General features: G+C 52.5%; 38 protein-coding genes (2 of these 38 running past the window's edge). 16 read left to right on the plus strand and 22 right to left on the minus strand.

Going from position 1 to position 57,671, the window contains the following annotated elements; genetic code table 11:
• The 4 genes from sov to F0P93_RS22035 form a co-directional block, all read right to left on the minus strand.
• A protein-coding gene (sov, locus tag F0P93_RS22020; protein ID WP_374756782.1) for a T9SS outer membrane translocon Sov/SprA crosses the window boundary here: on the minus strand, window positions 1-211 show its 5' portion. It extends 7,211 nt beyond the left edge of the window; the window shows 211 of its 7,422 coding nt (coding positions 1-211); its start codon is at window positions 209-211; its stop codon lies beyond the left edge, outside the window.
• 260 nt (window positions 212-471) lie between these two features.
• A complete protein-coding gene (gene ruvA, locus F0P93_RS22025) occupies window positions 472-1,065 on the minus strand; it encodes a Holliday junction branch migration protein RuvA (RefSeq protein ID WP_150879904.1) in 594 nt (197 codons plus the stop codon).
• Between the two features lie 87 nt (window positions 1,066-1,152).
• Window positions 1,153-2,730: a lytic transglycosylase domain-containing protein gene (locus tag F0P93_RS22030; RefSeq protein ID WP_150879905.1), complete on the minus strand. Its 1,578-nt coding sequence runs from the start codon at window positions 2,728-2,730 to the stop codon at window positions 1,153-1,155.
• Between the two features lie 364 nt (window positions 2,731-3,094).
• The gene (locus F0P93_RS22035) at window positions 3,095-3,991 is read right to left on the minus strand and encodes a hypothetical protein (protein ID WP_150879906.1); all 897 of its coding nucleotides are present in this window, start codon (window positions 3,989-3,991) and stop codon (window positions 3,095-3,097) included.
• Between the two features lie 378 nt (window positions 3,992-4,369).
• Between F0P93_RS22035 and F0P93_RS22040 the strand changes: the two genes are divergently transcribed.
• Complete coding sequence (locus tag F0P93_RS22040) at window positions 4,370-5,647, plus strand: glycoside hydrolase family 2 TIM barrel-domain containing protein (RefSeq protein WP_225309599.1); 1,278 nt, start codon at window positions 4,370-4,372, stop codon at window positions 5,645-5,647.
• Window positions 5,644-9,486 carry a glycosyltransferase gene (locus F0P93_RS22045; RefSeq protein WP_150879907.1) on the plus strand — a complete coding sequence of 1,281 codons (3,843 nt, stop codon included), beginning with the start codon at window positions 5,644-5,646 and terminating at the stop codon, window positions 9,484-9,486. Before F0P93_RS22040 ends, F0P93_RS22045 begins: the two co-directional genes overlap by 4 nt.
• On the opposite strand, the gene F0P93_RS22050 is transcribed toward F0P93_RS22045, so the two are convergent.
• Window positions 9,453-11,156 carry a glycoside hydrolase family 26 protein gene (locus F0P93_RS22050; protein WP_150879908.1) on the minus strand — a complete coding sequence of 568 codons (1,704 nt, stop codon included), beginning with the start codon at window positions 11,154-11,156 and terminating at the stop codon, window positions 9,453-9,455. The two genes, F0P93_RS22045 and F0P93_RS22050, sit on opposite strands and share 34 nt — an antisense overlap.
• Window positions 11,157-11,281: 125 nt before the next feature.
• Entirely contained in the window at window positions 11,282-12,145 is an 864-nt protein-coding gene (locus F0P93_RS22055) for a helix-turn-helix domain-containing protein (RefSeq protein WP_150879909.1), read from the minus strand.
• Between the two features lie 89 nt (window positions 12,146-12,234).
• Between F0P93_RS22055 and F0P93_RS22060 the strand changes: the two genes are divergently transcribed.
• Both F0P93_RS22060 and F0P93_RS22065 read left to right on the plus strand, forming a co-directional pair.
• The gene (locus F0P93_RS22060) at window positions 12,235-13,176 is read left to right on the plus strand and encodes an NADP-dependent oxidoreductase (RefSeq protein ID WP_150879910.1); all 942 of its coding nucleotides are present in this window, start codon (window positions 12,235-12,237) and stop codon (window positions 13,174-13,176) included.
• Between the two features lie 168 nt (window positions 13,177-13,344).
• Window positions 13,345-16,134 (plus strand): glycoside hydrolase family 78 protein, encoded by a 2,790-nt coding sequence (locus tag F0P93_RS22065; RefSeq protein ID WP_150879911.1) that lies wholly within the window; start codon window positions 13,345-13,347, stop codon window positions 16,132-16,134.
• 85 nt (window positions 16,135-16,219) lie between these two features.
• On the opposite strand, the gene F0P93_RS22070 is transcribed toward F0P93_RS22065, so the two are convergent.
• The 4 genes from F0P93_RS22070 to F0P93_RS22085 form a co-directional block, all read right to left on the minus strand.
• Window positions 16,220-17,719 (minus strand): RagB/SusD family nutrient uptake outer membrane protein, encoded by a 1,500-nt coding sequence (locus F0P93_RS22070; RefSeq protein ID WP_150879912.1) that lies wholly within the window; start codon window positions 17,717-17,719, stop codon window positions 16,220-16,222.
• A 99-nt stretch (window positions 17,720-17,818) separates the two neighbouring features.
• Window positions 17,819-20,680 (minus strand): SusC/RagA family TonB-linked outer membrane protein, encoded by a 2,862-nt coding sequence (locus F0P93_RS22075; protein ID WP_150879913.1) that lies wholly within the window; start codon window positions 20,678-20,680, stop codon window positions 17,819-17,821.
• A 220-nt stretch (window positions 20,681-20,900) separates the two neighbouring features.
• On the minus strand, window positions 20,901-21,881 hold the full coding sequence (locus tag F0P93_RS22080) for a UDP-glucuronic acid decarboxylase family protein (protein WP_150879914.1): 981 nt from the start codon (window positions 21,879-21,881) through the stop codon (window positions 20,901-20,903).
• 33 nt (window positions 21,882-21,914) lie between these two features.
• Window positions 21,915-23,246, minus strand: coding sequence for a UDP-glucose dehydrogenase family protein (locus tag F0P93_RS22085; RefSeq protein ID WP_150879915.1), 1,332 nt, complete (start codon window positions 23,244-23,246; stop codon window positions 21,915-21,917).
• A gap of 316 nt (window positions 23,247-23,562) precedes the next feature.
• On the opposite strand from F0P93_RS22085, the gene F0P93_RS22090 reads away from it, so the two are divergent.
• On the plus strand, window positions 23,563-24,717 hold the full coding sequence (locus F0P93_RS22090; protein ID WP_150879916.1) for an acyl-CoA dehydrogenase family protein: 1,155 nt from the start codon (window positions 23,563-23,565) through the stop codon (window positions 24,715-24,717).
• A 54-nt stretch (window positions 24,718-24,771) separates the two neighbouring features.
• Here the strand turns inward: F0P93_RS22090 and F0P93_RS22095 are convergent, their stop codons facing one another.
• The 4 genes from F0P93_RS22095 to F0P93_RS22110 all read right to left on the minus strand — a co-directional run bounded on the left by F0P93_RS22095 (window position 24,772) and on the right by F0P93_RS22110 (window position 27,937).
• Entirely contained in the window at window positions 24,772-24,972 is a 201-nt protein-coding gene (locus F0P93_RS22095) for a hypothetical protein (RefSeq protein ID WP_150879917.1), read from the minus strand.
• A gap of 134 nt (window positions 24,973-25,106) precedes the next feature.
• On the minus strand, window positions 25,107-26,249 hold the full coding sequence (locus F0P93_RS22100) for a serine hydrolase domain-containing protein (RefSeq protein ID WP_150879918.1): 1,143 nt from the start codon (window positions 26,247-26,249) through the stop codon (window positions 25,107-25,109).
• Between the two features lie 96 nt (window positions 26,250-26,345).
• Window positions 26,346-26,924, minus strand: a complete 579-nt coding sequence (locus F0P93_RS22105; protein WP_150879919.1) for a hypothetical protein — start codon at window positions 26,922-26,924, stop codon at window positions 26,346-26,348.
• Between the two features lie 146 nt (window positions 26,925-27,070).
• Complete coding sequence (locus F0P93_RS22110; protein WP_150879920.1) at window positions 27,071-27,937, minus strand: LytR/AlgR family response regulator transcription factor; 867 nt, start codon at window positions 27,935-27,937, stop codon at window positions 27,071-27,073.
• 286 nt (window positions 27,938-28,223) lie between these two features.
• Here F0P93_RS22110 and F0P93_RS22115 point away from each other — a divergent pair, with 286 nt between their 5' ends.
• Window positions 28,224-29,141, plus strand: a complete 918-nt coding sequence (locus F0P93_RS22115; protein ID WP_114404982.1) for an SPFH domain-containing protein — start codon at window positions 28,224-28,226, stop codon at window positions 29,139-29,141.
• Between the two features lie 4 nt (window positions 29,142-29,145).
• Entirely contained in the window at window positions 29,146-29,604 is a 459-nt protein-coding gene (locus F0P93_RS22120; protein WP_150879921.1) for an NfeD family protein, read from the plus strand.
• Window positions 29,605-29,680: 76 nt separating this feature from the next.
• On the opposite strand, the gene pafA is transcribed toward F0P93_RS22120, so the two are convergent.
• A complete protein-coding gene (gene pafA, locus F0P93_RS22125; protein WP_150879922.1) occupies window positions 29,681-31,333 on the minus strand; it encodes an alkaline phosphatase PafA in 1,653 nt (550 codons plus the stop codon).
• A 99-nt stretch (window positions 31,334-31,432) separates the two neighbouring features.
• Here pafA and F0P93_RS22130 point away from each other — a divergent pair, with 99 nt between their 5' ends.
• Entirely contained in the window at window positions 31,433-32,170 is a 738-nt protein-coding gene (locus F0P93_RS22130; RefSeq protein ID WP_150879923.1) for a fatty acid desaturase, read from the plus strand.
• Window positions 32,171-32,235: 65 nt separating this feature from the next.
• On the opposite strand, the gene F0P93_RS22135 is transcribed toward F0P93_RS22130, so the two are convergent.
• A complete protein-coding gene (locus F0P93_RS22135; RefSeq protein WP_150880296.1) occupies window positions 32,236-33,210 on the minus strand; it encodes a polyprenyl synthetase family protein in 975 nt (324 codons plus the stop codon).
• A 237-nt stretch (window positions 33,211-33,447) separates the two neighbouring features.
• Here F0P93_RS22135 and F0P93_RS22140 point away from each other — a divergent pair, with 237 nt between their 5' ends.
• Window positions 33,448-34,365: a patatin-like phospholipase family protein gene (locus F0P93_RS22140; RefSeq protein ID WP_150879924.1), complete on the plus strand. Its 918-nt coding sequence runs from the start codon at window positions 33,448-33,450 to the stop codon at window positions 34,363-34,365.
• 114 nt (window positions 34,366-34,479) lie between these two features.
• Here the strand turns inward: F0P93_RS22140 and F0P93_RS22145 are convergent, their stop codons facing one another.
• Window positions 34,480-37,899 (minus strand): TonB-dependent receptor, encoded by a 3,420-nt coding sequence (locus F0P93_RS22145; RefSeq protein WP_150879925.1) that lies wholly within the window; start codon window positions 37,897-37,899, stop codon window positions 34,480-34,482.
• A 385-nt stretch (window positions 37,900-38,284) separates the two neighbouring features.
• On the opposite strand from F0P93_RS22145, the gene selD reads away from it, so the two are divergent.
• The 5 genes from selD to F0P93_RS22170 all read left to right on the plus strand — a co-directional run bounded on the left by selD (window position 38,285) and on the right by F0P93_RS22170 (window position 42,413).
• Window positions 38,285-39,331: a selenide, water dikinase SelD gene (gene selD / locus F0P93_RS22150; protein ID WP_150879926.1), complete on the plus strand. Its 1,047-nt coding sequence runs from the start codon at window positions 38,285-38,287 to the stop codon at window positions 39,329-39,331.
• Window positions 39,332-39,434: 103 nt separating this feature from the next.
• Window positions 39,435-40,205, plus strand: coding sequence for an alpha/beta fold hydrolase (locus tag F0P93_RS22155; protein ID WP_150879927.1), 771 nt, complete (start codon window positions 39,435-39,437; stop codon window positions 40,203-40,205).
• A gap of 65 nt (window positions 40,206-40,270) precedes the next feature.
• Complete coding sequence (locus tag F0P93_RS22160; protein WP_150880297.1) at window positions 40,271-40,972, plus strand: SAM-dependent methyltransferase; 702 nt, start codon at window positions 40,271-40,273, stop codon at window positions 40,970-40,972.
• Window positions 40,973-40,980: 8 nt separating this feature from the next.
• The gene (locus F0P93_RS22165) at window positions 40,981-41,622 is read left to right on the plus strand and encodes an MBL fold metallo-hydrolase (RefSeq protein ID WP_150879928.1); all 642 of its coding nucleotides are present in this window, start codon (window positions 40,981-40,983) and stop codon (window positions 41,620-41,622) included.
• Window positions 41,623-41,807: 185 nt separating this feature from the next.
• Complete coding sequence (locus tag F0P93_RS22170; RefSeq protein WP_150879929.1) at window positions 41,808-42,413, plus strand: RNA polymerase sigma factor; 606 nt, start codon at window positions 41,808-41,810, stop codon at window positions 42,411-42,413.
• A gap of 122 nt (window positions 42,414-42,535) precedes the next feature.
• Here the strand turns inward: F0P93_RS22170 and F0P93_RS22175 are convergent, their stop codons facing one another.
• Window positions 42,536-45,976, minus strand: a complete 3,441-nt coding sequence (locus tag F0P93_RS22175) for an RICIN domain-containing protein (protein WP_191908888.1) — start codon at window positions 45,974-45,976, stop codon at window positions 42,536-42,538.
• A 229-nt stretch (window positions 45,977-46,205) separates the two neighbouring features.
• Here F0P93_RS22175 and F0P93_RS22180 point away from each other — a divergent pair, with 229 nt between their 5' ends.
• Window positions 46,206-46,592 (plus strand): hypothetical protein, encoded by a 387-nt coding sequence (locus F0P93_RS22180; protein ID WP_150879931.1) that lies wholly within the window; start codon window positions 46,206-46,208, stop codon window positions 46,590-46,592.
• Here the strand turns inward: F0P93_RS22180 and F0P93_RS22185 are convergent.
• From F0P93_RS22185 to F0P93_RS22200, 4 genes are all read right to left on the minus strand, one after another.
• Window positions 46,576-47,004: a hypothetical protein gene (locus tag F0P93_RS22185; RefSeq protein ID WP_150879932.1), complete on the minus strand. Its 429-nt coding sequence runs from the start codon at window positions 47,002-47,004 to the stop codon at window positions 46,576-46,578. The genes F0P93_RS22180 and F0P93_RS22185 overlap by 17 nt on opposite strands.
• On the minus strand, window positions 47,001-48,302 hold the full coding sequence (locus tag F0P93_RS22190) for a caspase family protein (RefSeq protein WP_150879933.1): 1,302 nt from the start codon (window positions 48,300-48,302) through the stop codon (window positions 47,001-47,003). Before F0P93_RS22190 ends, F0P93_RS22185 begins: the two co-directional genes overlap by 4 nt.
• Before the next feature lie 160 nt (window positions 48,303-48,462).
• Window positions 48,463-52,161 carry an NACHT and WD repeat domain-containing protein gene (locus F0P93_RS22195; protein WP_150879934.1) on the minus strand — a complete coding sequence of 1,233 codons (3,699 nt, stop codon included), beginning with the start codon at window positions 52,159-52,161 and terminating at the stop codon, window positions 48,463-48,465.
• 3 nt (window positions 52,162-52,164) lie between these two features.
• Complete coding sequence (locus F0P93_RS22200) at window positions 52,165-54,027, minus strand: CHAT domain-containing protein (RefSeq protein ID WP_150879935.1); 1,863 nt, start codon at window positions 54,025-54,027, stop codon at window positions 52,165-52,167.
• A gap of 509 nt (window positions 54,028-54,536) precedes the next feature.
• Here F0P93_RS22200 and F0P93_RS22205 point away from each other — a divergent pair.
• Window positions 54,537-57,671, plus strand: the 5' portion of a protein-coding gene (locus tag F0P93_RS22205) for a family 78 glycoside hydrolase catalytic domain (RefSeq protein WP_150879936.1). 2,595 nt of this gene lie beyond the right edge of the window; the window shows 3,135 of its 5,730 coding nt (coding positions 1-3,135); the start codon lies at window positions 54,537-54,539; the stop codon falls past the right edge of the window.

Below are 57,671 nucleotides of genomic sequence, written 5' to 3' on the forward strand. Positions count from 1 at the left end.
GCGACTTGGGAATGGTAACGGAAAAAGGACTTACATAGCGGTCGCGCCAGCGAATGATGGGTCGGCGGTCGGCCGAGCGGGTAGCCCGAATGCTGTCCTGACGTACGCGGGCAATGGAATCGGCCAGCGAAACCGCCCGGCGACGCGCGGGGGTCTGGGCCGTTACCGGCATCCAGGCCGACCCTACCAGTAACCCACACAGCACAACCATCCAGGGCTCCATCCGGCCATTCAACAACCGCAACCGGGTTAGTCGGTGGGACTCAACACATTCCAAGAGAGGCACGTATAATTTGATTCGGTGGAATAGGTATTTAGTTAATTCATAGACATCTCTATCACCAAACGGCGAAAACCTTGCCAATATTTTAGTGAAGAGTGAAGAGTTATGAGTGAAGAGTTGACTTATGCGCCTTTTTAACCGCCGGGCGGCCCTGTCTTCACTCACAACTCTTCACTCATAACTCATAACTATTTCAGGGCCAGACGAATAAGTTGTTCAACATTGAGTTCATCGCCTTCCCGTTTCAGGATTGTATCGAGGCTTTTTTCGGCCGCTGCCTTCGGAATGCCCAGGGTGACGAGGGCTGCCAGGGCTTCATCCCGAACGGGGTTGACGGTCATCCGGTAATTTGGTGTACCGGCCTGAGCCATAATTCCCGATTTTTTCATCTTGTCACGCAATTCCAGAATAACCCGTTGAGCGGTTTTACTGCCAATGCCTTTGATTTTCTGAACCGCCCCGACGTTTTCCATCAAGATGGCCTGCCGAAGTTCGACCGGCGTCAGGGTCGATAGCATGGTGAGTGCGGTATTAGGGCCGATGCCCGACACACCAATCAAATCCAGAAAAAGATTTTTTTCGTCAAGGTCGCCAAAACCGTACAGCGTCTGGGCGTCTTCACGAATGTGCTGATAGGTATACAGTTTCGAGGGTTCGCCCAACTTCGGCAGTACCGTTGAGGTATACAGGGAAATATGAATTTCATAGCCGACGCCGTTGGCTTCCAGAATGACAAGCGTTGGGTCTTTATGGGTAACTTTTCCGCTAATATAAGCAATCATAGAGCGCTTTTTTCAACCAGTTATACGAATCGACCCGCAATCCGGTGATGGAGTGCGGGTCGACGGGTGAAGAGAATCTTTTTCGTTTTACCCCACAATCAGACGCTGACCGGGCTTGAGTGAATTCCCCTTGATTTTATTCAGTTTTTTCAGTTCATCAACGCTCAGGTCGCTATAGCGCTGCGAAATATTCCAGAGTGTATCGCCATCCTGAACCCGGTGGTACTTCGGTTTGTAGGTTTTGGTCCGCTTTGCCACTTCCGACTTACCCTGACTTTTGGTCACTTTGGCCACCCGCGACGACGTTTCCGGCAGCGCCTGTTCCCGGAAAATGACCAGCTTCTGGCCTTTTTGAATGCGGGTTGAACGCAGGTGGTTCCACTTTTTGAGGTCATACACGTCCACATCGTACTTCTCCGCAATGCGCGACAGCACCTCGCCCCGCTTCACGACGTACACGGTTTTTTTCGGCTTTCGGCGGACCACCTCCTCAACGTCATCCTCATCGGAGGCAATGGCGTTGGCAGCTACCACGGGTTGCGACTCCCGGGCCTGCTCCTCATTAGCATCGGTAAAAGGGAAAAGATCCCGTTTTCCCGCGGAGTCGGAGCGGTAATTGACACTTTCCGTCGACGCCAGCAACATGTTGGTCGAGATGGTTGGGTTCCGACCGGCTGAATCCAGAATCGACCGCCGATTGGCCGCAAAATAATCGAAATGCGCTTTGGGCACCCGAAGCACGAAACTGCGGGTTTGATCCGACAGGACACCCGTCATGATCGACGGATTCATTTTCTGAATTTCGGCCAGTGGTACCCCGCTGTATTTGCAAAACCGCTCGATCGACAGGTAGCCGTTAACGTGAATCGTATCGCAGGGAATGGGATATTCGGGCTGTTCGGCATAAATTCCGTGGTCGTTGGCGAAGTTCATCATGTAGGTCAACGCAATGAATTGCGGGACATACGCGCGGGTCTCTTTCGGCAGGAAATTATAAATGGTCCAGAACGAATCGCCCCCGGACCGGCGCATGGCGCGTTTCACCGTCCCCGGACCGCTGTTGTAGGCTGCCAGTGCGAGGTGCCAGTCGCCAAATACCCGGTATAGATCTTTCAGATAGCGACAGGCCGCATCGGTCGACTTGACGGGGTCCATGCGCTCATCGATGTATTCGTCCTGATAGAGTTTAAAATCTGCGCCCGTATACGGCATAAACTGCCACAAACCGCCTGCGCCCACGCGCGAAACCGCTTTGGGGTCCAGCGATGATTCAACGATCGAGAGGTATTTTAACTCGTCGGGAATGTCGTGCTGGGCCAGCAACCGTTCATACAGGGGGAAGAACATCGGCATCCGCTCCATCACCTTTTTGGTGTAACTCGGTCGGCGGAAGGTGAAGTAATCGATAAAACCGTGAACGGTTTTGTTGTAATTCAGGGGAATGGTCTGTTCCAGTTTGGCAAGTCGGTCACGCAGAACGGGTTCCGGGATGGACAAGACCTCCGGCACATCGACCACTTCAATGATTTCCTGTGCCGAGTCGGCTCTGACACCGTTGGTGTCGGCCTGAAAAAAAGCGCCCCAACTGCGGGGGGCAACGCTTACTAAAAGCAATACAGTACAAGCCAATCGGAGGCCGTGAAGGGTCTTCTTCAGGTTCGACATGAGCAGGTTTTGGGTTACATGTTGGTTAAGTAATTATCAAGGCAAGAACGGTCTGGTCGATAAAAATAGGACAAAAAATAGTTTTCGTCAAACTTTTCGGCAAATTAGGTTGATAAATCTCCTGAGTTGTCCGGCAGAGTTGGTTCAAGGTTTTGTAACTAAGCCGTTTAATCCAGTGGTGCGACTTAGGCAATGTATCTTTAAAAACGGTGACCAAGCAGGGTTCTATATACTTTGTCACCGTTTTTGTTTTGAGACGATTTCATTCCGGATGCGTCACGATTTTGTTTCGAAAGAGGTCGATACGAGGGTACTTCCAAACCAAGCCGTTCGGACAAGAGGATCCCAGTCACCGGCTGGAAGCTCAATAACTTTCATACCCATAGGTTAAGGTTTCCTGGGGTTTAAAGGGCTCGGTTTTAATGCGGGTCGCTGGTAAATCACCGACGTAGGTATACGCATATGTGATGGATCCGGACGAAAGCACGTTGTTCCGGCTCAGATGGAGAACATTGTCAACCCCACCGTAATAGGTATAAAAATCCAGTATTCCGTTGAAGGGTGTTGACACTCCCGCCGTGGCATAAGGGGCCGGAATGACGGCTGTCCCATAGAAAGGGTTGATTTTTGTATCGTGCGTAAAATGAGTTGTGTAGCTGTTATTCAATGAAGAAGGGATTCTAAAAATGCTTGTAGCTGTAGCAACCAATGTCAAGTTGTTGCCAGTGAACGTATAATCACTATCTTCCGTATAGGAAACCCCGCCGGTTGCGAAGGTTTTATGACTACTTTTTACTTTGTTATTGGGGTTGTATTGAAACGTTAGCTCCCAGACGTTATCGCCCCGTCCATCTTTATTATTGGTGTAATAAAGCCGGGTCATCTGACTGTTGACATACGTATACGAATACGTCTCCGTTATCTTCGATTCACCCGCCGGGGTGATTTCGCGTTGAAATTGGATGACCTGGTTTTGGGCATTGTAAGTAAAAGCGCCGGTTTCAACCGGTGCATTCGGATCACTGGGATTTTGAGTAGTTGTAATCGTGTTCAGACGGCCTTGCAAATCATAGCCGAAGGTGCTGATGTATTGCGCTAAACTGGTCCGGCCAGCGACGTCAGCGAGTTCCTGCGTTACGGTTTTAATCCGCAAACGGTCAGGAACGGAACCCGGTGAAACATTCGGAAACAGATGATCGCCACAGCCTGTCAACTGAAAGGCGAGCCATACATAAAGAACTCCCCGAAGTATATGGATCATTTTCATACAGTGGATGTTTGTTTTGTTGAAACTTTACAAGTAAATGTATCACTATAACTGGAATAATTATAACATTAACGTATATACGTATGCGGTATTTATTAACCGGTAATGCCGTCAGATTAAAACATCATTTTGCGCATTTTTGAGCGGAAATGATACCTGACTTGCGGACGTTTCACCGTTTTTTTTAAAGTCTTTTTCTGGAAATCTAAATGGGAATTGGAATGATGTTTGCAGCGTTTTCTGCATAGACTTAGAAAGAGATGCTCGGGCTTACCGGCCTGATCCATTTCGTCCGTTACTAATTCTGAAGATTAAACGGTGAGGGTACCAACGAAAGCTCCGGTTCTGATAATTCTGTTCCTTTGCAGTATCGTGCTATTGGCCGGACTATCGCAGTGCCACAACCCAGCTGACCAACCCTTCCGGCGAACCGTATCGATTGGAAAAAAAGACGGCAAATTCATCCTCCACCGAAACGGGCGTCCTTTCGAAATCAAGGGAGCCGCTGGCTATTCCCATTTCCATACGTTAAAAGAATCGGGCGGAAATACGCTCAGAACCTGGGATACCACCCGGCTTGCCAGCCTCCTGGACAGCGCGCAGACGAACCACCTGGCCGTGGTTGTGGGCCTGCCGCTTCCCATGAACGACAATATGGCTTTTTACAACGATCCGGTAAAAGTGGCCTCCCACCTCAAAGCGTTGCAAGCCGTCGTCAACCGCTTCAAGCACAATCCGGCGGTTTTGATGTGGAGCCTGGGTAACGAACTCGACTTCCCGTTCGGTTTGTCGTATTACCGGTTTTATACCACGTTTAATGCAATTACGGATATGATTCACCGGGAGGATCCGGACCATCCCGTTACCACCGTAATCCTGAATTTTAATACAAAATACATTTTCAACATCACCACCCGCTGCGATGTCGATCTGCTCTCCTTTAATATCTACAGCAACATCAAGACCCTGCGGAAAGACCTGGCGGATTTTTCCTGGTTTTGGAACGGGCCTTATCTGCTGACCGAATGGGGAATCGACGGCCCCTGGGAAGGGACGGAACAAACCGCCTGGGGTGCCTACATTGAAAACACCAGCAAGAAAAAAGCCGACTTTTATTTAAAGCGCTATCAGCAGGATGTCCCTCGGGAAGACCCCCGGTTTTTAGGCTCTTTTGTTTTTTTCTGGGGAAATAAACAGGAAACCACACCCACCTGGTTTAGCCTGTTTGACGAAGCCGGGGCACCCGCTGAACCGGTGGCCATCATGAAGTATATCTGGACCGGCAAACCGTCGCCCGAACCGTTTCCGGAACTCCAATACATGCTGGTGAATCAAAAAGGCGCCCGCGATAACATTTTGCTAAGCCCGGGAAGTTTGTCAACGGCGGAGGTATTTCTGTATAAAACCAATGACCCGATCAAAACTGTTAAATGGCAAATTCTGCCGGAAGACTGGTACCGGGAAAACAACCAAAACAGCACCAAAAAGCGTAAACCAATCGAGGGCTTATTCCAAAAAAATCAGAATCTAAAGGCGACTTTTGCTGCGCCCGAACAGGAAGGGCCTTATCGTGTGTTTGCAACCATTTACCTCCAAAATGGAAATTTCGCCACTTGTAACACCCCTTTTTACGTGGTTAGTGACCCATGAAATCCATTCCGCCCGTAAAACCGCCATCGAAACGCGAACGCTTTACGCTTCGTCTGATGATCTTTTTAGGGTTGGCATCCCTGGTCTTTTTCATGGAAAACATGCTGAAAGGATCGGTCAGAGGCTATTTGCCTCTGTACTGGATGCTGATGGTTGCGTTTGGATTTACGTGTCTTAAAATTCTGCATGAATGGTACCATTATTTTTACATAACCGTTCCTGAAACACCGCCCACCACCAAACCGTATACCGTCGATATTTTCACCACATTTTGTGCCGGAGAGCCGTACGAAATGATCATCGAAACGCTAACGGCCATTCAGGCGATCACCCATCCGCATACCACCTACCTCTGCGACGAAGCCGACGATCCCTACCTGCGGGAGGTTTGCCAGAAACTGGGCGTCCATCACGTCACCCGCACCGACAAAAAAGACGCCAAAGCGGGGAATATCAACAACGCCCTGGCTCATTCGTCCGGCGAATTGTGCGTCATTCTGGATCCGGATCACGTTCCGTTTCCGCATTTTCTGGACCCCATCGTTACGCATTTCAACAACCCGGCGGTTGGGTATGTGCAGATTGTCCAGGCCTATAAAAACTACGATGAGGGACTGATTGCCAAAGGGGCGGCCCAGCAAACGTACCAGTTTTACGGCCCGATGATGATGACCATGAACCGGTACGGGACCGTCTTGGCGATTGGGGCGAACTGCACCTTCCGGCGCACCGCCCTCGAATCCATCGGCGGTCATGCGGCCGGTCTAGCCGAAGACATGCACACCTCCATGCAGTTGCACGCCAAAGGCTGGAAGTCGGTGTATGTTCCGGCGGTTTTGGCGCGCGGTCTCGTTCCGTCCACGCTGTCAGCCTATTACAAACAGCAACTAAAATGGTCACGCGGGGTTTTTGAGCTGTTTTTCACGACCTATCCCCGGCTTTTCACCCGATTTACGTGGCGGCAAAAACTCCATTATGGCGTCATTCCGTTCCATTATTTGTCCGGCTTTCTGTTTCTGATCAACTTTTTAATTCCGATCATGGCCCTGTTCTTTGGCGTGAGCCCCATGCACATCGATCTGGCCGAATTCGTTTCCATCGGCCTGCCGTTTACCGCATCCATTGTGCTGATCCGGCACTTCGTACAATGGTGGGTGATGGAGGACGAAGAACGCGGCTTTCACATCGTGGGAGGACTGCTTCTGATCGGAACCTGGTGGATCTTTATCCTGGGCTTCGTCTACACCCTGTTCAGGAAAAAAGTACCCTATGTTCCTACGCCAAAAGATGGAAACGAAGCCAATAACTGGCCCCTGAACATCCCGAATCTGTCGATTCTGGCCCTGTCTGTTCTGGCGATCACCTACGGTTTATATACAGACTGGAACCCGTATAATCTGATCATGGCTGGTTTCGCCGGCCTGAACAGCCTGTTTATGGTTTTTACCATTGCGGCCAGTCGACAGCAGCAGTTCAGAGCGGTTAAAGAGCGCTATCCTCTCCTGAACGACCTGATCAAAGTCATCCAAGAGGGAAAAGGGTATTTCTGGATTTTGCGACGGTGGCTGTATACCGGCTTGCGCCATACCGCTTTATGGATCACTGGTATTCTGGTGTTTTCCATTCTGTTTTATGCAAAATTTCAGTCTAAAACCGAGAAGGCCCAGTCCCTGCTCACCCACAAAGACCATCTTTTTCTGTATGGAATGTATTCACCGGACAAACCGGGTGGAATTCCGTCCGTACGTGCCATCGAGTCCTATCAGGAGGCCAGTCAGGTTCATTTTGACCTCATCTCGTTTTACATTCCCTGGGGAAATAATCCGGAGAGCTATTTACCACTCAAATCGATCGATTCGGTTTATCGAAATGGCTCTATTCCCCTGATTAGCTGGGAACCCAGACCGGTTGTTTTTGCAAACTACCAGACAAAAAATAGTGCTGACACAAACGGCTTCTTTTTTCACCAGGTTATCGAAGGCCACTACGATTCCTATCTTCGTAGGTTTTCAGAACAACTAAAAGCACTGCATCGTCCCGTCTTTCTTCGCTTCGCTCCGGAAGCCGACAATCCGGTTTATCAGGGGCCTAAGCCAACTAAAAACGCGTCGGATGACTTCAAAGAAGCCTGGAAATACGTCCACAACTATTTTTCAAAGCAGGGTGTTTACTCGGTAATCTGGGTTTGGAGCCCCGGAAAAGCAGACGCCATTGACGCTTATTTCCCCGGCAAAGACTACGTCGACTGGATCGGCGTTACGGTATTGAATGACGGTTTTGTCAAGGCGGGCCCAAAAAACCGTTCTCTGGAAGACCGCTATAACCCCTTCCACCAAAATCCCATCTTTCGTTCCGGCCTACCGGTTCTGCTCACTGAATTGGGTGCTTTACGCTCGGCAAACCAGCAAACCGACTGGTTAAAAAAGGCCATTCGGTCGGCACAGCGAACCTTTCCTGAAATAAAGGGACTCGTTTTGGTCAATGCAGGGTTAAGCAACGATGCGCGGGATTGGCGGATTCAGTCACCGGATTCACTGCGGTTTTCAGGAAATCAGAATCCGGAACTTAAAGCAGGTGTTTCGTCCGCAGAAAAAACAATACCGGCATTGGCAGAAGCGGCCGAACCGCTCGCCCGCTCCCGCCCGGCAAACCGAAACTTTTTTATCGGTACCAAAGGCATCAATTACACCAAGGGGCAGAACTGGATGAAAAGTCGGTCAGTTTTTACCAAAAAAGATTTCCAGGCCGATTTTAAGGAAATGAAAGAACTGGGCATCACGACCTTTAAATACAGTGGACCCAGTATTTATGAGCACAACCTCCTGAATACGGCCCGAAAAACCGGTCTTAAAATTCACTACAGTTTTTGGATACCAGACAAGATTAATTTTATAACTGATCAGGATAAGCTGGCGGACTTACGCGCCACCATTCTGGATGCCGTCCACAGCCTGAAACACCATCCCGAAATTGTTTCCTGGAATATGGGTAATACCTCGTTTCAGAAACTTTCCCGTTATTATTACAAACCGGATCTGCTTTATCAGGAATCCGCGTATCTGTCGTGGCTCCAATCGGTCGTCACCGAACTCAAACAGATTGACCCGGATAAGCCCGTCACCATTGATCTGGACGCATCGGAAAATCTGGTACCGCTTACGAACCGGTTTCACCGTTTCATTCCGGCTATCGACGCCTTCGGGCTTGTTCTGAAGAACTCCTCGCGAGTCGATTCTCAACTGGCTAAACTGCAGGTTCCGTATTTTTTCAGTGAAATTAGCGTCAGCGAATACGCCAAACGTCCAAAAACAACAACCGGTTTATTTATTGAAAACTGGCAGGATGAACAAACCACCGACTGGGTTAGCTTCAACGGGTTAAAAGACCATGGAGGCCGTGCGAAACGGTCCCTCTGGCAATTGCGTCATACCTGGAAAGGAACGCCCCTGCCAGCATTGCCTCCTCCCATTAAAATTCTGAAACCCGCCCTGGGCACCTTTCCCGGGGCGCAACTTCCCTACCATGCACTCATCCGCAACACCGATCAATGGACGCTGGTCCAATCGGTTCCGGTCACTTTTCACCTGGAATGGAAACTGGTGAAAATGGATCGCTTCGAAAATCCCATTTCGGTAAAAAATGTGGGTGAAGGCCCCCGTTTACTGCTAACCATCCCGGAAAATCCATCGAGCTACCAGCTTTATCTGTATGTTCTGAAAGGAAATACGGTTCTGGACATCGCCCGTTCCACGCTCCATACCCCGCTTCAAATCCCGGCCCCTACCCAGCCCAGGGACAGCATCCTTCAACGGCGATCGGCCAGCGTTCGGACAAAATGATCGAATGTCGGCTTGCTGATACGCCAGTCCGGGGCGGGGATCTTGCCCCAGACATTCGGGTTATCGGCCAGATTGAAGTAACACACGCCAACCACCTCCGGGTGTGCGTTCAGCACGGTGGCGGCCTCTTCCAGCCATTTTTTCTGGAAATCTTCCGGGCCTTTCACCCCAAATTCCGTTACAAAAATCGGTTTGTTCACCAATCGCATCCGGTACTGTTTGCGGTCGTAAATGGTCTGGAATGACTCCTGGAGAGCGGGATCGGTTATATTTTTGTCGGGAAGTCCATAAATCGCCACGCTGATGTAGTCGACGACATCGTCGCCGGGCCACCATTCCAGGGAGCCCCGATCCCCGGCGGGTCCCCACACCCGCCGGATATTTTTTGCGGTCTTTCCATCAAAATTCATGAAATACCGAAACGCTTTGCTGTATAAAACCGGATCCTGACTTTGCCACGCATACCGCCGGATGGGAATCTCCATTTCGTGCGCAAATCGCAAATAAACGGTCTGCGTAGTCGCCGAAATTAGTTGATAAACCGTCCGGAATTCATCGTCATAAACGCCGGAAACCGTATTTAACAACACATTGGTGTCTTTTCGAATTTTCCGGTCTTTCCACGGCTCCATGCTAATAATTGCATCATGATTTCGCGCCACAACGGCTTTAAATTCTTTGGCAAAACTTCCGTCCTGAATCGTTCCCAAATCAATAAACAGATGCTCTGCCTGCACGGATTTTGATTTAATCAGGAACTGTTTCGGATCATAAACACCAATTTCCGGTTTCGACATTCCCTGCGCAGCCACACTCAGTGCAGACGGTTTTTTGGCCAGATTGGTATTCATCCCATGCTCTTCTTTTTTGATTTCCGCGATCGCTTCCCGGATCGAGTCCGAGAGCGACGGATCATCCTTTTCCTTCCGGGAAGCCAGAATAAGAAGAGGTTTATCCATAAACCGCATCCGGTGTATTTTCCGCTTTATGGCCGTAATGGGATTCGCGATTCGGGGATAGGATGTGGCCAGTTGTTCGGATTTTCCATCGAGGGTAATGCTGATCAAATCCACCGCTTCTTCTCCCGGCCAGTACTCGTCGGCTCCGGGATAACCGGCTGGCCCCCAGACCAGCTTAATCTCCGGCGCTACGGTTTTGCAGCGTTTTGCGAAATACCGGAACGCATCGATGTATAGAACCGGTGACTGGTACTGCCACGAATAAAGCCGTACCGGCACTTCCATTTCCGGATTCCACCGGAGGTAAATCTCTGATTTACGTTGGGTTAATGCCTCACAAAACGTTTGGATGGATTCGTCAAACCGGCCCCGCAGAACGTCATCCAGGCCATTCTCCTGACCCGGCGAAACGGCCATCTGAACGGTGATTAAAGTTGGCAGATCAGCCGGTAGTTCTGAAACCAGTTTTTGCAGAGATGCTTCCTGAACGGTTCGGTCGAGGGTCACCGAAAGGGTATGAAATGGCTTTGCCAGTTCCGTTTTTAGCGGGCTTTTTCGATCAAATGCCCCAACCGCACGCTCTTCAAAGTCGTGATTGATCAGGGCCACCGGCGGGCTTTGGTTTTGAAACGGAAAATACGGTTTGAAGAAAACTACCAGGGAAGCGATTACCAGGCCTCCACCCAGTGCGTAAAGAACAATTCTTCTCATTTGATGGTCATCAATGCCTAACGCTGAATGTACAGGACACGCTTTTGCGGGTATCCGTTTGCAGACAGCGGGCAAAATCTGTACCGGGCTTTGTCCTGCGGATTAAAAATCCTGGACAGCGGAGGTCAGGCGGGGTAACCCGGCGATTGCAACTCCTGACCAGCCTTTCGGAAAGCCGTGGGGCTGCATCCTTTTTGCTTTCTGAAAAACTTGTTCAAATGGCTTTCATCGGTAAAGCCCAGTTCCCGGGCTATTTCCGTCATCCGCATACTGCTGTGTTTCAGGCGCGCTTCAATGAGTTTCAGCCGATACCGGGTAATGTATTGTTGCATCGTTTCGGCCGTGTGCTTCTTAAAATACCGCCCCAAGTAGGTCTCCGAAATGCCAAAATGCTGGCTGACGGCTTCCGCTCTGATTTTGTCCGGCTCATAAATGGTATTCTGGATGTATGCCAGAATGTCCAGCGCTTTTTCATCGGTATTCTCGCTCACCTGTTCGGGCATATACCGGGCAATGTTCCGGGCCACCACCACAATGAGCGTATTGACCAGTTGCTGAATCAGTTCTTTATTGTACAGATCCCGATTCTCATATTCCCGGACAATGGCTTCGATGAGCGGCTGGACCAGGCCTTTATCCGGCTGGTTTTTCAGAATGCAGCCCGGCTGGTGATTCGCATTTTGCAGAATGTACTCCAGCCGCTGAATACTGCCCGTTGGCAGAGCGCCCGATTGAATGTAAATGTCGTTGAATCGCAGGAAGAAAAACTGCGTGGTGGTTTCAATTTCAAACGAATGACAATCTTCCGGCGTAATCAGAAACAGGTGCCCCGCGCGGTATGCAAACTGGTTTTGGTTGATGCATTGCCGTCCAGTGCCCGACAGAATATAGATTAGTTCGAAAAATGAATGCTGGTGTTCGGACTTCGGGCATTCGTCGAGCGTTTTACATACAATCTCGAACGGTTCGTGCAAACTTTCCTTTTTCATGCCACGAAATTACCAATTTACCGAAAATATATACCGCATACTTTCACACTATCCGGTATAATTTTGCGCTATATGTAAACAATCCGAAAATGAAAGCAATACGTTTGAATGGTTTTGGTGGGGTAGAGCAGTTAGTTCAGCAGGAACTCCCTACGCCGACGATAAAAGATGACGAGGTGCTGATTCAGGCCAAAGCCCTTAGCATCAATCCGGTGGATGTGAAAACCCGGGCCGGAAAAGGAATGGCCGGTCCACTTAAAGATGAAAAACCGCTTATCCTGGGTTGGGATATTTCCGGTACGATCACTGAAATCGGGAAAAACGTCATGGACTTTCGGATGGGTGATGCGGTTTTTGGCATGGTGAACTTTCCAGGTCACGGCAAAACCTACGCCGAATTCGTGGCCGCCCCGTCTTCACACCTGGCACTGAAACCCGCCAGCATCCCGCACGAAGTAGCCGCGGCCACCACGCTGGCTGCCCTGACCGCCTGGCAGGCACTGGTCAATCACGCCCGGATTCAGCCCGGACAAAAGGTGTTGATTCATGCCGCAGCCGGTGGTGTGGGACATTTTGCCGTGCAGTTTGCCAAACAATTGGGGGCTTACGTCGTCGGCACCTCCTCGGCGGCCAACCGGGATTTTGTGCTGAATCTGGGCGCCGATGAACACATCGATTACCAGACACAGCGGTTTGAAGAGGCCGTGTCCGGTGTTGATTTTGTGCTCGATACCCTGGGCGGAGAAACCATCGACCGCTCGCTGGACGTGATCAAACCCGGAGGCTCCATCATCAGTATTCCGAGTGGGTTGAACGAACAGGTAGTCGAAAAAGCAAAAGCACGGGGGATCCACGGGGCTACGTTCCGCGTACAATCCAACGGCGAAGACATGAAAACGCTCGCCGGTTTACTGGAAAAAGGGACGCTCAAGGCCCACGTATTCAAAACCTATTCCTTCGATCAGATGGCCGAAGCTCATCGGCAGATCGAGACCGGGAAAACCGTAGGCAAAGTCATCGTGACCATCTAACCGCATTTGGACGACTGTGCAACCCGATTTCTGGCGCGTCTCTTTTGAAATGGCCCGGTTAAACTTTTAAACCAGCGGGTAGACTTGCGGAACCAGAAAGCTTTTGAGGAGGAGAGACGGGCAACGACTGCCCGTCTTAACCAGCCTGCGAAAGCCCCCGAACGCGTCATGAGACTGCCCTTTTATCCGCTGCTCTTTTTTTGCCTGATTATTTTCCGGGCCTGGACCGCCGAACCGGTTCAGCTCACCCGGCTTCGGTGCGATTCCCGGGAGCATCCGCTCGGTGTCGAAAGCCGTCAGCCCCGGTTGAGCTGGCAGTTGGTGTCGGCGGTTCGGGGGCAAAAGCAAACCGCTTACCGGATTCTGGTGTCCGACCATCCACAGACGCTGGCGGCTGGTCAGGGCAACCTCTGGGATTCGGGCAAACGCGTCTCCGACCAGTCGATTCAGGTGCCGTACGAAGGAAAACCGCTGTTGGCGAGCCAGTCGTATTACTGGAAAGTGCAAACCTGGGACAAAGACGGCCAACCGTCGGGTTGGAGTGCCCCCGCCACCTGGCAAATGGGTTTGCTGACCAAAGCCGACTGGGGCAAGGCGCAGTGGATTGCGCTGGAAGAACTGCCGGCATCGGAGCGGATTGTTCCGTTTGTCCACGACCCCAATGCAGCCAAACCGTTGGGAGACCGGAAATCGGCCCAGAATGCGCTGCCCCAGTTCCGGAAAGAATTTCGGCTGGAAAAACCGCTGAAGCGAGCCACGGCTTTCATCTCCGGCCTGGGTCATTACGAACTGAGCCTCAACGGGCAACGCGTGAAAGATCATTTCATCGATCCCGGCTGGACGAACTACGATCACTCCGCCCTGTATGCAACGTACGACGTAACGACCGCGCTCAGAAGGGGCGCAAACGTATTGAGTGCGCTCCTCGGCAACGGTTTCTATAACATTCCCGTTGAACGCTACCGGAAAATTGTGGGCTCGTTTGGCTATCCAAAACTAATCTGCAAGCTGCACCTGGCATACGAAGACGGGACACATCAGGAGGTAGTTACCGATCAATCATGGAAAGTGACGCAAAGCCCGATCACCTATTCGAGCATTTACGGGGGTGAAGACTGGGATGCCACCCGAGAAATACCGGGCTGGATGGAGGCTGGTTTTGATGATACCGGCTGGCAAACTCCGCTCGTGGTTCAGGGATCGCCCCAACTGCGGTCGCAAACCGCACCGCCGGTCAAGATCATGGAAACCTTCAAACCGGTGCGGATCACGCAGCCCAAAGCCGGTATTTACGTGATCGATCTGGGGCAGAACATGTCTGGGATTCCGCAGATTTCGGTAACGGGAAAAACCGGTTCCATCATCAAAATAACGCCCGGCGAGTTGTTGGGTGACGATAGTCTGGTCACGCAGCAGTCCAGCGGCCAACCGCATTTTTACCGGTATACCCTCAAAGGAACCGGCACCGAAACCTGGCATCCGCGCTTCACCTATTACGGTTTCCGGTATCTGCAAATTGAAGGCGCGGTTCCCGCCCAGGGCCTGCTGAGCACGATCGCAATGCCCTCCGCCGATATTCCGGTTTTGAAAGCCGTCAAAGGACTGCACATTCGGGGTTCTGCCGAAACCGTCGGGGCGTTTTCGTGTTCAAACGAGTTGTTCAACCGCATCGACCGACTCATCGACTGGGCCATCAAAAGCAACATGGTGAGCACGCTCACCGATTGCCCGCACCGCGAGAAACTGGGCTGGCTGGAGGAGACGCACCTGATGAGTGGTTCGGCCCGGTATACCTACGATCTGGCAACGCTGCTGCCGAAAATCATTCGGGATATGCAGTCGGCGCAGTTGGCCAACGGCCTCATTCCCGACATTGCCCCCGAGTATACCGCCTTCGCCAGCGGTTTTCGTGACTCCCCGGAATGGGGCAGCGCCGGGGTGATTCTGCCGTGGTATACTTACCAGTGGTACGGTGATAAAAGCATTCTGGTGGAAAGTTACGACATGATGAAAAAGTACGTGGCCTACCTGGGCACCAAAGCCAATAACCACATTCTGACCCACGGTTTGGGCGACTGGTGCGATCTGGGGCCTAAACCGCCGGGCGAATCGCAGTTGACGCCCAAGGGCATTACGGCCACAGCCACCTACTTTTACGACCTGACCATTCTGGAAAAAACCGCCCGTTTGCTGGGCAAAACCGCCGATGCCGATCGTTTTCAGCAATTGGCTCAGGCCGTTAAAAAGGCGTTCAACGAAACGTATTACGACGCCCAAAAAGGGCAGTATGGATCGGGGAGCCAGACGTCCAACGCCATGCCGATTTACATGAATCTGGTGACGCCCGACAACCAGGCCGCCGTGACAGCCAGTTTATTGAAAAACCTCAAAGACAACCATTACAGCCTGACGGCGGGCGACATCGGGTTCCGGTATTTGCTGCTGGCGCTGGGTCAGGTCGGCGCTTCGGACGCCATCTACGCCATGAACAACCGTGCCGATGTGCCGGGCTACGGTTACCAACTGGCCCACGGCGCCACCGCCCTGACCGAATCCTGGCCCGCCCTGCGGTTTGTCTCCAACAACCACTTCATGCTCGGGCACCTCATGGAATGGCTTTACGGCGGCCTGGGCGGGATTCAGCAGGACGAAAACGTGCCGGGATTCAAAGCCATCGTGATCAAGCCCGAGGTCGTGGGAGACATCACCCACACCCGCGTCCGGTATCATTCGCCTTACGGCCCGATCCGGAGTGAATGGAAAAAAACCGGCACCCAACTGGAACTGATGGTGAGCATTCCGGCCAACACCACCGCAACGGTGTATCTCCCCACCGGCAATGCTGTTCTGGAAAGTGGCAAAGCCCTCGATCAGCAGAAAGACATCAAGGTGTTACGAACGGAAGCCAACCAAACCGTCGTAGCTATTGGTTCAGGCAGTTATGTCTTTAAACTTTAAATAACGAATATTGAATGTCGAATAACGAATATCGAAAGCCGGATCAATCACTTCGATATTCGTTATTCAATATTCCTTTGCTTTTTCACCACCCCGGATTCTGCGTCAGATTCGGATTGAGCTGGCGTTCTTTGGCGGGAATGGGAAACAGATAATGTTTCTTTTCATCGAAAGGACGACCTTTGGAGGTCAATTCCAGATACGCTTTTTTCCAGCGAACCAGGTCCCGCCAGCGGTGACCTTCCAGCCCAAGCTCCACCACCCGTTCGTGGGCGATCCACTCCATAAATGCGGTTTTCGACAAACCGGGGTCGAGTTCCTTCAAGCCCGCCCGTTTCCGAACGCGGTTGACGGCGGCATAGGCCTCGGCAGTCGGCCCGGAGGCTGAATTGGTGGCTTCGGCAAACATCAGCAGAACATCGGCAAAACGCAGCAGCCGGATGTTGACGTCCGACCCCGTCGTCCAGTCGAACTCGTTCCCGCCATCTTTCTGGTATTTTCGAACGGCAAAATCCGCCGGCAAAACGTCGAACCAGGAGGTGTACTCCAGCACTTTGTAATAATCCAGCCCGTCGAATTTGCTCCCCTGTGGCCCAAAAACCGACGCCAGCAGACGCGTGTCGCCCACTTCAAACTGCTTGACATACCATTCCGACGGAATCACGTTGTTGTAGGCCCGGCCCCGAACGCCCATTTCGAGGGGCCGTAACCCGCCCGTTCCGCATTCGTCACAGAACGCACCGGGATTGACCGTTGCCGAAAACTGGACTTCAAAAAGTGACTCCTTGTTGTTCTCATTGACATTCGTGTGGTTATCGCGGTAGTTCGGCACCAGATCGTAGGCGTTGGAGTCGATGATCTCCTTAAACAGTTTGGCTGCGGCCGCGTAATCGGTCTGGCTGTTGGTCAGGTTGGCCCGATACAGCAAGGCTTTGGCCCGGAACCCTTTGGCGGCTCCGCGCGTGGCCCGGCCAATTTCGTCGCCTTCATACAAAACCGGCAAGCGTTTTTCGGCTTCCTCGAAATCTTTCAGAATGGCCGCATACACCTGCGGAACCGCAATCCGGGTCGGTTGCTTCTCTTCGGGTTTGCTCACATCGACTACTTTCAGAATCAGCGGCACATCGCCGAAATTCGTCACCAGCGTGAAGTAATACATCGCCCGCAGAAAATACGCTTCGCCCAGCAACCGGCTCTTCTTTGCTTCGTTCATCGGAACGCCCGGAATGCGGGTGATGGCCAGATTAGCCCGGTAAATTCCCTGGTAACAACCGGTCCAGAGGAAATTGTATACTTCCGTAGTGGCATCGGCTTCGGCTTCGCGCATCAACACCAGACTCGGACTGGTCGACACCGTGGCCTCGGTTTCGTCCGACATCAGTTCCTGGGTCAAATGCATGATCTGGGAATACAGATCCGGCGACGCCAGGGTCGCATAAGTCGCATTGACGGCCTTGAGTGCATCTTCTTCCGTTTTGTAATAGTTATCCGTCGTCAGCACATTCACATTCTGAACGTCCAGCGCCTTGTCGCTGCAACCAGCCACCAACCCGGCCACCAGCAAAAGCGTGCTTATCTTTTTCATATGAACTCGGTTTTCAGTTCACGGTTTTCAGTTTACGGTGGGCTGGCGCGCGTACAGGTTGAATGCGTCAGCTCACCGTAAACTGAAAACCGTAAACCATTAAAAATTAAGCTGTAATCCCCCCAGGAACATTCGTGACTGCGGTTGCTGAGCGACATCGATGCCTTCGCCCAGGGCCTGATTGCTGGCAAATTCAGGATCGAAACCGGAATATTTTGTTTTTGTAAACAGATTTTGCGCCCCGACATAGACCCGCAAGCGGCTGGCGCCAAAAGTCGAGGTCAGCGATTCAGGCAAGGTGTAGCCCAGTTGCAGGGACTTTAACCGAAAATAACTACCATCTTCCACAAAGCGGTCGGACGGGCGAAAATTCCGGGTTCCGGACGCATCCGCGCGGGGCTGCGTGGTCGACGGTTTTTCGCGCGTCCAGCGGCTGAGCACTTCCGTTCCGGCGTTATACCGGCCCAGATATCCGTTCAGCCAGTAGGCCGTGGCGTTGTAAAGCTGGTTGCCCGACGCCCCTTGCAGCAAGACCGACAGGTCAAAACCGGCCACGCTCACTGACGCTGAAAAACCGTAATAGACCGTCGGAATCGGGCTACCGAGGAAGGTTTTGTCTGCGTCCGTGATTTTGCCGTCCTTGTTCAAATCCGAGTAGCGAATGTCGCCGGGTTCGGTTCCGGTCAGGCTGGGGTTCTTGATGATTTCGTCGCGGGTCTGGAAAATACCCACCCGCTGAAAACCGTAGTAACTTCCCACGGGCTGCCCTACCGCCGTGGCCGTTACCGTTTCTTCGTGAACCAGGCCACCCAAAACCGGATTGGGCCGGTCGCCCAGCGAGACCACCTTATTTTTCTGCCAACTGGCAAAACCGGCCAGGCTGAAGCTGATCCAGTCGTTGCTCCGTTCACCCGTCAGACTCAGATCAATGCCGGAATTATCGACAATTCCGGCGTTGGTCAGCGGAGCCGCAGCGCCCACCGACGCCGGCAACGGCACCTCTACCAGCAGATTCGTGGTTTGTTTCCGGAAATAGTCGACCCGCAGTTTTATACTGTTTTCCAGGGCACTGACATCCAGCCCGACGTTGCTGGTCGTGGTCGTTTCCCAGCGAATACCAATGTTGGGCAAGGTGCTTGGAAACGCCCCGACGCCCAGAAAAGAGTTGGTGGGGCCGAACGGGTAATTGTAGTTTTGCGCGATGAGTGACGCATATTGAAAATCCCCGACGTTGTCGTTACCGCTCCTGCCCCACCCGACCCGGAGTTTGACGGTATTCAGGTACGGCACCGATTCCAGAAACCGCTCTTTGTTAAGGTACCAGCCCGCTCCCACCGACGGAAACGCCCCAAAGCGGTGTCCCGGTCCGAAACGCGACGAACCATCGCGCCGGAGTGCCGCCGTCAACCAGTATTTTTTCTGAAAATCATACGACAACTGGCCCATCAGACTCACCACCCGGTAGAACGCGTAGGTGCCGCCCACCGTCCGGTTGCGCGACGATTGACCGGCCGTCAATGACCGAATGTCGTTACCGGGCAAATCATCCGCATAGGCCAGGATGTCGTCATTTCGGTAGGTCTGGCGACTTCCCGCCAGCAAAACCGTCAGCGAATGGGCATCCAGCGTGTGCGAATAACTCAGTTGATGATGCAGCAAGGTGTTGTAATTCGTCTGTTTGGCCCGGGCCAGCGAAGCCGTCAGGTTGATGTTGTATTCGCCCATGTTGAACGCGGGCATAGAATAAGCGCGGTCAAAATTGCGCAGATCGAAGCCGAGGGTCGCGCGGTAGATCAGCCCATCGAACAACGTCCATTCTCCGAATAAATCACCGATCAGATTCAGGGACGTGTGCCGATCGTTGGTCAAAACCGACAAACCAATGGGATTCAGGGCGTCGTTGTTGGCGTCGAGGTAGGTAGTTCCTTCGTAGCCGCCAATTCGTCGCGGGTTGGTAATCGACAGATAGGGCGCACTTTTCAGCGCCTGTTCAATGGGCGTCCGCCCTCCGGTTCCGTCGTTGGCGTGCCGAACCGACTGGCTGAGGGTCAGGTTCTGCCCCACTTTCAGGTTGTCGGTCAGATCGAAGTCGGTGTTGAGCCGCAGCGATAACCGCTCGAAATCAGAGCCGAGAATGACACCGTCCTGTTTGAAATAATCCGCAGCGATCAGGTACCGCGCCGACTCCTTCCCCCCCGCCACCGACACATACGCACTTCGAACCGGAGCGGGCCGAAACAACGCCCCGAGCCAGTCGGTACTGGTGCCCAACAGCGTATCGAGCGATACTTGATTGGTGAGTTTAAAGGCCGGAATCAAGCCACCGTTCGAGCGGCTGTCGTTGATGTAACTGATGTACTGGCGGGTATTGAGAAGCTGGGGCATCCGGGTCGTCCGCTGAACGCCGGTATACAAATCGACGGTGACGCGGGGCCGACCGGTTTCGCCTTTTTTGGTGGTAATCAGAATGACGCCGTTGGAACCCCGCATGCCGTACAACCCCATCGAGGTAGCATCTTTCAGGACTTCAACGGTTTCGATGGCGTTTGGAGCCAGCCAGTTCAGGTTATCCGTTTGTCCGATAATCATCCCATCCACCACCACCAGGGGGGTCGTATCGCCAAACCGCCCCGGCCCGTGAATTTGAAGGGTTGCCGCCCCGCCCGGTTCGCCGGAATTGGACCGAACCAGCAGACCGGCCACCTGCCCCTGCAAGCCTTGCAGGGAATTTGCGGTCACGATTCGCCGGAGGTTTTTAGCCGAAACCGTATCCGTTGAGCTGGTGTGCCGAAAGGCGGTCAGCCGGCCATTTTGGGTCGAAAGTGAATCATCAAATGGGAAGGCCGCAGTGGCATGGGTGGGTAACTGAAGCGTTAAGGCGAGGACAAAACTATTGAAAATGAGCGAATTGGTTTTTACCCATATTGTTGAGAAACACCGGATAATCGGTGGGTGTATCATATACCTGGACGGGTTAGAGGAGGTAATGCTGAAAGTTAACTAACTCTTCCGTATCAAGAATAATACCAATCCGAAAAATAAAAAAGCCTGCGTACCCGTAAAAAGTACGCAGGCTTCGTTTACCGACCGACTTTCTGCCCTTTTCAGAGAAACAGGCTACCCAAAACGGGCTGACTGTTACGGACTAAAGTTCGTTGTCACGGTAAAAATATTTGTCTGTTTATTTTTTCACAAACTCCCGGTGGTAGGCCGCTTTATACAATTCTTCTTCCGGCAGGCTGCGGAAGTAATCGTACGTAATCCGCAACCCTTCGGCCCGTGAAACCTTCGGCTCCCACCCCAAAATCTGCTGCGCCCGCGTAATGTCCGGACGGCGTTGTTTCGGGTCGTCGGTTGGCAACGGTTTAACGATCAGCTTCTGCTTGGTTCCCGTCAGTTTGATGATTTCTTCGCCAAATTCGCGGATGGTGATTTCGCCGGGGTTGCCGATGTTGACCGGATAGGCGTAGTCGCTCAGCAACAGCCGGTAGATGCCTTCAACCAGGTCATCGACGTAGCAGAACGAACGGGTTTGGCTACCATCGCCGAACACCGTGAGGTCTTCACCGCGCAGGGCCTGGCCGATGAAAGCGGGCAAAACCCGGCCGTCGTTGAGTCGCATCCGGGGACCGTAGGTGTTGAAAATCCGCACAATCCGCGTTTCCAGACCGTGGTAGGTATGATACGCCATCGTGATCGCTTCCTGAAACCGCTTGGCTTCGTCGTATACCCCACGCGGACCAACCGGGTTCACATTGCCCCAGTAATCCTCGTTTTGCGGGTGAACCGCCGGATCACCGTACACTTCCGAGGTGGAAGCGATCAGCACCCGGGCGTTTTTAACCCGCGCCAGTCCGAGGCAATTGTGAATGCCCAACGACCCGACTTTCAGCGTCTGGATCGGGATTTTCAGGTAATCGATCGGGCTGGCGGGCGACGCGAAATGGAGAATATAGTCCAGATCGCCCGAAACGTGGATGAATTTCGATACGTCGTGGTGATAGAACTCGAAGGTGGGCAGGTGGAACAGGTGTTCGATGTTGCGAATGTCGCCCGTAATGAGGTTGTCCATCGCAATGACGTGGTAGCCCTCTTTGATAAACCGATCGCAGAGGTGCGACCCCAGGAAACCAGCCCCGCCTGTAATGAGTACGCGTTTCATAAATAGTTTTTCAGTTTTTTTTAGTTGATCCGTTTACGCACTTTGCGCGACTTCCGGCGTGACGGTTTCGCGCCCGATGCTGTAATACGTATACCCGACTTCCTTCATCTGGTCGAGTTCGTAGACATTCCGACCATCGAAAATCAGCTTGTTTTTCAGCAACAGGTTCATTTTTCCAAAGTCCGGCGTGCGGAACAACGGCCACTCGGTCATGATCACCAGAGCATCGGCATCGTCCAGGGCAGCATACGACGTGTGGGCGTAGTTGATCTGATTGCCCAGAATATTCCGCACATTGTCCATCGCTTCGGGATCGTAAACCGTTACTTTGGCGCCTTCCTTCAGCAAGGCCCGGATGTTTTCCAGTGCCGGTGCTTCCCGGATGTCGTCGGTATACGGTTTGAACGCCAGCCCCCAGACGGCGATGGTTTTTCCTTTCAGATCCCCGTCGAAATGGCCCTTGATGATCGGCAGCAGCTTGCTTTTCTGCTTGGTGTTGACCTCCATCACCGACTTCAGAATTTTAAAATCGTAGTCGTATTCTTGTGCGGTTTTCGCCAGCGCCTGCACGTCTTTCGGAAAACAACTTCCGCCGTAGCCAATCCCGGCGAACAAGAACCGCTTGCCAATCCGGCTATCGGTTCCGATGCCCCGGCGAATGTCGTCGACGTTGGCACCGGCTTTCTCGCACAGGTTGGCGATCTCGTTCATGAACGAAATTTTAACGGCCAGGAACGCATTGGCGGCATATTTGGTCATTTCGGCCGAACGCTCGTCCATGAAAATCACCGGGTTTCCCTGCCGAACGAGCGGGGCATACAGCTTATTGAGAACGGCTTTGGCTTTGTCTGATTTGGTTCCGATCACGACGCGATCCGGTTTCATGAAATCATCGACGGCAACGCCTTCCCGCAAAAATTCGGGGTTCGACACCACGTCGAAGTCGATTTTTGCGCCCCGCGAAATGTGAAGCCACACCTTTTCGGCGGTTCCCACCGGCACCGTACTTTTGTCGACAATCACCGCGTATTGTTTCAGCAACGGACCCAGATCATCCGACACTTTCAGAATATATTTCAAATCGGCCGAACCGTCTTCACCCGGAGGTGTGGGCAACGCCAGGAAAATAACTTCTGCTCCTTCAATCCCTTCGGCCAGGTTGGTCGTAAATTTCAGGCGGCCTTCGGCGGTATTCCGGTTGAATAAAACATCCAGACCCGGTTCGTAAATCGGAATGATTCCGTTGTTCAGCTTTTCAACTTTACGCTCGTCGATGTCGACGCAGACGACCTGGTTTCCGGTTTCGGCAAAACAGGTCCCCGTAACGAGCCCGACATATCCGGTTCCAATAACGGCTAATTTCATAGAGAAGTGATTGTATTTATGTTAAGATAGGTTGATAGAAGTCAACTGATTTGTACTTTTTGTATACCCTGGTTGCAGGACACAAAAATAGATTTTTTTACTTAATTCTGATCGCTCCTCCCGGAATTTGTGATCCAGAGGTCGATAATCTCCGGGTATTGCGCTGGCTCCATGTCAGTTAGCCATCCGTTCAGACCACACGGTAAATTGCTAAACCCATTCCAGACGGATTTGCCAACCGGCTTGGGTCTGTCGATTTTTTTTTGTAAATTATTATTAAAATCATCGTAAAAGTGCCACACAGCATAGCTCGTTCATGACTTCAGAAATTGTAGAAAACCAAGTAGACGATAGTTCACAGCTAATTGCCCAAACCGTCCGCGATTTTGCCGCACGCCAGATTCTGCCATTTGTTCGGGAATGGGATGAGTCGCAGCACTTTCCGGTCGAAACCATGCGCCAATTGGGCGAATTGGGGCTTTTGGGCATTCTGGTCCCGGAAGAATACGGCGGTTCCGGACTCGGCTACCGGGAATACGTCGGTGCCATTGTCGAATTAGCGAAGGTAGACGGCGCCATCGGCCTGTCGATGGCGGCTCACAACTCCCTCTGTACGAATCACATCCTGCTGTTTGGAAATCCGGCGCAAAAGCAGTTGTATTTACCCAAACTGGCCTCCGGCGAGTGGATTGGTGCCTGGGGGCTGACGGAACCCAACACCGGTTCCGATGCCGGTAACATGCGCACGGTGGCCGTCCGGGACGGAGACGACTGGGTGCTGAATGGCTCCAAAAATTTCATTACACACGGAAAAAGCGGTCATGTGGCCGTGGTCATTGCCCGAACGGGCGAACCCAACACCCCCCACAATGCCACGGCTTTTGTGGTAGAACGCGGCACGCCCGGTTTTTCAGGCGGTAAAAAAGAAGACAAACTCGGTATGCGGGCGTCCGAGACGGCGGAAATGTTGTTTCAGGATTGCCGCATTCCCGACAGCCAGCGGCTCGGTGCGGTGGGCGACGGTTTTGTGCAGTCCCTGAAAATTCTGGACGGCGGTCGGATTTCGATTGCCGCCCTGAGCCTCGGCATCGCGCTGGGTGCCTACGAACACGCCCTGCAATACGCCCAGGAACGGGAGCAGTTTGGCCAGGCGATTGCCCGCTTTCAGGCCATTGCCTTCAAACTGGCCGATTTAGCCACCACCATCGAAGCCGCCAAACTCCTCACCTACCAGGCCGCCGATTTGAAGGATGCCGGAAAACCGGTGACGAAGGAGTCGGCGATGGCCAAACTTTACGCGTCGGAAGTGGCCGTGAAAGCCGCCGACGAAGCCGTGCAGATTTTCGGCGGGTATGGCTACACGAAAGATTTTCCAGTCGAGAAATACTACCGCGACGCCAAGCTTTGCACCATTGGCGAAGGAACGAGTGAAATTCAGCGGCTGGTGATTTCGCGCTTGATCCTAAAATAGAAATGGCGGGAAACTTCCCCGCCATTTCTGCTTTTTTCACAACTAAATCTACTCCTACTTACTCTTCTTTTCGGTCTTTTTGACGGTCGTTTTTTTGACCATAACCTGGTGTTTGCCGTGTTTGCCCTGCATTTTGCTCCCCTTTGTAGCCGTAGTGCTGGTGGACGACGAGGTCTTAGCTGGTTTTTCCTGCGCAAACGCAAGCGGTTCGGCCAATAAAGCCGCACACAGGGCGATCATAAGTATCTTCTTCATATTGTCAGCTTGTTAAAAGTTTCCAACCTCTCTGCTAACTTTTTATTCAACAGAAAGTTCGAGTTATGGCATTAAAACTCTATTAAGTTTGATTTAAAAGAGGATTAAAGCGCAATTAGCAAAGCCCATTCTGGTTATTTCAGCCATTTTTCCACAAATGACTTGTCCGAACCACCGCCGTTGTTGTTAAAAAGAACGTACAAGGCTTTTTTCCCGGGGAAATAAAACCAGTTGGCGTCTACGCCCAGCAGCGTTCCGTTATGGCCCCAGCCCATACCCAGTTCGGTGGAAGAATACGATTCCAGCCCTAATCCGTATTCGTTTGCCCCCTCTCGAACGGGCTGAACCGTCATCATTTCCTGCACCGACGCCAGACGGATGATTTTCCCGGCAAAGAACGCTTCGGTAAATTTCAGCAAATCGTCGGCGGTTGTAATCAGCCCCCCGCTGGCCTGTCCGTCGGAATCGGCGCGATCGAGGGCCGTCACGTCCATCAGTTTTCCGTTGGCATAAAAATCGTTGTAGCCCCGGATCACGTTGCGGTCGTCGCGCCGGTCGATGTAGCTGTGGGTGAGACCAAAAGGCGTAAAAATCACCTCCTCCAAAACCGCCTGCAAGCTCTTTCCCCGAATTGTTTCGATCAGTTTACCCAGTAACCAGAAGTTGGCATTTGAATACTGAAACCGATCACCCGGCTGAGAAACCAATGCCCGGCCATAGACGTATCGTCGCAGGATTTCGTCAGTCGATTGCTGAACCCGGCGTTGCGGATTGTTCAACAGATCAAGCTGATACTGAAGGTCATCGTTCGTTGGATCAACCAAACCGCTGGTGTGTGAAAGCAGGTTTCGAACCGTGATCTTCTGTGCATCCGGAATGTGGCCGTTCACCTCGGGCAACAGCGCAGCCAGGTTGTCCTCCAGACGCAGTTGCCCTTCTTCTTTCATTTTCATGACCACCGTTGCCACCAATGCTTTCGTGATGCTGCCGGTACGAAACGGATCCGTAATCCGAAGGTCGGTCTGGTGCTCCAGATTGGATTTACCAATAGCACCGATCCAGGCGGGTGCGTCGGCGCGTTTCAGCAGCATAAGCGAGCCGGGAATGTTCCACTTCCGGCGAAATTCCGCCAGTTCTTTCCGGTAGAGCTGGTTTTGGGGATGATTGGCATATTCGTCTGTCGAACCGGGTTCAGTCGTCGGTTTGAGAACGGGTTCGGTTTCGCACGCCAGGAGTAGCAGTGCCGCGAAGGCACTGAAAATCAATTGATTTTTCATGAGTTGTTGTTTTTAGAGAAGTCAGAATTGAGACAAGAGAAGTTAGATTACCTAGCGGGTTCTCATTTTTTAGGTCTCACTTCTATCGTCTTTTTTCTAGTTGAAGAAAATCCTCGCGCCCAGGTGCAGGGCCTGGTGGGGTAGTAAAATTTCACGGAATGGCATTTCGCCAAAGAGTTCGTAGCGGGTGAATACCGTCGTTCGGTGGTGGAAACGGTAGCCCAGACCGGCATTGATGGTGGGCATGAATTTGAGTTGCGTCGCCGGGGCTTTGCGGTACTCGCCCGTGTTCGAATCCTGTGTATAGGAAGGTGAAACCGGTCGCACCAGCAAGGCACCGCCACCCACCAACGCGTCGGCATAAAACACCCCGACGTATTTCCGGAAACCGAATTCCGAGCTGACAAATAAACCGGCTTGTACCCGCGGATGGCGGTAATAGCCCACGTTCAGGGTCTGGATGAGTTGTGAGCTGGGTCGGTTTCGGTAGAAAAGCTCGGTTCCGATTTTGAGGCCCAGGCCACCCGTCTGAAGGTGCCTGAACGTGGGCAGACTGATGGATTCGGAGAACAGACTGAGGGTGATGGGCAGACCGTTTCGGGTCGATTTGGGCTTTTGCGCCTTCACCGTCGTGACGACCAGCAGCATGACAAGGAAGACTTGCACTGTTTTCATGGCATTGTTCAGCAGTTGTTGTTGGCTGCAAAACTGGGCTTAAAAACGATATGAAGGCAGTTTTTGACCGCCCACCGGTCGGCGTTCCGGGCTGAATGGCCGAAATGAAAACGCGAATGGTGGATGCAGGCGCGGAGGTTTTGGGGTTACGATCCCATCCACTGCCGAAATTCGGCCACACGCCGTCGGCTAACGGCCACCTCTTCGGAATGGACGGGGTGAAGATGCAGCACCAACCGCCCCGAACCGTCGTTTTCGACTTTCCGGATGGCCTTTCGGTGGGCGATGAACTGGCGGCTGAGCCGAAAAAAAACGTCTGAAGGCAACCGCTCACTGAGTTGTTCCAACGTGGCATCGACCGTAAAGGACTGGCTATCGACGGTTTTAACGATGCTGATTTCATTGGTAATAAAAATGTAGGCAATCTGCTCTATTGAAACCGGAATGAACCCTTTTCCCTGGTTCACCAGCAAGGTTTTTAAGGCTGGATTGCGGTTTTCGGCGGATTCGGGCTGGGTTGCCGGTTCGGTCCGGATTTCGGCCAGTTGCCGGCGCAATTCGGCGACGGTCTGGCGGTGGTAGGTTCGCATCCAGTACATGGTATAGGCCATGTGCAGGATCAGAATGAAAAGGAGTCCGATTGGTACATCATTGGAAATCGTGATCGACAAGTCGAACGGCGGGGGTCTTTTTAGAATAAATCGGTTGTAGATCAGGCTAAAAACGGCGATGATAAACCCCGTTGAAGTGAAAGCCAGACCGCCCTGCGCCACCAGCCGTTGCAGCGGTTGGGTCGCCCAGGAATACCGTACGTCCATTTTTCGGATCAGCCAGCGGTTGAACTCCCAAAGAATGACGTTCACCCCCATGATGACAGCCACATCGAGGTAAAAGAGCGGATTCAGAAACAAATCGCCGAGGGGAGCCGGATCGCCGATGAACCGGAACAACACCGCCCAAATCGGGATGCCGATCAGGCGAACCCAGCGGTCGGGATAGTGAATAACAGGCATTTGAATTCAAAGTAGACTTGACAGACTTCCCGTTGCCAATGGGACAACGCCCCTCCAGCGGCTGATTACTACCGCAAATTAATCTAATTTCTCCATCCAGCCCCACAACCTTTCATTTACGGTTTTTTCTGCCTATCATCACAGTACTTGGAGATACGCGTCTATTTTTCCGAGATTTAGTCAAGACAAAAGAAGTTAGACAAAAAAATAGAGACATTCCTGTCTTTTATCTCTTGTCTTACGTCTTACTTCTATCCTCTTTTATTCACTTAACCTTCACTCTCTTATGGGATATGTTTTTTTAACCCTTGTCGTTCTGGCCCTTCTGGTGGTTTTCATGACGGTTAAGGTCGTGCCGCAGCAAACCGCCTACGTGGTGGAACGGCTGGGTAAATTTCTGGCGGTTCTGCAGCCGGGCATCACCTTCATCATTCCTTTTTTCGACCGGGTTGCCTACAAGCACAGTTTAAAAGAAACCGCCCTCGATATTCCCGAACAAATCTGCATTACGCGCGACAACGTCCAGGTGCGCGTCGATGGCGTCATTTTTATTCAGATTGTCGATCCGCAGAAAGCGTCCTATGGAATTGCCGACTACCGGTTTGCGGTGATTCAGTTGTCGCAGACCACGATGCGAAGTGAGATGGGCAAAATCGAACTGGACAAGACGTTTGAAGAACGGACGACACTGAATCAAGCCGTGGTCCGGGCCATCGACGAAGCCGCCATTGGCTGGGGTGTCAAAGTGCTGCGCTACGAAATCAAGAACATTACGCCCCCCCAATCCGTTTTGAACGCGATGGAGAAACAGATGCAGGCCGAACGCGAAAAACGGGCGGTGATTCTGCAATCGGAAGGCGAAAAGCAATCGGCCATCAACATCGCCGAGGGGCAAAAACAGAAGGTTGTGCTCGAATCGGAAGGGGTGCGGCTGCGGCAAATCAACGAAGCGTCGGGTGAAGCCGAAGCCATCAAATCCATCGCCGATGCCACCGCCGAAAGCATCCGCAAAGTGGCGGCTGCCATCAACGATGAGGGCGGTATGGATGCCGTCCAACTGCGGGTGGCCGAACAACTGGTCGATCAGTTTGGCAACCTGGCCCGCACCAACAACACACTGATTCTGCCCGCCAACTTCGGGGATCTGGCATCGATTATTTCAACCGCCATGACGGTGGTCAAACATCAGGATAAAAAATCATAAAGCGATGGACTTCATCACCTGGCCTCAGTTATGGGTCGTTCTGGGCATTCTGTTTTTGATTGCCGAGCTACTCAGTGTTTCGTTTGTCTTCGCCTTTCTCAGCGTTGGCGCGTTCGTTACAGCGCTGGTCACCTGGCTGGGCGTAACGCCGGAAGTCAGCGCCCAGTTGTTTGCGTTTGCGGCCATCACGCTGCTGACACTGGTCACGGGCCGGAAACCGCTCCGGCGCTGGTTTGAATCGCGCACCCGAAAACAGGAATACGTCGAATCGGTGGGCGACAAAGCCACGGTTGTTGAAACCATCCCGGCTTCCGGCGAAGGACGAATTTTCTACCGGGGCACAGAATGGACGGCGGTTTCGGACAACGACGAGTCGATCATGGCGGGTCGGCCGGTAGTAATCAAGAGAATGGAAGGCAGCCGGGTTATTGTGGCGCAGGTTCCGGTGGAGAGTTTGCAGTAGAGAATCGTGTTCCCAAACCAAAACGACGCTAAGCCTCACCCGGCTTAGCGTCGTTTTGGTTGTTCCTGGTTCAATCTCACTTCATCGCTTCCGCCACCGGATCGCCAATGTTTCCGCTGGGTTCCAGAATGTGCAGGAGCGCCGAAACCGTGGAGGCAATGTCGGCAATGTGCGTCCGGCGGGTGGTTTCGCCGGGTTTGATGCCCCAGCCGTAAAAGACCAGTGGGACGTGCGTATCGTAGTTGTAGAGCGTTCCGTGCGAGGTGCCGCCCTTCCGGTAGCCTTCCAGCCAGCCGGGTTGCGTCACCAGATACAGGTCTCCGCTTCGCCGGGGGTTGTAGACATTCCGAAGCAAAGGCAACCAGTATTCCGGGACAGAGTTCGAGTTGATGTCGTGCAGGTTGAGCACGTTCTGAATGCCCGGATTTTTCAATAAGGCCATCCGCACCACTTCGGTAGCCTCGGACACTTTCACTTTCTTTTCCCGCAGTAGGTCGTGATTCAGATACACCTGCGCATTGGAATTGCCAACGACCCATTTTCCGGGGCCAAACGCGTCCGTCAGGGCCTTGTCGGTGGCAGCACTGATGTCCTTTGCTTCCAGAAAATCACCCGGTAAGTTCAGGCTCTGCGAGTAGGCCGGGTTGTCGGCAGCACCGTGGTCGGCGGATAGAAACGTGAAATAATTTCCTTTCCCGACCTGCGCATCCAGCGCATTCAGCAGGTCCGCCATCACTTTGTCCAGGCGCAGGTATTCATCCTCGATTTCAATGGAGGTCGGGCTGAACCGGTGACCAATGGCATCGGGCGACGAAAAACTGACGCAAAGGAAATCGGTTTCGTTGCCTTTTCCCATATTTTCGCCTTTCAGAGCGGCTATGGCCATTTCTTTCGTCAATACATCGCCAAACGGGCTGGTCCGCAGGGCTTCGTATTTGCTGCCGAGCGACGCAATGGCCTGGTGCGGAAACACGGCTTTGGGTTCTCCGGCCAGCGGGTTCTCAAACGGCGTGTCATCGGCGGTGCTTTCCGTATATTGATCGATCGGCAAGGTGGTTTCCCAGGTTTGTGTCAGGTATTTGTCCGACAGTTTGAGGGCGTTAAAGTCCTTCGCCCACTGAGGCTGTTCTTTCATATAAAATGTACTCGAAATCCAGCTTCCGTCTTTCGAGTCGAACCAGTAGGCGGCATTGGCGGCATGACCCGCGGGCAGAATGGCGCCCCGGTCTTTCATGGCAATGCCAATGACTTTCGAACGACCCTGTGTGGCCACTTTCAACTGATCCGTCACGGTCGTCACCAGCAGGTTGCGGGGAGACATTTTTCCAGCCGACGATGTATTTCCAACCGATCGAACCGTTGAATCTTCGACACAATATACCGTTCGTTGAGCGGCCCGGTCGTACCAGTCATTGCCCACAATACCGGAAATGGCCGGAGCCGAACCCGTGTATACGTGCGTGTGACCGGGGGCCGTAATGGTGGCCGCATAATGGTAGTGGTTATTGCGGGCATTAAAACCGTCCCGCATCATCCGTTTAAAACCGCCTTCGGAATATTTGTTGTAAAACCGGTACAAATAATCATACCGCATCTGGTCGACGATGATGCCAACCACCAGTTTCGGTCGGCTCAGGGAAGTTGAAGGGCTGGCTGCTTTTTTAGGAGCCGGTTGCGCAAACACCCATACCGGTGTAAGCAAAAATAACGCTAAACGGACTAGTTTCATGCCAATGGGAAGGGACTATGGAGAATGAGTCGGGTTATAACCCCAAAAGTAATGAACATTTCTGGTACGCGGGTCGTTAGCCGGTAAATGAATTGTTAAATGGTCACTTCCGCAATTTCATTCAAACCGACCCAAATCGGCAACCGGGGCCTTTATTTTGCTGCGGCCATTCTGCTCAGTTGGCTGGGCATGCTGGTTTTCCTGCTGAATTACCCGATCAACTGGCAGAATCCGCTGGTTTATGTTTTCGTGCTGGTTCAAACCCATCTTTATACCGGCGTTTTCATTACCGCCCACGATGCTATTCACGGCGTGGTGGCGCCCCACAACAAGCGATTGAACAACGCCATCGGCTTTCTGTGTGCCACGCTGTTTGCTTTCAACAATTACAGCCAACTCAGCCGCAAACACCACCTGCACCACAAACACTCGGCTACCCACGACGACCCCGACTACCACGATGGCAACCCCGGTTTTCTGGCCTGGTATTACAGTTTTCTGAAAGAATACATTTCGGTGCTCCAGATCGTCCTGATGGCGGTTACCTACAATGCCCTGAAACTCTGGTTTCCGATGGAAAATCTGATCGCATTCTGGATGGTTCCGGCGGTGTTGAGCACGTTTCAGCTCTTTTATTTCGGCACCTATCGCCCCCACCGGGGCGAACACCACAACCCGCCCCACAACGCCCGCAGCCAGAAACGCAACCACGTTTTGGCTTTCCTGAGCTGCTACTTTTTCGGCTACCACGCCGAGCACCACGCCTGGCCGTATTTGCCCTGGTGGAAACTTCCGGAGGCTAGAGTGAAGAATGATGAGTTAAAAGTGATGAGTTAAAATCGTATTCAAGCTATTGGCCTATACGAATATGCGTCAGCCAACTCTACATTGTTAACTCTTCACTATTTACTCCGCTCAATCGTATATTGCACCAACTGCTCCAGAGAGGTGCGGTAGCGGGAGTCGGGCAGGGTGAACAGCAGGGCTTTGGCTTCGTCGACGTAGCGGGTCATGATGGTGGTGGCGTACTGAATACCCCCCGATTTCTTCACAAAATCAATGACTTCGGCGACGCGTTTCGGATTTTCGCTTTCATTCTTGACGATGTTGATCATCCGCCGTTTTTCAACCCATTTCGCGTTGTTCAACGCATAAATCAACGGCAGCGTCATTTTCTTTTCCTTGATGTCGATGCCGAGCGGTTTGCCCACTTCTTCTTCCCCGTAATCGAACAAATCGTCTTTGATCTGGAAAGCAATTCCCACTTTTTCGCCAAACATCCGGGCGGTTTCGATCATTTCGGCGCTGGCATCGACGGAGCGGGCACCCACCGCGCAACAGGCCGAAATCAGCGATGCAGTTTTCTGGCGGATGATTTCGTAATAAACCGCTTCCGTAATGTCCAGCCGCCGGGCTTTTTCGATCTGGAGCAATTCGCCCTCACTGATTTCGCGAACCGCCTTCGAGACAATTTTCAGCAAATCATAATCGCCGTTGTCGACCGACAGCAGCAGCCCGCGGGAGAGCAGGTAGTCGCCCACCAGCACGGCAATTTTGTTCTTCCACAGAGCGTTGATGGAGAAGAAACCACGACGATAATTAGAGTCATCGACCACATCGTCGTGAACGAGGGTCGCCGTGTGCAGCAGTTCGATGAGGGCCGCGCCCCGGTGTGTCGATTCGGTGACGGTTCCACAGACACCGGCCGTCAGAAAAACAAACATGGGCCGGAGCTGTTTGCCCTTTCGGCGCACGATGTAGTTCATGATCTGGTCCAGAAGCATGACTTCGCTTTTCATAAACTGCCGGAATTTGTGCTCAAATGTTTCCATTTCGGCAGCAATCGGCGCTTGTATGTCCCGGATCGATAGTGGCATCATTCACATCAGTTCATCGGGTTGGATGAACCGCATTCAGGGCGCAAGTATACCACTCAAACGCGAGATCAGGACAAAACTTCGCAAAAACTTCGCGCCGGTTGCAAGATTGGCTCTAAAAATGTAACGTTACGGTTAGTAAAAATGATGAATGATGGATGATGAATGATGGATGAAAAACTTCTCTCATTCCTGTTTGCATTCATCGTTCATCGTCCATCATTCATCATTCTTTGCATGCGTGCACTGGTACTAGGGGGCGGTTCGCTCAAGGGGGCTTTTCAGGCGGGTGCGATTCAGGCCATTCTGGAATCCGGTTTTGAGCCAGAAGCCATTTATGGCATATCGGTGGGAAGTCTCAATGCGGTTTTTCTGGCTCACGAAGCCGGGAAGCAGTTTGCCGAACACGGTGCCGTCAATTGGCCCAAAGCCGGTCATCAACTGATCGAATTTTGGATTCGCAACATTACCCAGCCGCAGGATGTCGCCGTCGTCCGGTCAACGCTGATGATGGGCTACAACACCCTGCTGAGTCGTTTCGATGGTTTGTTGGATAATACGCCCCTCGAAAACCTGATTCGAACCCACATCAAACTCCCTATCCTGGTCAACAGCCCGGTTAAACTGAAAGTGGGCGCGGTCGATATCATCAAGGGCGACATTGTGTATACCAGCAACGACGACGCATCGATCCTGGATTACGTCATCGCCAGCAGTTCCCTGCCGTTTCTGATGCCCGCTGTCTGCGTGGGTGGCGACCGTCAGAAGATGTTTCTGGACGGCGGTTTGCGGGAGGTTGCCCCGCTGCGGGAAGCCATCGACGATGGGGCCGACGAACTGGTGTGCGTCGCCTGCCACGCCAAACGGATTTTTACGGAGAAATTCAATTACCGCAGCCTGCTGAATTTAGTCGAGCGGGTGAAAGACATTACGGTTAACCAGATTGTCAACAACGACATTGCCTGGGCCGAACGCTGGATTGAGCGCGAGAAACTCCGGGGCAACACCATGCACCTGACGCTCGTCCGCCCGAACGAACCGCTGTATCTGAACCTGATGCGGTTTTCGTCCGAAGACATCGGGCGGCTGATCGTTCAGGGCTACCGCGATGCCACCATCGCGCTGCGGGCGCAGGGAATTGAGCGAAAGGTGTAGGGTTACAGATCCTTGAATGACCGCCTGATTGACGCTATTGACTTTCATCCTTCAACACAAAAAAACACCCCCGTCGAATTGCTCCGGCGGGGGTGTTTTCTGATTAACGATGGCTTAATTAAAGATGTACCGGATACCGATCTGCGCCTGATACACTGCATTGATGTTTTGAGCAGGCACAAACGAGTCTTTCAACAAAACCGTCCTCTTGTCAATCACCTGCGTCGCTAACCGGTATGAGGGCACGCCCGTGGTGGTATTGATGCTCGCCAGGGCCAGCGGGTTGAAGGTTGTCACTGAATTGCCCAAGCCCCAGCTATTGTTGATCAGGTTCCCTACATTCAGGATGTCGGCGCGAAGCTGAATGGTGTTCTTTTTGCCTTTGGCACCAACCGCTACGTAAAACTCCTGAATCACGGTGAAGTCGAAACGGGTTAACCACGGATACTGACCTCCGTTCCGCTCGGCATACTGGCCGCGACGGGTTTTCAGATAATCGTTCCCCTCGATGTAGGCGTCAAAAGCCGCCTGCTGTTGCTCCGGAGAATACGTAACCGCCGGATAGGCAGGCGTGTTGGCCGTAGCCGCCTGAGCCGGAACAGTCAACGGAGCAAACGTCAGCTCAGAGGCATTTCTCGGCACATACAACAGGTCGTTGGTGGTCTGGCCATCCAGGTTCACGTCCTGGTTGTAGGTATACGAAATCTTGCTGCCACTGCTGGAGAGCATTCCGAGCGTAAAGGTGGTAGAACCGCCGAATTTGCCGCCGTAATTGATCCGGTAATTCGCGTAGCCAACAATCCGGTGACGCAGATCCTGATCCGAATACGCCGTTGTCAGGTAGTTCTGACCGTAGATCGTCGGCACGTTGGCCTGAACCGTGCTGCCGACAAAAGCCAGATCCCGGGCTTCACCGTAGGTATAAGCCACCATTCCTCCCAATCCGCGGATGGCCGGTTTTTCCAGCTTCGCCGTGATGATGTAGGAGCTTCCTTTGTTGGTATTCCGCAACACAAACGCATTTCCGATATTAGGATTATAATACCGGGCAACGTTAACCAGGTTGGCTGCGCCCGAACCCGTATTGGCAACACCAAACGCCGGGAACAGTTGGCGGTTATCGGGGCCACTCAGCGTCTTGCCCGCCACCGGCGCTTTCAGATTGGCATCGATGTAGCGCAGGGCCTGGATGTTTTTATTGAAAACCACTTCCAGCGATCCGATCAACCCCCAGGGCAACCGTTGGTCGATGGCGACGTTCGTCTTCCAGATTTGCGGGTATTTCAGATTCTGGTCTTCGGCATTGATCTGATACGGAGCCAGTCTAGTGAGATCAACGGTAGAAGGATCGGGTGGACGAACGGCGGCAGGCAGTTTGCTCGGGTCCGTCACGAACGGATACGCATTCGTTCCGGTTACGGTAATGGCGGCCGTATTCACCCCATTATTTCCCAACTGATTGGAAATCAACACCTCCGGAATCCGGGAAACGAAGATTCCGCTACCACCCCGGATTTGCGTCATCTTATTCCCTTTCACGTCCCAGTTAAAACCAACCCGGGGCGACAACAGCAGGCGCGGTTTCGGAAAAGAACCGGTGGTAATTTTATAATCCTGTCCGTTTTCGTTTTTGAACGTTAACCCGGCCACAATCGGGTTGTTAAAATTCTTGGCCGTTTCGTTGTCATACTGGAAAATATCACCGCGTAAGCCAACGGTCAGTTTGAAGTTCGGCGTGGCCTGAAACTCATCCTGAATATAGGCACTGTAGAGGTTTCGTTTCAGGGTCTGCAACGGTTCGCCACCGCCCGGAATCAACGAATACCGCAGGTTGTAGCGAGCGACCGTCACCGGCGAGGTTGTGCTGGTCGGATTACTGATCGACGCTAAGGCCGCTGTCTTGAAATCCTCGATCGAGTTGTAGACATACACCCCATTGGACGACGGGAAGAACACGTTGTTCGAGGTATAGTGTTCAAACACCAACCCGGCAGTGAGCGTGTGCTTGCCGGCAAAATAGCTGAAGTTGTCGGTGATGTTCATCGTCGAGTAATTCAGCTTGTTGTTCGGCGTAAACGGATCGAAACCAATGGAGGTGTACGTGCTTCCGTCCTTCAAAATATCGATGGTCGGAAATAGAGCGGTTTTATACGTCCGGTCTTCGATCTGTTTGTTGTAGGTCGCCACCAGGTTGTTGGCAAACTTACCGCCGAAGTTGGAGGTTAATTCAGCCGCAATCGACCGGGTGTTGTCGGCAATGAGGTAACCGGAGTTTTCCGGCGAAATCGCCAGGTTACTGTTGGTCCGGTTTCCGTTCCCCGCCGTGTTGCTACTGTTACTGTTGCTGATGATCGAGCCTGTTTCGGAGTTGTGGTGTGAATACCGCACCGACAGTTTGTGCTGATCGCTGATGTTGTAATCCAGACGGATCAGCCCTTTCCGGCTTTTCACATCGTTGTTGAAGCCATCAAAAGCTCCCAGACTGCGGCCAAAATTCGTTTGCATGAACGATTCGAGATCCTGCATATCGGTTTCGGTCACACGCGACACGTTCGAACCCGCCTGACCCCGGTTTAAGCTCCAGGTCAAGGCCGGCGTGCTGCTGTCGAACATCTCACCGTTCACAAAGAAAAACAGCTTGTTCTTGATCAGTGGACCGCCCACCCGAAAACCGTACGTTTTCTCGCTAATATTGGGTTTTGGCGAAAGTTCAACGCCATCGGCTTCTTTCCCCACCAGGCTGTTGTTCCGAAACAGGTGATACACCGAACCCGAAAATTCGTTGGTTCCGGAACGGGTGACGGCGTTGATGCCCGCGCCCGTAAAGCCCGATTGCCGAATGTCGAACGGAGCTACGTTCACCTGAATCTGGTCGATGGCGTCCAGTGAAACCGCCGTCGTGCCGGTCCGGCCACCGGCCAGCGCCGAACTACCCAAACCAAAACCGTTGTTAAACACCGAACCGTCGATGGTAAAGTTGTTGAAACGGGGATCCTGACCGGCAAACGACTGGCCGTTTCCGTACGGATTGTACTTGGAAATATCGGTAATCGACCGGCCAATGGTTGGAATCGTGTTGATGGCGTCGCGTCCGAACGAAGCAGCCGCCCCGGTCCGGTCCGAACTAAAAATATCGCTCCGGCTACCCGACACGACGATTTCAGAAAGCTGGGTGCTTTCGTCGGCCATCGCAAAATCCACATTGGCAGCCGTTCCTAAACTCGCAAAAATGTCGGCTTTTGCCTGTTCTTTGAAACCAACGAAGGTCGAGGTAACCGTATACGGCCCACCTACCCTAACGTTGGGAAAAGTGTAACGTCCTTCACCGTTGGTAATGGTTCCGTAGCGCGTACCGGAAGGCGTGTGAATCGCCACGATCGTCGCCCCCGGAAGCCCGTCTCCCTTCTGATCTTTCACAAAACCGGCAATGGAAGAAGAAGTCACCTGTGCCTGAACATTTCCTCCGCTGGACAGCACAAAGACCAGCCCGCACAGGAACGCTACCAGGTAGATGGACAGTAATTTTCTGTTCATAAAAATGGTTGATTTGGTTAAATTTGGTTTGAAGTGTATCTGACAACCTGCTACAGTTCTTCACAAAGAAACGACATTTTTTTTTGTGACTCAAGTAGCAGTTCTTAGTAAAGTACTATAATAACATTTATACAAACAAGCATTCTACAAAAACTCCATAAATCTGTTTTTATCGTTCAATTTCGCCGTATTATTTTTATGTTACCATTGCGTTAAGCGATCTCCGGTTTTTGCACCCTTTTAAGATAATCTTCTACTATTCAGATAATTAACTAATTCTCAACGCTTCGTTCGTCGTCCGGTGATTGCGACTTTTTAAACCTTTCTTTTTATCTTTCAGTAGTACTAAAAGGAAAACCGCACAGCGGTTACAACATCTGCTGACATGATTCAACAAACGGAAATATACAAACTGGCTCAATTCAGCCAAAGCGCTGGTTTTGGCGGAAAAATTGCCCCGGACGTTCTCCACGCTCTGCTGAATGCACCAACGTCTTCTCTCTCCGGGTTCCCCAACTTACTGGTCGGTTCGGATCACCGCGACGATGCCGCCGTTCTGGAAACGGGCCACGGGGAAGCCGTGGTCAGTACCGCCGATTTCTTCGCGCCTTTCATCGATGATGCCTACGATTTCGGTCGCATTGCCGCTGCCAACGCCCTTAACAACATCTACGCCATGGGCGGAGAACCGCTGCTGGCAGTGGCCATCCTGGGCTGGCCATTCGATAAAATTCCGGCCGAAATCGCCGGTCAAATTCTGGATGGCAGCCGCGCCCTCTGCGCCGAAGCCGGTATTCCACTGGCAGGAGGCCACAGCATCGAGAGTGCCGCGCCATTTTTTGGTCTGGCCGCTACCGGCAAAGTGCGTCTGAACCATTTGAAACAAAACAGCACGGCCACGGAAGGCTGCTGCCTCTACTTGACCAAACCGCTGGGCACCGGCATGCTGGCCACGGCACTGCAACGGGAAACCCTGAGTGCAGAACACACCGAGCTGGCACTGAGCCAGATGACGAAACTGAATACCTTCGGAACCTTCCTGGGAAAACTGCCGTACGTCAAAGCACTGACGCACGTTTCGGGCTACGGTTTGCTGGGCCACCTGGCCACGATGGCCGAAAACAGTGGACTGAGCGCCGAGATCGATTTTCACAAAGTACCGGTGCTGCCGATTCTGGACGAGTACCGGACGCCGGAAAACATACCGGCTGGCTCGCACCGGAACTGGACCCTTTTCGGCGAAAAAACCAGCGAACTGACGGAAGAGCAACGGTTTTTGCTGGCCGATCCACAACTCAGTGGCGGTTTGCTGATCGCCGTCGATCCGCGCAGCGCGACCCTGTTCGAGCAGGTGGCCTTTGAATACAAACTCCATTTAAAAGCCTTCGGACAATTGATCGAAAAAAGCGAAAAAGCTATTTACGTTCGCTAATCATCAAGCGTAGCTACGGAGGACCGTCCGTGAAATGTCAGGCAATATTCTGTAATTTGGCCCCTGAATCCTTCACGGACAATCCTCCGTAGCTCCGATTTCTATGAAACTCTACTATCGACAGACCGGCGAAACCGGCACTCCCATCATCATTCTGCACGGTGTTTTCGGCTCATCCGACAACTGGCTAACGATTTCGAAATCCATTGCGGAACACAACCACCGCGTGTTTCTGGTTGATCAGCGCAACCACGGGCGGTCGCCCCGCAGCGAGGTGTTCAACTACGACGCCATGGCCTCCGATCTGCAGGAATTTATCGCCGAACACCAGTTGGAAAAGCCCGTCGTTATCGGTCATTCGATGGGTGGAAAAGCCGTCATGCAGTTTGCGATGGACTATCCCGGGCTGTTCAGCCGGTTGGTGATCGTGGACATTGCTCCCAAATTTTACCCCGTTCACCACGCCGAGCTGATCCGGGGATTGAAAGCCATCGACCTCGCGACCATCAAAAGCCGGAACGAAGCCGACGACATTCTGAGCCAGTATGAACCCATTCTGCCCGTTCGGCAATTCCTGCTCAAAAACCTGTTTCGCACCGACGACGGCCAATTCGACTGGCGGCTCAATTTGCCCGTCATCGAACAGGAATTGCACGCGATTGGGGGCGAGTTGGCCCACGTCCGGACGGTAACCGAGCCGACGCTGTTCATCCGGGGGGCCAAATCCCGGTACATCAAAGACGAAGACGAGGCCGAAATCAAGCGCATTTTCCCGAACAGCACCCTCGAAACCATCGAGGATGCCGGGCATTGGGTGCAGGCCGAAAAACCGGTGGAGTTTGTGGAAATACTGATGCGGTTCCTAGAAAAGTAGTCGCCTTATTCGGTTCTTTGCAAACCGTTCCGCTCAGTGTGGATGCGGTTTGCCTCCTTTCCATCATGCCCGTTCTGTATCTTATTCCCACTATACTGGCCGAAAATACCGCCGACCAGGTGCTGTCGCCCCAAATCCGTGAGGTGATCAGCCAGACGACGGTGTTTTTTGTCGAAAACGTCCGCACGGCCCGGCGGTTTATCAGCAGTCTGAAAACCGGGGTGGTCATCGACGACCTGTTGTTTTACGACCTCGACAAAGACACACCCGAAGCCGAAACCAAACAGCAGCTCACCCTTCTGAAACAGCAGCACCGGGATGCAGGTGTTCTGTCCGAAGCGGGTTGCCCCGGGGTGGCCGACCCCGGCGCGGTGGCGGTTCGGCTGGCCCACCAAACGGGTTGGCAGGTTCGGCCGCTGGTAGGGCCGTCGTCCATTCTGCTGGCCCTGATGGCGTCGGGCATGAGCGGTCAGTCGTTCGCGTTTCACGGGTATTTGTCCATCGAAAAACCGGCCCGACTCCAGGAGATCAAGCAGTTGGAACTGGACGCCCGCAAACGCCAGCAGACGCAGATTTTCATGGAAACTCCCTACCGCAACAACCACCTGCTGGCCGACATCCTGACGGCCTGTAACGCCGAAACCCGGCTGTGCATTGCCTGCAATCTGACCGCCAAAGATGAGCTGGTCCGAACGCTAAGCATTCGCGAATGGAAAGCCCAAACACCGGATCTGCACAAAAAGCCCAGCCTGTTTTTACTTCTCTAATTCTGCAAATGGTACAGATTCAGTCCTTTACGTTTAATCCGTTGGCCGAAAATTCGTACGTTTTATACGACGAAACCCTCGAAGCGGTACTCATTGACCCGGGTTGTTATGACCCGCGGGAAAAAGACGCGCTGACGGATTTCATTGCACAAAACGATTTGAAACCGGTTAAACTGCTCAACACTCACGCCCACATCGATCACGTGCTGGGCAATGCGTTCGTCAAGCGAAAATATGGGATCGAGCTGTACCTGCACGAGAGCGATCTGCCGGTTTTGAAATCCAACAAAATTCTGGCTCCTCACTACGGAATCATGGCGTATGAAGAAACCGAAGTCGACCACTTTCTGATTCCGGGAGAAACCGTCACGTTTGGAAATTCGGCGTTGGAAGTGCGTTTTGTACCGGGCCACGCGCCGGGGCATGTCGCCTTTGTCGGTCATGCCGATCGCTTCGTCATCGGGGGCGATGTGCTGTTCCGGGGCAGCGTCGGACGAACCGATTTTCCGCTTTCCGACTTCAATACACTGGTTCACAGCATCCGGACACAACTCTACACGCTGCCCGACGACTACACGGTTTACCCCGGTCACCTGGGAACCACAACGATTGGTCAGGAAAAACGAACCAATCCGTTTGTCAGGATGTAACGGTTGTTGTCGGTCAATTCGTTTTTTTCTTGTTCTTATCAGGATTGCAAGTCCTTTTTCGCAACGATTCCACACCCAAGTTTGGTACTATTTTGACATACAGTGAGACTTATTTTCAGGAATTCAGATAATACCCTATATTTGATCGGCAAGGCATCTTCCACCATCCGCAGCAAGGGTATGTCATGAATATACTGAATAAAAACCCGGTTGTCCTGGATGAGCTTGACCTCTGGCAGCAGCTTAAATACGGAAACAGCGGGGCTTTTGAGAAGTTAATGGAAATTTATGGCCGACCGCTTTTCGCATACGGTCTTAAGTACTCCCACGACTCCGCATTGGTGAAAGCTTGCATTCAGGCACTTTTTCTGGACTTATGGCAGAAACGGGACACGCTGAACGATACCGTTGTGGTGAAAGCGTACCTGCTGGCGTCCCTCCGTCGGCAGATTCACCGGGCCCTTGAAAATAAACGCTGGCAATCCGGGACTCCATTGGATTGTGTTGACCATTTTTCGGTCGAATTTTCAGTGCAGGAAAGCCTGGTTGAAGACGAAACCGCCCGCAATGTGGTCTACCGGTTGAAGTCCCTCATCGGGCAATTGCCCAAACGGCAGCAGGAAGTCGTCTACCTCAAATTTTTTCAGGAACTGAACCGCGACCATATTTCCGAGGTCATGAGCATTGCCCCGCAGTCAGTTTCCAATTTGCTCCAGGCCGCCATTAAACAGCTAAAAACCCGGTGGAAAGCCGAATTCTTTGTTGTTTCGCTGGTTCACCTGCTGGGTTGACTTTGCAGCTTGCCACAAATCTTGCGGGTGTTATTTGAAAACCGTTTGTAAAAAATTCGAAGCGGACAGCAGGAAACCTGCTGTCCGCTTCATTCATAGTTATTGGACTCGTGTTAACTTCGTTATTTCTTCATAAACTTCAGAACCCGCTGCGGTTTATTTTTCGACTGTACCCGAAGCAGATACATACCCGTTGGCAATTGCCGCACATCGATTAACCACTTATTCTGCTGGATTTGAATCGGTAGAGTCAGGTTTGCTCCGTTAATGGTCGAAATACTGATTTCGCTCTGTTCATAACCGGATGGCAGATTCAGTTGCACCTGATCGGTTGCCGGATTGGGTTGTAAAGTTGGCAAAATACCTTCCTCAACCCTTTTAACCTGCGCAAACTGCGAGGTCACACGAGCACCGTTAGGTTTTACCGGCTCAATCAGCCAGTCCTGATCGAGCTGATTATTGGCGGCATACGAGAAGGCCCGCAAGATACTGTTTTTCGACGTTATTCGTTTGGACGGAGTAACTGGCATTAAAGAGCTAAAGATTGTCCAACCCGGTGCGTTTTGAGACGCATTTATCATCCACTTTTGGTTATTTGCATAAGTAGGTTTATACAAAATCAAATCGGTACCATCGGCAGTTGACGCTCCGTTTATGTCAATAAATAATCCGGATGATGCCGATTTGATGCAGTAACTCCCGTCGGCATTTAGGACGAATTTCCAATAATAATTGATATTCAGAGGAGGATTAAGCTGATTAAGGCCCGTTCCATCAGCAGTCAAATACTTCAGATTCTGCCGAGATTTTATAGTGTATAATTGCTCTTCTTCAACTGGCAATGCTATTGGAAAAGAAAAATCCCAGTACAGTTTATCATTAAAATTAACCTTGTAATTCAGCCCGATATTTGATTTTGCCCACGACTGAAGGGCCATAAGATTATCACTTAAGGAGGGATTTCCAGTCGATGGGAAAGGTCCGGTATCGTTGTGCAGGATCGTTCTTAAATAGGGGCCTGTATACCAAACTTCTCTCACCGCCTGATACGATTTCAGGTATAAGAGAATGCTGGGTGAGGATACTTCAAATTGTACTATTCTGTCCGTTGAGCCGGGGTTTGCCGAATATTCGGGAGCTGGCAGTAACTGCGTCTCTGTGTAGGTGTTAAAATTGAATTGATCACCTGAAATAAGTGATTGATTTGCCGGAACTTTGGCCAAATTAAAGGTATTTGTAAAGCTTATCGGTGATAGCTGATTCACATCATAGAATAAACGTCCCGATCGGGATGGATACGTCTGATTGGCTTTCATGTACGCTTCAAAATAAGGATGATATACGTGTTCGATTTGATACAGGGAGAAACTACCTCTTACCTTGAATCGGGTCGTATACCAGGATAATTTCGGCGTCTTGTAAATATCTATGCCGGTTGGATGTTCGACGGTTTCTTTTCCATCGACCGACACCTTACCGATTGCACCCTGGTTGTACATTGGTTCATCCTGAATGTTATTTAAATCGACGGATATTAAATCCGAATACGATAATTGGGGAATTCCAACAGGAACCGGAAAATCTGACAACCGATCGGCATTGTAAAATAAATTTGCGTACGCAAATGGGGTGTTTTTTTTGATAGTTAAAAAACTATGCGGATAATCCTTTCCTTTTAAAGCAGTGAGCGCTACACTAAGCTGGCTATTATCTTTCGTTAACCGATCATAACATTGTTGAACATCTTTTGCATATGGCTTAGGCACATTTCTAAGAAAAGTGGCCAGATCGGTTTGTATCGCTTTCTGAATCAAATTGACCAGTTCGTATTCATCACGGTAATACTCATAAAGTAAATAGCGATCAGAGCGTTTGGGCAGATCCTGATAGTAATACGCCAAGCCCCTGTAAAAATCAACGTATTTAGGATCCGCTTTGCCGTAATAATGGAGCAGGTCTCCCATGGTATTAGCTACCTGAATTACCCTTGTATGCAACATGTCGAGTTCGTCAGGTGCCTGCATGATAGTCGGTTCGAGAGACACGTCCCGTTTGGCACGGTTATTTGCCAAATCATACCCCCCCGCATAATACAGCATCGTATTGGTAAAAGCCGACACTTCCGAGCTGATGAGCTGAAAAGCAATTGGCCCCAGAACTTCGATTATTTTTTTGATGGCGAAATTATAATCGTTAGCCTGTGGCTTGGAGTTGAAGTAGGCGAATTTGCCCATGCTGCCGATGGCATCGAGCAGTGTTTGCTTCGTATCCTGAAGAGCAAAATTGGGATTTCTATCTTCCAGTGTCAAACGTTCCAGTTGCTGGGTTAAAACGGTACTTTGAAAAACAAACTTTTCAATGTCTGCTTTGATAATATCGTCCGATTTGTTGGCATTCAGATCAGCGGAAAGGGATGTTCCATAGCGCATACAGGTTTCCACTGTGGCAATAACCGCCGTGGGTTGAACAGTAGCGCCGGTATTAATCCTTCCAATGCAGGAATTCAGCCCGGCGCGAAGTTCCGAAAATGCGGTATTCACGGCACTACACGTGTTAACAAGCGCCTTGCGGGCCTTCTCTGAAAGTGGAACGATGACCTTGCCTTTTTCCCATTCTTCTTTTTTAAGATTACCCAAACAATGGGTAAGCAGTGCCGAATTGATGTCCGTTAATTTCTGAAAAACATGCTCCCCAGGCGTGGCATTGTTGTTGTAACCAGTGTAAATACCGATGGCCGCTCCCAGCACACCACCGGTTCCGACAGGTAAGACCAGCGGAGATCCCGAAGAACCGGGATAGAGTCCAGGAAAGTTTATGGCTGAAAACTGATGAGGATATAACCAGGAGCCCTTTTGAAATTGTTCTGCTGTACGGGTTGAAATTTGCTGAGGTCTCAAGTTTCCATGATGAACTACATAGATTGACTTATAGGCATCAGCATTGAGACGGGTCGTTGGAATATCGCTTAGAAATTGAACGGCATGCTGCATAAATGCAACACCAATCATGCCCTCTTTCGGGACTTTTATAATGGCGTAATCCTGCCAGTCGAGACTGCCTGCCACAACAAAATTCCTCTTGTAAGCCGCTCCCGCTACTGTCACAGAAATCGGTCTGCTTGCGAGGGTGGTATATTGAGTTGGATTCGTTCGTGAACCGGCTGCATTGTTAAATGTTGTCCGAAAGTTGAAATCAATATCCGTGAGTTCATTCGTTAGTGACCAGGTTTCATCCGCATTATTCAAAACGTGAGCCGCTGTCAGCAAACAATAGTGGTCCAGACGCGGATCCGTTATAATAAAAAATGCCGTACCTCTTAAAGGTGTGTATCGATTCAGAATGTCGGCGTGTCTTCGAATTGCAACCACACTCGAACTGGTCCAGTTATGCATGGTTAATGACGGACTTTGATCTTTGAGATAGGGAACATCATTGACTTCCAAAGGAGTGCTTTCGATTAAAGATTGCCCCTTCGACGAAGCTAGGCTAACCGAAATGCATAGAAAAGCCGACAACACCAGTCGTCCGATGCCGGTCAGAAGCCGGTTTTGTTTTGTATTCATACTTGTATCAATTATTGATTTATCAGACATTCTGCGATTAGGACGTAACCCGCAGGTGAAAGTCACTACTGTCTGAAAAAAACAGTGGCATTTTGTCGGTTATGTCTTGACGCCTGGTTGTTCAGGGTCTTGATCCGCGATAAAAGACCGATCAAACAAAATAATTGCAGGAAAACCGGTATCTGCGCTCCCAACCCGTCTTTGGTCTCAAACAGCAAATACGCCACGAATGCCACAGCAATACGCCCCAAACATTGAAAAACTAATATGGAATGAGACCTTTCGGAAGTGGGTGTTGCAACCCACGCCGGAGAGCGATGCGTTCTGGTACATCTGGCAGGTCTCCAACCCCGACCGGGTTGCGGATCTGAAGCTGGCCCGCACGGTGGTTGCGGCTTTGCAAATTCAGGACGCGTCATTGCCCGAAACCGAACTTCAGCAACTGATTTCGGAAACGATGACGCTCGCAAAAAAGACACCGTCATCCTCGCTGTCGAACCCGGTTTTCCGCTGGTTTCGGTGGCAGCCACTGGGCTTGGGCTGGTCCGCTCTCGCACGGTTTTTCGTCGGTAAACGGCACTGGAGAAAAAACGGCAGGTTTAGTCCTCCGGATTAAGCGCCAGCTTTCCATCCGTGCCGAGGTAAATCCGGTAGCGCGATCCCCGGCGGACGGTGTATTTATTGCTCCGAACGGGGTCGGTTTTCAGCCGGACGAAAAGCTGGGTGCTGTTGGTGGGATAAATGCTCACGTTGTTGGCCTTGATCGTAAAAGCCGTCCACTGTTTCATGTCCCGGCTGATTTCGAGCATTGCCGGTTTGCCGTAATCATTCACCAGAATAATGCTTTTCTGGCTGTAGCTGATCGTCACTTTGCGGCTCGAATCGGGCACGGGGGCGTCGATAAAAAACACCTTGATGTAGCTCACTTCCAGCGTATCGCCCCTGGCCCGGCTGGAATCCGCCCAAACGCGGCTTCCCACCACCGGAAGGCTGCACCCCAAAAAGCCGATGAGCAACAGCAGTTTCATTCCGATTTGACGGCTAACCGCAGTTTGCGTTTGAACATAAAATCCCCCGCTCCCGGCGTCGAGCCTTTGATGTGTCCATAGGTCGGTTTTTGCCGGATCTGCGTTCGGTTGTGAACCTCATTTTTCAGGCTGTCGAACAATTCCTCCGATGGCAGATACTCCTCCCCGTTCATAGCCAGCCGTTTGATGAAATAATCCAGAAAGACGCTGTTGTCAGGCACTTCTTCCAACGAGCTGCAACTCATGGCTTTGCGGCTTTTCTGGGTGTACTTTTCTTCCCAGGTCTGCAGTTTCTGGTTGGTCATCACCTGATACGACACCACCGTGGCTCCGAAACACGCATCGACCACCAGCAACAGATGTTGGGTACGCATTTCGTTCAGAATAGACACCAGCGCGGCATTTGACAAATAGCTGTCCAGATCTTCCTGCTGTGTATCCTGCAAGGCCCAGAAACCGGTATTCTCGTCGGTGCTGACGCTGTGTCCCGCAAAGAAAATCAGCAGGTTATCATCGCTCAGCAGCCGGTAGGAAAGCGCTGTCAGCGTGTCTTTCACCATTTTTTTGGTGGCATTGGGCAGGTTGATGATCGACGTGAACTCGTATTTCTGCCGCAATACGCTGTCCAGCCGGGCGATGTCGCTGCGGGGTCGATTGAGTTTGATCCGGGCATCGCTGTAATCGTTGACACCAATCAAAACCGCGTGGTAGCGGGCAGTCGCCATGGTCGGCCGTTTCACTTTGGCGGGCAGCGGATATTCGTTGTTCCGTTCGGATTTTCGAATGATCGAAAGTTCCAGGTCATACTCCGCCAGGGCCATGTTCGGGTTTGAAATGTAAACGAAAATGAATTTCAGACCCGCGTTATCCAGCGACAGTTTGTTGCCGGTATTGTCGGTAAACGCAACGGTTGGGGTGATCGGCACTTTTAGTGTTAACTCCTTGAGGGTGTCGACGTTGGCCGACAAAACGGAGTAGGCCGTGGTCTTCGATCCGCTGGTGGCCCGCTCGTCGATGGTGCAGTTTCCGTAGCAGTTTCGGATGGAAATGATCAGGTTGCGGTTCGATTTGATGGGGGTCACCTTCACCTGCAGCGTGTCGCCGATGCGTAGTTTGACGTTATCGACATCGATGGGATAAAACCGGTTGAAATGCCGCCCGGAGCCTGTCACACTAAACGCCATCGCCGGAATCGAATCGCTCCTGAACTGAACGAGCGGCTCCACCACCGACTGCCCGCGCGCTGGCAAACATGCCACCCAAAGGCATAACAAAACCAGGCCAACGAAGGGTTTCATAGGAATAGACAGATTTTCTGCGAATTAAGGTACGGAATCGGGGATTCGGATACAATGACTTTTGTGTAATTGGGCAATTTAGGCCCAATCAGAGTGAAAAGACCGGCGAAAAAAGAGGTTTACCCGTTTTGCCCCTGATTTTTAAAATCCAGCCTCTTTCTTACTCCCGGAACGATTGCCAGATGGCCTCCCAAAACGAGGTTTGCAGCCGGTATTGTTTTTTCACATCGGCCAAAATCGTCTGTCGTTCAGCTTCCGGAATATGCTCATCAAGCCACGCGGTGATAAAACCCGGGCCGGGCCAAACCGCTACCCGGCGACCCTGAATGGCCGCATAGAGGGCTCCACTTTTTGAAAAACTGAACTGGTCCACAGTGCCCCGCCAGTCGAGAAGCCGCTGCCCGTCGGTGTCCCACCAAAACGATTTACCGTCGCCCTGAAACGTAGCGATGAGGGCTCCGTCCGGTGAAAATCCGGCGTTTTCCACTTCCTTGCCGTGCGTTAGCAAACGGAACGTCTTTGTTTTTACATTCCACAAAAAAGCCTGATTTTCACCCGCCTGTGTCATCAGCGCCCGTTGACCGGAGGGCGACAGGGCAAAAGACCGGATTTCATATCCGGCGGTAAACCGTCCGGATTGCAGGGATTGCGACAGAATGGACTGCCCCTGCTGATTCCAGCCCGACAAGGTGTCATTGCTGCCTTCGGTCAGGGCATAAACCGTCGTTCCATCCGGTGAAATCGTGGCCTGCAGGTGGTTTCCCGGCAACGCCAGGAGCCGCCGGTCTTTGCGGCTCCAGACGTGCATCCTGCCGCTCGTCGACTGCCGTGAGCGCAGCGACCGGATCACCGCTTCCTGCCCATTTTCCGACAAATAAATGAGATGCTCATTTACATTCATTGGCAGGCTGTCGATTCGCTCGCCTTCGAAATTCCAGAGATAGCCCTTCCCGGTTTTCGTGCGCGTCAGAAACGTACTCCGGTCGGCCGAGGCCGTGACGAACTCACCAGCCAGCGGCCTCATCCGCCGTTGGGACCGGTTCCAGACCACGGCATTCGTGTCCGGGATGTCGAGCAACAGGTGCCGGGCGTCGACGGACGCCAAAACACTAACGGTTCCGAACGGAGCCAGTACCGAATCGATCGGCAACCCTTCCCGGTTCCAGAAAACTACCTGATCTTCAATGGTCAATGTCACCAGCGTCTGATCGTCGGCCGAAACCGAAACGTCCAGAACGATCTCTTCGTGGGGCAATTCCAGCAACCGGTCATCCTGCCAATTCCAGAGAAACGCTTTACCGTCTTCCGTTCGGGTTAGAATCGATTTTCCATCGGGCGCAAAAGCCACCGTTGACACGGCTGCCGAATGCGATAAAACGCCTTTGGATTGTTTTTCCTGATCCCACAGCTCAACTTCCGTACCGGCAACTGTCAGCATCATCCGGCCATCCGGGGAGATTTCTATCGACTGCAGAAGCCGATCTACTTTCAGCGTATCGACCAGTTTCCCTTCCGAATTCCACCAGTAAATGGCCTGCCCGACACCGGCGGCCAGGGTATGACCGTCGCGCGAAAGCTTGAGATTAGGAAATTGAAAATCCCCGCCAGGCTGCTGCAGAGGGCGTATTTGCCGGGTTTTCCGATCCCAGCGAAACACGCGGCCATCGCTGGTTCCAACGAGCAGAATGCGCCCGCTCTCAATCGTCTCCGCCCAAAAAACCACATCGGGAAAGCGAACCGAATCCAGCAACCGCTTTCCCAGCGGGTCCCACAGCAGAATCTGGTTGCTCAGTTGCATGTTCCCCGGTGCCATTTTCGGTTTCGGAAAACCCAGGATCATCGATCCATCCGGCGAATAGGCCGCCAGTTCCATCGGTGGCAGGGCCGTCAGCACCTCCGCCTTGCTGCCATTCTCCGTCCAGAGCGTCACCGTCCCTTCGTTGTTGACCGTTAAAATCGTCTGGCCATCCTTCGAAAATTCAGCAAAAAATACCTTAGAGTCCGCACCGACCGGTTTGAGCGTTTGATCCTCGAAGTTGCCCAGAAAAACGTTCCCCGGCTCCGTCAAGGCCAACACGCGCCGGTTATCGGGAGCCAGTTCGACCGACAGGTAAATACCGGGAATTTCCAGCTTATCGACCTTCAGGTTTTTCCCGCTCCGGTCCCAGCGGTGAACGAGGTTGCTCTCAGTGGTGGTCAGCACATACCTGCCATCCTCCGAAAAATCAGCATCCCGAATCGGCATCCCTCCCAGTTCCAGCTTCGACGCATACAAGCGGTGGTTGTAAAAATGGTTGTAGAGAGCTTTCCGGTTCAATTCGTTCGGGTCCTGCTCATACGCACCAGCCACTGTTACCAAAGCCTGCACGGGATCCATGCCTTCGGCCTGCAACACGACGCGGGTGCGGTTGGTTTTGCCCCATTGATTGACTGCAAACCAGACCGACGCCAGCGCCACCGCCAGAAACACCGACACAACAGCTACAGTGCGTTTCAGCCTTGCATTTTTCCGCTGCTGCTCCTCCAGTTCCCGGCGCTGTTCTCGCTTCTGAAAGGCGCGGCTGGCTTCGATATAGGCCCATTTGGCGTAGCTTTCGGGCTTCTCCAGGCTGCGATCCAGTTCGTCATGCACGGCTTTTTCATAGAGTCGGATTTCGGACAGTCGGCGCGAAGAGAGCAGCAAATCCTCGGCCTGGTTTTTCTCCATGTATTCGCGATACGCGTCTTTCAGCCGCCGGATGATGTCGTTGATTTGCCGCTGTTCGGCCGAACGCCCCTTGTCGATCACCTTGGCCAGACTGTCGTGGGCCAGTTCGTAAGTTCCTTCGTCCGGGCGAACCAGCCGCGTGCGTTCCAGTTCGGACAATATTCGCAGGAGCAGCGGAACGGGCAGGCGCGTGGCTTCTTCGAGCGATGCCAGACGGTGTTCCCGGCGGGTGCCTTCGTACGTCACAAAGGTTTCAAGCACCAGACTCACGGCGGGTTGTTCGTCCGGGGCCAGCAAATCGGTGACGGATTTCTTCTGTTCGGCCAGAAAAAGCTCCAGCACATCGTCGATCCGGCCCACCTCCTCCACCAGAGCCGGGGTGATCCAGACTGGTGGCTCAGGTTCTTTTTCGTTTTCCAGCCGCCAGAGCCGATCCAGATATACTTGAAGGTAAGGGAGTTGAAACGAATTGGCCGAACTGCGGTTGTTTTCCAGAATGAGCCTGACCGTCCGGGGTTCTTCCACCAGCCGAACCGTATCGATCTGGCTGAACGTGCCGACAATCACTTCTTCCAGATTCCGTTCGCTCATCGGTTCTACCCGCATCCGAAAATCGAACAAACCGGGCAGTTGTTCCTCGTAGGTATACAGAAACGCCAGGAAATCTTCGCGCGTGACCAGAATCACTTTGCAGGCAATCGATGAATGTTCGATCGCTTTCAAAAAACCGGCAAACCACTGCTGTTCTTCCGCCGTGCCGCTGATAAAGAGCTCTTCGAGCTGGTCAAAAACCAGATAGATCGGACGCAGCACGTAGCGAATACATTCCGCAACCAGGGCCACCGGATCGGTCAGGGCGGTTTCTTCCAGCATACCGCTCAGGATCGTCACCAGCGTCTGCCGCAAATCGCCCCGACGCCGGATAGACACCAGAAAATAATCAGACGCCGGAATCGCTTTCGCCAGTCCACACTGTACCAGACTGGTTTTCCCGGTGCCCGACGGCCCGTAGACGAGCACCAGCCGGGACCGAAAGAGGAGTTCGACGAGCCGTTTCTGCTCGGCATTCCGACCAAAAAACCGGGATTGGTCGGCGGCTGTGTAGGCGTCAAGAAATTTAAATGGACTGCTTACGGACGGGTGGGCGGGCATGGTTTAGTCAGACAGAGAAAGCAGATCGATGTTGGTATCGGTATTTGAAGGGTTCGGTTCGTTTTCGGCGGTCGCCAGCGGATCGGGTAACGAGAGCAGCGCCAGCACGGTACTGAACTGTTCGCGCAGGGTCGTAAAATCCTGCTTCTGAAGCAGTTCCGTTTCACTGGGCTTGAACGACACGCTCAACAGCGGATCTTCGGGCCGGGCGATGTGCTTGAACTGCAGCGTTCCGGGTTGGGACGAATGAAAACTATACGGATCGAAAACGTTGCTTTTGATGTAGACATTCTGGTCGATCAACAAAGGCGAAAGATTCAGGAAATCAGCGACTTCGGTTTCGCCCGTGGCGGTTTCCCGCCGAACTTTTACCAGCAGCACGGATTGCGACGCCCACGGATTGGTCAGGTTGATCTCCTGAAATGATTTGTCTTCGTACGGATTCTGGGTGGTTCGTAAAACCGCCTTTTCGTGTTTGTATTCTTCCTGGCGGTAAAAAAAACGTACCACCCGAATGTTTTTATAGGATTCAAGCTGGTAGTTCGCCCAGAAACCCAGCCGTTTGCACAACTCCACCAGTTGATCCTCGCCCACCTGACAAAGCGACGGAATATTGGCGACCCCGGCGTTGCCCGCCAGCCGCCGGCGCAAGTCATCGAAAAACAGAAAGCATTCGTAAAACGTCTCCCGTTCATCGAACTGACGGGCGAGTTCCTGCATTTCCGGGATAAAAAGTTTAATTTGACTATCGGCCAGAAACTGGCTCAATTGTCGAAGGGATCGCTCCAGTTGGTGCGGTTCCAGGTTCGACCAGCCTTCCGTCACCAGCCGCTGCAACAGGGCGGTGGTTTCCGCCGTCATCGGGGGTTCCGCTCCTTCTTTTCGATACCGGATCAGCCGGTCAAGCACCTGAGCCAGCAGCGTAATCATCAGTAAATCAAAAGCGGACTCGAACAAGGCCGTGTAATTCAGCAGCCGTTCGCGCGTACTCGGAATTGGCAGCTTCTTGCCTTCCGGGCTGAACGGGGGCGTGAATAACCGGCGGAGCGGTTCGGCAATCGGATACGGCAGACGACTCAGAATAGCGTCGTTGATCCAGAGAATCTGCGATTCCGGCGACTGCTTGCTGACCTGCATGAACTTGTCCCGCAAGCTTGGTTCGTATTTATTGAGGGCATTGAACAGGGCGTTGCGCAAGGCGGTGTTCGGCTTGTATTCGACAGCGGTTTGCTCGGCCGCCGTGGGCAACTCCCAGCGGACGGCTTCGTCGGACGGGCGGTGAAAATACCAGAGGTTCCGCGTAACTTCCTCCTCCGACAGGTCGATCATTGCGCGGTCGACCACCTGAATGGTCGTTGCTTCGCTGACCTGCAAGGTCAGTTGGGCCCTGTCCAGCGCTTCTTCCACCGAATGCTGGTTGGCCAGCGCGCGGTAGAAAGTGAGGGCAAAAGCCGATGCGGCTTTGTCTTCAATCGGGGTGCTGGTGGCAATGATGGCCGCTTTTACGTTCTGGGCCGCCAGCAGCCGGATGTGCTGGAGCGTGGAGCAGCCGTTCAGGAAAACCAGCTTGAGGTTTGGACAACGACCGAGCAACTGGGCAATGCCTACGCCCCGCGCCACGCTATCTTCGAGTTGCAAAACCGTGCTACCGGCATGACCGCTGAAATGAAACAGACTCAGCGTGTTCTGGTAGGCTGTCAGTTTATCGGCCACCGAACTGGTGGTTGCAAACGACTCCCGCACTTTTTGAAAGTGGCCTTGACTACTCCGTAAATCCAGCAACCGGTCGATGCCGTCGTCTTCATCCCGCAGAGACGGCAACGGATGATCCCGGTCGTTGGCAAAACAAAAAAGCAGGGTATCCATCTCGGTGGTTACAAATGCGTTGCGAGAAGCGCGTGGAGCCACCCGCAGCGACCCGGCAAGTACCCCGGCCCGAACGAATCGTCCCCGGCGGCAAAACCGCTTCTATCGATTGGAAGGTAAGTAATAACTGCCTAGATTCAAAATAAGCCCCAAAACGTCCAGAAAGCCCGGATTTTTACCGTCTGATAATTTAGTCACCCGAAGAAACGTTTATTCGTTCATTTATTGTATTATTGTCTGAATTAATCCCCTTATTTTCTCTAAAAAATACTACTTTTCGGGCTATAAAACCCAATTCATAGGGATAGGTCCGTGAAATTCAGACGAACCCGTTTGTCTGACAATTTTTGGAATAACTATTGATGTAACTTATATAAACAAAGAATAAACAATAAGTATTTGTCTGGTTATTATTTCAGAATCCGGCCTTTTGTGTGCCGGGTCCCACCCCGGTGGGAGAATTGTACGAACCGAATGCAACACCATCTTACGAATTTAAACGGAAGTCTATGAATTGGATTCTTTACGGACTAGTACTCTGCCTGTCGTTTCCCGCCCTGGCGCAGCGGAGCATTTCAATCTCCGATCTACACACCGAAAACCTGACCAATCCCGAAGGCATCACCGGGTCGTCTCCCCGCCTAAGCTGGATTCTGACCAGCAATCAACGGAATCTGAAGCAGGACAAATACCAGATTCTGGTCGCGTCGACGCTGGAAAAACTCAATCAGAACGAGGGTGATTTGTGGAATTCCGGCCTGGTAACCAGCGACCGTTCGCAGTGGGTTGCCTACGCGGGCCAGACGCTGACCAGTCGCCAGAACTGTTTCTGGAAGGTCAAAGTCCGCAGTAAAGACGGCGTCGAGTCCAACTGGAGTTCTCCGGCGCGGTGGTCGATGGGCCTGCTGCAAACCGCCGACTGGACGGCGCAGTGGATCGGCCTGGAGCAGGCTTTTGAGTGGGATGCGCCCAAAGCCGTCAACACCCGGCTGTCGGCGCGGTATTTCCGAAAACAGGCTACGCTTTCCAAACCCATCAAACAGGCCACAGCCTACATCAGTGGCGTGGGGCTGTACGAACTCTCGCTGAACGGCCGAAAAGTGGGCGACGCCGTGTTGGCGCCGGGGCCGACCGAATACGACAAACGGGTTTTGTATAACACCCTGGACGTCACGACCTACCTCCAATCGGGCGATAATGCCTTCGGCGTCACGCTCGGCAACGGCCGTTATTTTGCCATGCGGGTCGGACAACCCAAGGTGCCGGCAACGACCCACTACGGTTATCCGAAGCTGCGGCTGCAAATCGAGGTAACCTATACCGATGGAACGACCGAAAAAATCGTGAGTGACAATACCTGGAAAGTGACCGCCGATGGCCCTATCCGGGCCAACAACGAATTTGATGGCGAAGAATACGACGCTACCCGTGAACTAACCGGCTGGGATAAAACGGGTTACAACGCTGAGAACTGGCTCACGGCGGCAACCGTCAATGCCCCGGCCAGTCGGCTCGAATCGCAAACCAACCCGCCCATCCGCGTGATTCAAACCCTGACGCCGGTTGCGGTTCAGCAACCCGAACCGGGGAAATACGTTTTTGACCTGGGGCAGAACATGGTGGGCTGGGCCCGGCTGAAGGTGCAGGGCACCCGCGGAACGCAGGTAACGCTGCGGTTTGCCGAAAACATCAAAAGCGATGGCACCCTGATGCTCGACAACCTGCGGACGGCCGAAGCGAAGGACCTGTATACGCTGAAAGGAGGGGACGAAGAAATCTGGGAGCCCCGGTTTACGTACCACGGTTTTCGCTACGTCGAAGTGAGCGGCTACCCCGGCACACCAACGGCACAATCGCTGGAGGGCCGGGTGGTGCACGACGACCTGCCTCAAACCGGAACGCTGACCACCTCGAACGACCTGCTGAACCGGATTTACAGCAATGCCCTCTGGTCGGTTCGGGGCAACTACCGGGGCATTCCGACCGACTGTCCGCAGCGCGACGAACGGCAGGGTTGGCTCGGCGACCGGGCAACGGTTTCGACCGGCGAAAGTTTCATGTATGGCAACCAGAGTCTGTATGCCAAGTGGCTGGACGACATCGAGAGTGCGCAGAAACCGGACGGCGGCATTCCCGACATTGTGCCCAGCTACTGGAAATACGCCACCCCCAGTGTAACCTGGCCTTCGGCCTATGTCCTGGTCGCCAACATGTTGTATGAGCAATTTGGCGACGACGAGCCGATTCGGAAGCACTATGCGTCGATGAAACGCTGGGTTTCGTATCTCGAAAAATACAGCACCGATTACATTCAGCAGGCGGATGAATACGGCGACTGGGCCTTGCCGCCGGAGTCGATGTACCTCACCAAAACGGAAGACCCTACCCGGAGAACGGACGGGACATTGATGAATACCGCCTATTATTTTTACGTCCTGAAACTCATGGAACGGTTTGCGGTGATGACCGGCAACGAAGCCGACCGGGCGGCCTTCAGCAGCCGGGCGGCACTGGTTCGGACGGCCTTCAACCAGAAATTTCTGAATCCCCTTACGAATCAATACGACAACAATACGGTGACGGCCAACCTCGTGGCGCTGGCCTGCGGGCTGGTTCCCGACGATCGGCGGTCGGCGGTTTTCAACCAGATTACGGCGGTCATCGAGGGGCGATTCAACGGTCACATCAGTACTGGCGTCGTTGGAACCCAATGGCTGATGCGAACCCTGACGGCCAACGGACGCCCGGATCTGGCGATGCGGCTGGCAACCAATACCGGTTATCCAAGCTGGGGGTATATGGTACAGAACGGTGCCACAACGACCTGGGAATTGTGGAACGGCAACAAGGCTCCGGCCTTCATGAATTCGGGCAATCACGTTATGCTGCTGGGCGACTTACCCATTTGGATGTACGAGAACCTGGCAGGCATCAAATCCGGGGAAGCCGGTTTCAAATCCATTGTGATGCGTCCCGTTCCATCGGGCGATCTGAACCGGGTCAATTCCACGTTCACTTCGGCTTACGGACCCATTGCCAGTGACTGGACCGTTACGAATCAGCAATTCCGCTGGAAAATAACTGTACCCGGTAACACAACGGCCCTGGTTTCGATTCCCGCCGACAATCTGGCGTCGGTTCGGGAGGGCAACCAGCCCGCCGAAAACGCAACGGGGGTTACGTTCCTGCGAATGGAAGACGGTCGTGCCCTGTTTCAGGTGGGCTCCGGCTCGTATGATTTCCTGTCGGCACCCGGCAATTATGAAAACCGGGCACCCGTGGCGCCCGGTTTTAGCCCACCTTCCGGCATCGTCAGCAAATCGTATACCTACACGATTCCGGCGTTCACCGATCCTGAAGGCGGAACCGTGACTCATGCCCTCAGCGGCACCATCGCCGGCCTGAGCTTCAACCCCACGACGCGGCTGTTGAGCGGAACGCCCACGACGGCAGGCACGTATATGTTGGTAGTCGAAGCGACCGACACGGAAGGAGCTTCCACTACCGCCACCCTGTCGATTCTGATCAATAACAACCTGAATGTCTATGACGGTTATCTGGACAAGGTCCGTTGCGATAGCATTACGGGCTGGGCCTGGAACCGGGATCGGCCCAATTATGCCGTAACGATCGAGTTTCTGGAA

This window comes from Larkinella humicola, assembly GCF_008727875.1.
Classification (GTDB): Bacteria; Bacteroidota; Bacteroidia; order Cytophagales; family Spirosomataceae; genus Larkinella; species Larkinella humicola.

What these genes read in the sequence shown, in the direction of transcription:
- F0P93_RS22080 (WP_150879914.1), bottom strand. Translation starts at nt 21,881, where the DNA reads ATGAAACGCGTACTCATTACAGGCGGGGCTGGTTTCCTGGGGTCGCAC.
- F0P93_RS22045 (WP_150879907.1), top strand. Translation starts at nt 5,644, where the DNA reads ATGAAATCCATTCCGCCCGTAAAACCGCCATCGAAACGCGAACGCTTT.
- F0P93_RS22095 (WP_150879917.1), bottom strand. Translation starts at nt 24,972, where the DNA reads ATGAAGAAGATACTTATGATCGCCCTGTGTGCGGCTTTATTGGCCGAA.
- F0P93_RS22180 (WP_150879931.1), top strand. Translation starts at nt 46,206, where the DNA reads ATGCCACAGCAATACGCCCCAAACATTGAAAAACTAATATGGAATGAG.
- F0P93_RS22145 (WP_150879925.1), bottom strand. Translation starts at nt 37,899, where the DNA reads ATGAACAGAAAATTACTGTCCATCTACCTGGTAGCGTTCCTGTGCGGG.
- F0P93_RS22060 (WP_150879910.1), top strand. Translation starts at nt 12,235, where the DNA reads ATGAAAGCAATACGTTTGAATGGTTTTGGTGGGGTAGAGCAGTTAGTT.
- F0P93_RS22070 (WP_150879912.1), bottom strand. Translation starts at nt 17,719, where the DNA reads ATGAAAAAGATAAGCACGCTTTTGCTGGTGGCCGGGTTGGTGGCTGGT.
- pafA (WP_150879922.1), bottom strand. Translation starts at nt 31,333, where the DNA reads ATGAAACTAGTCCGTTTAGCGTTATTTTTGCTTACACCGGTATGGGTG.
- selD (WP_150879926.1), top strand. Translation starts at nt 38,285, where the DNA reads ATGATTCAACAAACGGAAATATACAAACTGGCTCAATTCAGCCAAAGC.
- F0P93_RS22165 (WP_150879928.1), top strand. Translation starts at nt 40,981, where the DNA reads ATGGTACAGATTCAGTCCTTTACGTTTAATCCGTTGGCCGAAAATTCG.
- F0P93_RS22140 (WP_150879924.1), top strand. Translation starts at nt 33,448, where the DNA reads ATGCGTGCACTGGTACTAGGGGGCGGTTCGCTCAAGGGGGCTTTTCAG.
- F0P93_RS22030 (WP_150879905.1), bottom strand. Translation starts at nt 2,730, where the DNA reads ATGTCGAACCTGAAGAAGACCCTTCACGGCCTCCGATTGGCTTGTACT.
- ruvA (WP_150879904.1), bottom strand. Translation starts at nt 1,065, where the DNA reads ATGATTGCTTATATTAGCGGAAAAGTTACCCATAAAGACCCAACGCTT.
- F0P93_RS22190 (WP_150879933.1), bottom strand. Translation starts at nt 48,302, where the DNA reads ATGAAACCCTTCGTTGGCCTGGTTTTGTTATGCCTTTGGGTGGCATGT.
- F0P93_RS22055 (WP_150879909.1), bottom strand. Translation starts at nt 12,145, where the DNA reads ATGAAAAAGGAAAGTTTGCACGAACCGTTCGAGATTGTATGTAAAACG.
- F0P93_RS22090 (WP_150879916.1), top strand. Translation starts at nt 23,563, where the DNA reads ATGACTTCAGAAATTGTAGAAAACCAAGTAGACGATAGTTCACAGCTA.
- F0P93_RS22155 (WP_150879927.1), top strand. Translation starts at nt 39,435, where the DNA reads ATGAAACTCTACTATCGACAGACCGGCGAAACCGGCACTCCCATCATC.
- F0P93_RS22085 (WP_150879915.1), bottom strand. Translation starts at nt 23,246, where the DNA reads ATGAAATTAGCCGTTATTGGAACCGGATATGTCGGGCTCGTTACGGGG.
- F0P93_RS22115 (WP_114404982.1), top strand. Translation starts at nt 28,224, where the DNA reads ATGGGATATGTTTTTTTAACCCTTGTCGTTCTGGCCCTTCTGGTGGTT.
- F0P93_RS22185 (WP_150879932.1), bottom strand. Translation starts at nt 47,004, where the DNA reads ATGAAACTGCTGTTGCTCATCGGCTTTTTGGGGTGCAGCCTTCCGGTG.
- F0P93_RS22195 (WP_150879934.1), bottom strand. Translation starts at nt 52,161, where the DNA reads ATGCCCGCCCACCCGTCCGTAAGCAGTCCATTTAAATTTCTTGACGCC.
- F0P93_RS22120 (WP_150879921.1), top strand. Translation starts at nt 29,146, where the DNA reads ATGGACTTCATCACCTGGCCTCAGTTATGGGTCGTTCTGGGCATTCTG.
- F0P93_RS22135 (WP_150880296.1), bottom strand. Translation starts at nt 33,210, where the DNA reads ATGCCACTATCGATCCGGGACATACAAGCGCCGATTGCTGCCGAAATG.
- F0P93_RS22050 (WP_150879908.1), bottom strand. Translation starts at nt 11,156, where the DNA reads ATGAGAAGAATTGTTCTTTACGCACTGGGTGGAGGCCTGGTAATCGCT.
- F0P93_RS22075 (WP_150879913.1), bottom strand. Translation starts at nt 20,680, where the DNA reads ATGATACACCCACCGATTATCCGGTGTTTCTCAACAATATGGGTAAAA.
- F0P93_RS22105 (WP_150879919.1), bottom strand. Translation starts at nt 26,924, where the DNA reads ATGAAAACAGTGCAAGTCTTCCTTGTCATGCTGCTGGTCGTCACGACG.
- F0P93_RS22175 (WP_191908888.1), bottom strand. Translation starts at nt 45,976, where the DNA reads ATGAATACAAAACAAAACCGGCTTCTGACCGGCATCGGACGACTGGTG.
- F0P93_RS22130 (WP_150879923.1), top strand. Translation starts at nt 31,433, where the DNA reads ATGGTCACTTCCGCAATTTCATTCAAACCGACCCAAATCGGCAACCGG.
- F0P93_RS22200 (WP_150879935.1), bottom strand. Translation starts at nt 54,027, where the DNA reads ATGGATACCCTGCTTTTTTGTTTTGCCAACGACCGGGATCATCCGTTG.
- F0P93_RS22160 (WP_150880297.1), top strand. Translation starts at nt 40,271, where the DNA reads ATGCCCGTTCTGTATCTTATTCCCACTATACTGGCCGAAAATACCGCC.
- F0P93_RS22065 (WP_150879911.1), top strand. Translation starts at nt 13,345, where the DNA reads ATGAGACTGCCCTTTTATCCGCTGCTCTTTTTTTGCCTGATTATTTTC.
- F0P93_RS22035 (WP_150879906.1), bottom strand. Translation starts at nt 3,991, where the DNA reads ATGATCCATATACTTCGGGGAGTTCTTTATGTATGGCTCGCCTTTCAG.
- F0P93_RS22110 (WP_150879920.1), bottom strand. Translation starts at nt 27,937, where the DNA reads ATGCCTGTTATTCACTATCCCGACCGCTGGGTTCGCCTGATCGGCATC.
- F0P93_RS22170 (WP_150879929.1), top strand. Translation starts at nt 41,808, where the DNA reads ATGAATATACTGAATAAAAACCCGGTTGTCCTGGATGAGCTTGACCTC.
- F0P93_RS22100 (WP_150879918.1), bottom strand. Translation starts at nt 26,249, where the DNA reads ATGAAAAATCAATTGATTTTCAGTGCCTTCGCGGCACTGCTACTCCTG.